Source organism: Anaerovirgula multivorans (assembly GCF_900188145.1).
In the GTDB taxonomy this organism is placed as follows: Bacteria; Bacillota; Clostridia; order Peptostreptococcales; family Natronincolaceae; genus Anaerovirgula; species Anaerovirgula multivorans.
This window is the reverse complement of sequence record NZ_FZOJ01000026.1, coordinates 1-57,671: the sequence shown is the minus strand read 5'-3', so window position 1 is coordinate 57,671 and position 57,671 is coordinate 1. Positions and strand designations below refer to the sequence as shown.

General features: G+C 35.1%; 45 protein-coding genes, 1 pseudogene and 1 riboswitch (1 of these 47 running past the window's edge). Of the genes and pseudogenes, 1 reads left to right on the top strand and 45 read right to left on the bottom strand.

Annotated elements, in window-relative coordinates; translation table 11 throughout:
- From CHB72_RS19365 to whiA, 35 genes and pseudogenes are all read right to left on the bottom strand, one after another.
- Positions 1-823 carry the 5' portion of an ABC transporter substrate-binding protein gene (locus tag CHB72_RS19365; protein WP_089284523.1) on the bottom strand. It extends 374 nt beyond the left edge of the window, so only the first 823 of its 1,197 coding nucleotides appear in the window; the start codon lies at positions 821-823; its stop codon lies beyond the left edge, outside the window.
- Positions 824-1,241: 418 nt separating this feature from the next.
- Complete coding sequence (gene pyk, locus CHB72_RS19360) at positions 1,242-2,999, bottom strand: pyruvate kinase (RefSeq protein WP_089284522.1); 1,758 nt, start codon at positions 2,997-2,999, stop codon at positions 1,242-1,244.
- 16 nt (positions 3,000-3,015) lie between these two features.
- Positions 3,016-3,975, bottom strand: coding sequence for a 6-phosphofructokinase (gene pfkA / locus CHB72_RS19355; RefSeq protein ID WP_089284521.1), 960 nt, complete (start codon positions 3,973-3,975; stop codon positions 3,016-3,018).
- Positions 3,976-4,146: 171 nt separating this feature from the next.
- On the bottom strand, positions 4,147-4,338 hold the full coding sequence (locus CHB72_RS19350) for a hypothetical protein (protein WP_089284520.1): 192 nt from the start codon (positions 4,336-4,338) through the stop codon (positions 4,147-4,149).
- 253 nt (positions 4,339-4,591) lie between these two features.
- On the bottom strand, positions 4,592-8,065 hold the full coding sequence (locus CHB72_RS19345; RefSeq protein WP_089284519.1) for a DNA polymerase III subunit alpha: 3,474 nt from the start codon (positions 8,063-8,065) through the stop codon (positions 4,592-4,594).
- Positions 8,066-8,399: 334 nt separating this feature from the next.
- Positions 8,400-9,134, bottom strand: coding sequence for a hypothetical protein (locus tag CHB72_RS19340; protein WP_089284518.1), 735 nt, complete (start codon positions 9,132-9,134; stop codon positions 8,400-8,402).
- 162 nt (positions 9,135-9,296) lie between these two features.
- Complete coding sequence (locus CHB72_RS19335) at positions 9,297-9,740, bottom strand: hypothetical protein (RefSeq protein ID WP_089284517.1); 444 nt, start codon at positions 9,738-9,740, stop codon at positions 9,297-9,299.
- Positions 9,741-10,032: 292 nt separating this feature from the next.
- Positions 10,033-10,728, bottom strand: a complete 696-nt coding sequence (locus CHB72_RS19330; protein WP_089284516.1) for an aspartate/glutamate racemase family protein — start codon at positions 10,726-10,728, stop codon at positions 10,033-10,035.
- 540 nt (positions 10,729-11,268) lie between these two features.
- The gene (locus tag CHB72_RS19325) at positions 11,269-12,162 is read right to left on the bottom strand and encodes an SPL family radical SAM protein (RefSeq protein ID WP_330397093.1); all 894 of its coding nucleotides are present in this window, start codon (positions 12,160-12,162) and stop codon (positions 11,269-11,271) included.
- A 4-nt stretch (positions 12,163-12,166) separates the two neighbouring features.
- Positions 12,167-12,283 (bottom strand): annotated as a pseudogene (locus CHB72_RS28130) (tyrosine-type recombinase/integrase); the annotation flags it as partial.
- A 297-nt stretch (positions 12,284-12,580) separates the two neighbouring features.
- Entirely contained in the window at positions 12,581-13,330 is a 750-nt protein-coding gene (locus CHB72_RS19315; RefSeq protein WP_089284515.1) for a nucleoside phosphorylase, read from the bottom strand.
- A gap of 16 nt (positions 13,331-13,346) precedes the next feature.
- Complete coding sequence (locus tag CHB72_RS19310; protein ID WP_089284514.1) at positions 13,347-14,684, bottom strand: dihydrolipoyl dehydrogenase family protein; 1,338 nt, start codon at positions 14,682-14,684, stop codon at positions 13,347-13,349.
- A 7-nt stretch (positions 14,685-14,691) separates the two neighbouring features.
- On the bottom strand, positions 14,692-15,618 hold the full coding sequence (locus CHB72_RS19305; protein WP_089284513.1) for an ABC transporter permease: 927 nt from the start codon (positions 15,616-15,618) through the stop codon (positions 14,692-14,694).
- A 1-nt stretch (position 15,619) separates the two neighbouring features.
- Positions 15,620-16,696: an ABC transporter permease gene (locus tag CHB72_RS19300; RefSeq protein ID WP_089284512.1), complete on the bottom strand. Its 1,077-nt coding sequence runs from the start codon at positions 16,694-16,696 to the stop codon at positions 15,620-15,622.
- Between the two features lie 3 nt (positions 16,697-16,699).
- Entirely contained in the window at positions 16,700-18,241 is a 1,542-nt protein-coding gene (locus CHB72_RS19295) for an ABC transporter ATP-binding protein (RefSeq protein ID WP_089284511.1), read from the bottom strand.
- A gap of 220 nt (positions 18,242-18,461) precedes the next feature.
- Positions 18,462-19,505, bottom strand: coding sequence for a BMP family lipoprotein (locus CHB72_RS19290; RefSeq protein WP_089284510.1), 1,044 nt, complete (start codon positions 19,503-19,505; stop codon positions 18,462-18,464).
- A 99-nt stretch (positions 19,506-19,604) separates the two neighbouring features.
- Positions 19,605-20,291: a Crp/Fnr family transcriptional regulator gene (locus CHB72_RS19285; RefSeq protein WP_089284509.1), complete on the bottom strand. Its 687-nt coding sequence runs from the start codon at positions 20,289-20,291 to the stop codon at positions 19,605-19,607.
- 299 nt (positions 20,292-20,590) lie between these two features.
- Positions 20,591-21,400, bottom strand: coding sequence for a selenium-dependent molybdenum cofactor biosynthesis protein YqeB (gene yqeB / locus CHB72_RS19280; RefSeq protein WP_089284508.1), 810 nt, complete (start codon positions 21,398-21,400; stop codon positions 20,591-20,593).
- Complete coding sequence (gene mocA / locus CHB72_RS19275; protein ID WP_089284507.1) at positions 21,375-21,980, bottom strand: molybdenum cofactor cytidylyltransferase; 606 nt, start codon at positions 21,978-21,980, stop codon at positions 21,375-21,377. The genes yqeB and mocA overlap by 26 nt, the downstream gene beginning before the upstream one ends.
- Positions 21,977-22,747 carry a selenium cofactor biosynthesis protein YqeC gene (gene yqeC / locus CHB72_RS19270; protein ID WP_089284506.1) on the bottom strand — a complete coding sequence of 257 codons (771 nt, stop codon included), beginning with the start codon at positions 22,745-22,747 and terminating at the stop codon, positions 21,977-21,979. The genes mocA and yqeC overlap by 4 nt, the downstream gene beginning before the upstream one ends.
- Before the next feature lie 7 nt (positions 22,748-22,754).
- The gene (locus CHB72_RS19265; RefSeq protein WP_089284505.1) at positions 22,755-23,774 is read right to left on the bottom strand and encodes a molybdopterin-binding protein; all 1,020 of its coding nucleotides are present in this window, start codon (positions 23,772-23,774) and stop codon (positions 22,755-22,757) included.
- 177 nt (positions 23,775-23,951) lie between these two features.
- Positions 23,952-25,478, bottom strand: a complete 1,527-nt coding sequence (locus CHB72_RS19260) for an HAL/PAL/TAL family ammonia-lyase (RefSeq protein WP_089284504.1) — start codon at positions 25,476-25,478, stop codon at positions 23,952-23,954.
- A gap of 13 nt (positions 25,479-25,491) precedes the next feature.
- The gene (locus CHB72_RS19255; protein ID WP_089284503.1) at positions 25,492-27,756 is read right to left on the bottom strand and encodes a xanthine dehydrogenase family protein molybdopterin-binding subunit; all 2,265 of its coding nucleotides are present in this window, start codon (positions 27,754-27,756) and stop codon (positions 25,492-25,494) included.
- Positions 27,756-28,637 carry an FAD binding domain-containing protein gene (locus CHB72_RS19250; RefSeq protein ID WP_089284502.1) on the bottom strand — a complete coding sequence of 294 codons (882 nt, stop codon included), beginning with the start codon at positions 28,635-28,637 and terminating at the stop codon, positions 27,756-27,758. The genes CHB72_RS19255 and CHB72_RS19250 overlap by 1 nt, the downstream gene beginning before the upstream one ends.
- Positions 28,638-28,785: 148 nt before the next feature.
- The gene (locus CHB72_RS19245; RefSeq protein ID WP_089284501.1) at positions 28,786-29,244 is read right to left on the bottom strand and encodes a (2Fe-2S)-binding protein; all 459 of its coding nucleotides are present in this window, start codon (positions 29,242-29,244) and stop codon (positions 28,786-28,788) included.
- A 223-nt stretch (positions 29,245-29,467) separates the two neighbouring features.
- On the bottom strand, positions 29,468-31,069 hold the full coding sequence (locus tag CHB72_RS19240; RefSeq protein ID WP_089284500.1) for a BCCT family transporter: 1,602 nt from the start codon (positions 31,067-31,069) through the stop codon (positions 29,468-29,470).
- Between the two features lie 316 nt (positions 31,070-31,385).
- A complete protein-coding gene (locus CHB72_RS19235; RefSeq protein ID WP_089284499.1) occupies positions 31,386-34,439 on the bottom strand; it encodes a tetratricopeptide repeat protein in 3,054 nt (1,017 codons plus the stop codon).
- Between the two features lie 30 nt (positions 34,440-34,469).
- The gene (locus CHB72_RS19230) at positions 34,470-37,532 is read right to left on the bottom strand and encodes an AAA family ATPase (protein WP_089284498.1); all 3,063 of its coding nucleotides are present in this window, start codon (positions 37,530-37,532) and stop codon (positions 34,470-34,472) included.
- Positions 37,533-37,687: 155 nt separating this feature from the next.
- Positions 37,688-38,359, bottom strand: a complete 672-nt coding sequence (locus tag CHB72_RS19225; RefSeq protein WP_330397092.1) for a cyclodeaminase/cyclohydrolase family protein — start codon at positions 38,357-38,359, stop codon at positions 37,688-37,690.
- The gene (locus tag CHB72_RS19220) at positions 38,328-40,004 is read right to left on the bottom strand and encodes a formate--tetrahydrofolate ligase (RefSeq protein ID WP_089284497.1); all 1,677 of its coding nucleotides are present in this window, start codon (positions 40,002-40,004) and stop codon (positions 38,328-38,330) included. The genes CHB72_RS19225 and CHB72_RS19220 overlap by 32 nt, the downstream gene beginning before the upstream one ends.
- A 144-nt stretch (positions 40,005-40,148) precedes the next feature.
- Positions 40,149-41,402 carry an imidazolonepropionase gene (hutI, locus tag CHB72_RS19215; RefSeq protein ID WP_089284496.1) on the bottom strand — a complete coding sequence of 418 codons (1,254 nt, stop codon included), beginning with the start codon at positions 41,400-41,402 and terminating at the stop codon, positions 40,149-40,151.
- Between the two features lie 5 nt (positions 41,403-41,407).
- Positions 41,408-42,313: a glutamate formimidoyltransferase gene (ftcD, locus tag CHB72_RS19210; RefSeq protein WP_089284495.1), complete on the bottom strand. Its 906-nt coding sequence runs from the start codon at positions 42,311-42,313 to the stop codon at positions 41,408-41,410.
- Positions 42,314-42,404: 91 nt separating this feature from the next.
- Positions 42,405-44,438: a urocanate hydratase gene (locus CHB72_RS19205; protein ID WP_089284494.1), complete on the bottom strand. Its 2,034-nt coding sequence runs from the start codon at positions 44,436-44,438 to the stop codon at positions 42,405-42,407.
- Positions 44,439-44,779: 341 nt separating this feature from the next.
- Positions 44,780-45,847 carry an HD-GYP domain-containing protein gene (locus tag CHB72_RS19200; protein ID WP_089284493.1) on the bottom strand — a complete coding sequence of 356 codons (1,068 nt, stop codon included), beginning with the start codon at positions 45,845-45,847 and terminating at the stop codon, positions 44,780-44,782.
- Between the two features lie 134 nt (positions 45,848-45,981).
- The gene (whiA, locus tag CHB72_RS19195) at positions 45,982-46,947 is read right to left on the bottom strand and encodes a DNA-binding protein WhiA (RefSeq protein ID WP_089284492.1); all 966 of its coding nucleotides are present in this window, start codon (positions 46,945-46,947) and stop codon (positions 45,982-45,984) included.
- Between the two features lie 132 nt (positions 46,948-47,079).
- Here whiA and CHB72_RS19190 point away from each other — a divergent pair, with 132 nt between their 5' ends.
- Positions 47,080-47,247 carry a DUF1540 domain-containing protein gene (locus CHB72_RS19190; protein WP_089284491.1) on the top strand — a complete coding sequence of 56 codons (168 nt, stop codon included), beginning with the start codon at positions 47,080-47,082 and terminating at the stop codon, positions 47,245-47,247.
- A 32-nt stretch (positions 47,248-47,279) separates the two neighbouring features.
- Here the strand turns inward: CHB72_RS19190 and CHB72_RS19185 are convergent, their stop codons facing one another.
- From CHB72_RS19185 to CHB72_RS19140, 10 genes are all read right to left on the bottom strand, one after another.
- Positions 47,280-47,702 carry an NUDIX hydrolase gene (locus tag CHB72_RS19185; RefSeq protein ID WP_089284490.1) on the bottom strand — a complete coding sequence of 141 codons (423 nt, stop codon included), beginning with the start codon at positions 47,700-47,702 and terminating at the stop codon, positions 47,280-47,282.
- Between the two features lie 392 nt (positions 47,703-48,094).
- Positions 48,095-49,477, bottom strand: coding sequence for a tryptophanase (locus CHB72_RS19180; RefSeq protein WP_089284489.1), 1,383 nt, complete (start codon positions 49,475-49,477; stop codon positions 48,095-48,097).
- Positions 49,478-49,619: 142 nt separating this feature from the next.
- Positions 49,620-50,909, bottom strand: coding sequence for a gluconeogenesis factor YvcK family protein (locus CHB72_RS19175; protein ID WP_089284488.1), 1,290 nt, complete (start codon positions 50,907-50,909; stop codon positions 49,620-49,622).
- The gene (rapZ, locus tag CHB72_RS19170) at positions 50,910-51,782 is read right to left on the bottom strand and encodes an RNase adapter RapZ (protein WP_089284487.1); all 873 of its coding nucleotides are present in this window, start codon (positions 51,780-51,782) and stop codon (positions 50,910-50,912) included. It abuts the gene before it with no gap.
- Positions 51,783-51,978: 196 nt separating this feature from the next.
- Positions 51,979-52,893: a UDP-N-acetylmuramate dehydrogenase gene (gene murB / locus CHB72_RS19165; RefSeq protein WP_089284486.1), complete on the bottom strand. Its 915-nt coding sequence runs from the start codon at positions 52,891-52,893 to the stop codon at positions 51,979-51,981.
- 105 nt (positions 52,894-52,998) lie between these two features.
- A complete protein-coding gene (locus CHB72_RS19160) occupies positions 52,999-54,351 on the bottom strand; it encodes an ABC transporter substrate-binding protein (RefSeq protein WP_089284485.1) in 1,353 nt (450 codons plus the stop codon).
- Positions 54,352-54,483: 132 nt separating this feature from the next.
- A complete protein-coding gene (locus CHB72_RS19155) occupies positions 54,484-54,900 on the bottom strand; it encodes a hypothetical protein (protein WP_089284484.1) in 417 nt (138 codons plus the stop codon).
- A gap of 6 nt (positions 54,901-54,906) precedes the next feature.
- Positions 54,907-55,869 (bottom strand): GTP 3',8-cyclase MoaA, encoded by a 963-nt coding sequence (moaA, locus tag CHB72_RS19150; protein WP_089284483.1) that lies wholly within the window; start codon positions 55,867-55,869, stop codon positions 54,907-54,909.
- A 95-nt stretch (positions 55,870-55,964) separates the two neighbouring features.
- Positions 55,965-56,084: riboswitch (molybdenum cofactor riboswitch) on the bottom strand.
- 35 nt (positions 56,085-56,119) lie between these two features.
- Entirely contained in the window at positions 56,120-56,911 is a 792-nt protein-coding gene (gene fdhD, locus CHB72_RS19145) for a formate dehydrogenase accessory sulfurtransferase FdhD (protein ID WP_242975201.1), read from the bottom strand.
- Positions 56,912-57,101: 190 nt separating this feature from the next.
- Positions 57,102-57,671: NADH-ubiquinone oxidoreductase-F iron-sulfur binding region domain-containing protein (locus CHB72_RS19140; protein ID WP_141131511.1), on the bottom strand; the 570-nt coding region annotated here is incomplete at its 5' end.

Here is a 57,671-nt window from a genome sequence, read left to right as displayed (position 1 = left end):
CATCTCCACCCATTAGTACAGCATCAATGCCTAATTCTCTCGCTTGATTCGCACTTAAAGCAGCTTCTTTAAAGAAGTAAGGCATGAATAATACTTCTGGGTTCGCTTCTTTAATTTTACTTAATTGAGGTCTAAAATCTACATCTCCAAACTTGAAGCCTTCCTTAGCAACGATTTCTCCACCTTTTTCTTTAAATGTCATCTCAAAGAACTCGGTTAATCCTTGAGAATAGTCATCTGCTACGTCATATAGAATAGCAGCTTTTGTAAATCCTAATACATCCTTAGCATATCCAGCAGCAACTGCGCCTTGGTATGGATCGATAAAGCATACTCTAAAGTTAAAAGGCTTTACTTGACCATTGTCGTCAACAGTTACTTTAGGGTTCGTAGCAACAGTAGCTATGCCTGGCACCTTCATCTCTTCTAGCACAGAAGAAATAGCGATAGCTTGACCACTGGCATTTGGACCGATAAGCGCTACGATCTTGTCTTGAGATGTTAATCTTCTTACAGCGTTAACCGCTTCCATAGCATCTCCACGGGTATCATATCCAATTACATTAATCTGCTTACCTAGCAATCCCCCATTTTCATTTATTTCTTCGAATAACATTTTTACCGTGTTGAATTCGCAGTTACCCCATACAGCTTGGTCACCAGTTAAGGAACCTATCCAACCAACATTCACTACCTCAACATCTACATCTTCAGTAGGCTCATCTATTGCAGCAGGCTCAGTTGGCTTTGGACTACACCCCGTAACTAATAAAGATAAAATTATTACTGTAGAGATTAATAAAAAGAAAGCTCTTTTTTTCATTTTTTCTCCCCCTAATTCTTTTATTTATAGCCTTTTTCATTGAATCTTTTCTTTTCTCTCATATTCTACAAAGGCATCACCACCTTGGTTTCATTGATAATAAGAAATGTTCAATATAATAAAGCACAAAACAATACAAGTTTTTCATCTATTAGGAATATTTTCTATTTTTTAATTATAAGTGTTTTTTATAAAATATGCTAGTACTTTCTTTTCTTATATATGAGCAATTCATATGAAACATGCCTTGTATTTTACTACATAACAGCAAAAAAAAGAGCCTACTATTGTTTGTAGACTCCTTAAAGTGTTCCTTTATATCATTTATATGAATAAAGGGGGAGAATGTTTATTACATATTTACATTATATGAAACTCAAGCTATTATTGTGTTAATAATAGGTAAAAAATATGTTAATTAAAGAACTCTTGTTTTGCCACTATAAATTAATCCTGTATTAGCATCTACCGTTACAATGTCTCCATTCTTTAGCTTTTTTGTAGCTAACTCCGCGCCTACTACTGTAGGTTTGCCAAGGTTTAAGCCTACAATAGCTGCATGACTGGTTAATCCACCCTCTTCTGTTACAATGGCTCCTGCCATTTCTATATAAGGCATTAAATCTTTATCAGTGAATTGTGTTACTAATACATCTCCTTCTTTTAAGCCATTACCATCTTCTTTTGTAGCATCTAAAACTACAACTCTGCCAGTAGCTGACTTTTTGCCAATGCCTGTTCCTGATAATAGGATATCTCCAACAATGTGGGCTTTAATTAAATTTGTAGTTCCTGCCACACCTACAGGGACACCTGCTGTGATGACTATTAATTCACCTCTTTGAATCATGCCTTGTTCTAATGCCCTTTGTACCGACAACTCGATTATATCATCAGTTGATTGTAGCTCTTCTGTTATCACTGAGTAGACACCCCATACTAAACTCAATCTTCTTCTGACACTTTCCTTTGTAGTAGCAGCAATAATAGGCGCCTTAGGTCTAAATTTTGCTACCATTCTTGCAGTATGACCTGAAGAAGTAGCGGTTATGATAGCGGATGCCTGTAGATCCATAGCTGTTACACAGGTGGCATTACTAATAGCATCTGTTATGGTAGTTTCCTTTTCTACAGCTTTACTTCGAAGCAGTTCTCTATAGTTTATAGATTCTTCTGTTCTCTTGGCAATTGTCATCATAGTTTTTACAGCTTCAATAGGGTATTTCCCTGCAGCAGTTTCACCAGATAGCATAATGGCATCTGTACCATCTAAAATAGCATTAGCTACATCTGTAACCTCAGCACGGGTAGGTCTAGGATTCCTCATCATAGAATCCAGCATTTGCGTAGCTGTAATAACTGGTTTTCCTACCTTATTGCATTTCTCAATCATCAATTTTTGAACTAAAGGTATTTCCTCTGTAGGAATTTCTACCCCTAGGTCTCCTCTAGCTACCATAATCCCATCAGATACTTCAATGATTTCATCTAAATTGTCTACACCCTCTTGGTTTTCTATCTTAGAAATAATTTGGATGTTCACTGCATTGTTTTCCTCTAGTATTTTCCTAATAGCTAATACATCTTCAGCCTTTCTTACAAAGGAGGCAGCAATAAAATCGATGTCCATTTTTATACCAAACTCAATGTCACCTCTGTCCTTTTCTGTAATAGCTGGAAGATTAATTTTTACACCTGGTACATTAACACCCTTATGGTTTTTTACAATTCCTGCGTTTTCAACAATACATTCGATATCAGTTCCATTTGTAATTTTTTGTACTGTTAATCCAACTAAACCATCATCTATTAAGATTTGGTCTCCTTCTTTAACATCTTCTGCTAATTCAGTATAACTCACATTACAAATTGTATCGTCTCCTAGTACTTCTCTTGTAGTAATAGTAAATTTTTGTCCTTCCTTTAGCAGTACCTCTGGATCTTTGAATTTACCAGTTCGTATTTCTGGCCCCTTTGTATCTAAAAGGATAGCTATAGGTACATTTAATTCTTCTCTTACGGATTTAACGGTTTCTATTCTCTTACCATGCTCTTCATGATTTCCATGGGAAAAGTTCATTCTCGCAACATTTAATCCATTTTCAACTAATTGTTTAAACACTTCTCTTTGTTCACTAGCAGGTCCTAAAGTACATACAATTTTGGTTTTCTTCACAGTTTTTTTCCTCCCTTTATATCGATAAAATATCAGCTAATTGATAAGCATCTTCTTCTAATTTTTTTTCTAAACTTAAGGCTTCGTCAATATCTATACTAAAAGTCTTATTTCCTTGTACACCAACAACAAGACTACCTTTGCCTTCTAACAATAAATCTACAGCCTTTGCACCCATTTTACTGGCTAATATTCTATCGAATGCTGTTGGGCTTCCTCCTCTTTGTATATGACCTAAAATTGTTGCTCTTGTTTCTATACCTGTTTTTTCTTCAATAACACCTCCAAGCTCAATTGCTCCTCCTACACCTTCTGCAAGAACGATAATACTATGTAGTTTTCCTCTATTTTTCCCTTTTATAAGCTTTTTACAAACTTGGTCGATGTCCAAACCTACTTCTGGAATAATAATACTTTCCGCACCACCAGCTAACCCAGCATATAGAGCAATATCACCACAATGTCTTCCCATAACCTCTATAATATTAGCTCTACCATGGGAAGCAGACGTATCTCTAATTTTACTTATAGCATCTACTACAGTATTCATAGCAGTATCAAATCCAATTGTATAATCGGTATAGGCTAAATCATTATCAATGGTTCCCGGCACACCAATTGTTGGTATTCCTAGTTCACTAAGCTTTTGTGCCCCTCTGAAGGAGCCATCTCCACCAATTACCACTAAACCTTCTATCCCAAATACTTTTAATACGTTTAATGCTCTCATTCTTCCTTCTTCTGTTCTAAATTCTTCACTGCGGGCTGTTCTTAATATGGTGCCACCTCTATGTATAATATCTGCAACAGAGGACAAATTCATTTCCTCTAGTTGTCCATTGATTAATCCGTCATAGCCTCTTTTAACCCCTAACACCTTGCACCCATTAGAAATTGCATTTCTTACCACAGCTCTTATGGCAGCATTCATACCAGGGGAATCACCTCCGCTGGTTAATACTCCTATTGTATTCATGTTATTACCTCCATTCCATCCTACAGGGTCTAATTTCGTCCCTATAAACAAATTATATCCCACTTAATTGTACCACAAATTCTTTGCTATTTTTCAAAAATTCTGAAGGTTATTGTTTTTGAAATACATAAGAGAAAACCCTTATGTATTTATAGGTAACAGCATTAACTTCTACAGCCCTTGATGAAACAGTAATGTGTGTGCCTCCTCTACTTCAGATCTAGGAACTAGTACTTCACAGGTTCCCCTATCATTGTTTTTGCTAATCGGTTTTATCTTTACTAAGAAGCCTTCTTTGGTTAAGATTTTCTCGATATATTCAGCATCATCTCTAGTATTTGCCATGTATACTACTGTCCACATTTTAAGGCCTCCTTTACCATTGACATTTAAATCTTGTCCAAGGTGCATGTCTTTTAAGCAATAGGACATTATATGCTCTGTGTAATTATAAGCAAATTATAATTTTCGTAATTGGTTTCATGAAAGTCATCCTATAGATCATTCTAGGAAGGACTTTCCTACTAACAATTATATATAATTTGTCGATTATTTTCAAATAGAATTCTTTCTAGATGATAATAATTTTTTAACGACTTCCTTAAGGAAGTCCATCTTACGAAATAGACTTAACTTTAACTGATTTATCACCAAAAACTCCTATTAATTCCTTCATTAATTCACTATTTAATTTTACCCATAGATCTCTTTCTGCTCTAAAGGTTTTATTTTCCTTTTCAATATAAACATAGACAGGCACATTACCATGATACTTTCTAAAAATATTCTTTGCTTTTTCTAGCAAAATAATATCTTCTTTTTCTTCAATTCGAATGTATAATTTATCTGCCTCCATTTTTTTTAAGGGCTTTACCTTGTTTGCTAAAATTTTAGGTTTTTCTTCATCTTTCATATTAAGGGTTCCTTCTATAATAACAAAGTAATCCTCCTGTAACAAGTTAGAATGCTCGCTTAAGGTTCTTGGAAATATAATACATTCTATTGTGCCAAACAAATCTTCTAAAATAACAAAGGCCATCAATTGATTATTTTTTGTAGTTTTTGTCGTCTTTTCTAGTATAATACCCCCAACTCTTACGATTTCTCCATCCTTATATTTGGCTTCTTGAGGGTTTTCCATCATCTCTACTAAGTCATTGCTGTTGACATTCACAAAATACTTTAACTCCTGTTGATATTCTGCTAAAGGATGTCCACTGATATATAAACCTAATACATCTTTTTCCATAGTTAGTTTAATTTTGTCATTAAATTCTTTTATATTAGGTAATACATCTTCTTTAAAGGCTATAGCTGTGTCATTGGTCATATCAAACAAGCCGATTTGCCCTTCAATATTCCTTTTTTTATCTTGTCCTACACTCTCTAATATTCTTTCATATGCAGCCATTAGCTGAGCTCTATATACCTTAAAATCATCAAATGCTCCACACTTTATCAAGCTTTCTACAGCTCTTTTATTTAAATCTTTTGATTCTACTCTTTGGCAAAATTCCGTAAAGCTGGTGAATTTTCCTTTTTCCTCTCTAGCTTTAGCTAGAGAGTCAATCATGTTCACCCCTACATTTTTAACAGCGGCCAATCCAAAGCGTATTTTATTTCCTTCCACTGTAAATGTACTAAAGCTTTTATTAATGTCAGGGGGTAAAATTTCAATCCCCATTCTTTTACAGTCTTGAATGTACTGGGCTACCTTTGTTGTATTACCCATTACACTGGTTATTAAAGCCGCCATAAATTCAACTGGATAGTAGGTTTTTAGGTAGGCTGTTTGATATCCTAAGACTGCATAAGCAGCTGCATGGGATTTATTGAAGGCATAATTAGCAAAGTCGATCATATCGTCGTAGATTTTATTGGCAACATTCTCTGGAACCCCATTCCTGATGCAACCAGAAATTTCAATGTCTCCCTGTTCATCCACCTTCCCATAGATGAAGTATTGCCTCTCCTCCTCCATGACACTTCTTTTCTTTTTCCCCATAGCTCTTCGTACTAGATCACTTCTACCGTAGCTATAGCCTGCCAAATCTCTTACTACCTGCATTACCTGCTCCTGATAAACCAAGCAACCATAGGTTACTTCCAATATGGGTTTGAGACTTTCATGTAAGTATTCTACTTTAGAAGGATCATTTTTGCATGCAACATACTGAGGGATAGAATCCATTGGTCCTGGTCGATAGAGAGATATACCTGCAATGATATCCTCAATAGAACTAGGCTTTAATTCCTTCATAAACTGAATCATGCCAGCACTCTCTAACTGAAACAAACCTAAAGTTTCTCCTCTACTAATAAGCTGATATACCTTTTCGTCCTCATAATTACAAGTTGAGAAATCAATTTTTATGTTGTGGTTTTTCTCCACTAAATCAATGGCATCCCTTATAACAGTTAGGGTTCTTAATCCTAAGAAATCCATCTTTAATAAGCCTAATTCCTCTAGGGTCCCCATGGTGAATTGAGTAGTTGCACTGTTGTCATGGACATATAAAGGCACATGCTCATCTAAAGCTTTTTTGGAGATTACTACCCCAGCAGCGTGAGTAGAAGCATGTCTAGGCATACCCTCTAGTTTTTTAGCCATCTCAATTAAATATTTGGCTTCCTCATCCTCCTCATAAAGATTCTTGAATTGAGGGTTCATTTCTAGCGCTTTACGAATGGTCATACCTATAGCAAAGGGGATTTCTTTTGCTATTCGATCCACTACATTGTAGGGCATATTGATTACTCTCCCAACATCTCGAATAGCAGCCCTGGCCCCCATTGTTCCAAAGGTAATGATTTGTGCTACCTTCTCTTCTCCATATTTATCTTTAACATAGTTAATGACTTCCTCACGTCTCTCATAACAAAAATCGATATCAATATCTGGCATAGAGATTCTCTCAGGGTTCAGAAAACGTTCAAAGATAAGATTATATCGTATAGGGTCAATATCTGTTATCCCTAATGTATAGGCAACGATACTACCTGCAGCACTTCCCCTACCTGGTCCAACAGGGATACTATTGTCTTTAGCATACTTTATAAAGTCCCAAACAATTAAAAAATACTCTGCATAACCCATTTCTTCGATAACCTTAAGCTCATATTCTAGTCTGTCCTTCAAGGTTTCTGCGGGATTTTTATACCTTTGCTCCAAACCTTCATAGCATAGCTTTCTTAAATATTCTTGTACATCATAACCCTCTGGTGTATCATATTGAGGAAGATGTATTGTATTAAAATCAAATTCTACATTACAATCCTCCGCGATTTTTCCTGTATTTTCTAAAGCTTCTTCAGCATAGGGAAACAAATCCCTCATTTCTTCAGTACTTTTCAAGTAAAACTCTTCATTTGGAAACTTCATTCTATCCTTATCTTCCTGTATCTTGCCTGTTTGAATACAAAGTAGGATATCATGGGGTTCTGCATCCTCTTTATTAACATAGTGAACATCATTGGTTGCCACTAGAGGTATTTTAGTCTCTCTGCTAAGCTTAAGCAGTTGATAATTTACTTCTTTTTGTTCCTTCAGTCCATGATCCTGTAGTTCTAGATAGAAATTATCTTTACCATAAATGTCCTGAAGCTGAAGTGCTATTTCTTTAGCCTTTTCATAATTGTTTTTCATTAAATGCTGTTGAATATCTCCTGCTAAACAAGCACTCAAAGCAATTAATCCGTCGCTATATTTGGCTAGCTCCTCATAATCAACTCTAGGCTTATAATAAAACCCATATAAATAAGAGTGGGATACAAGCTTAAGTAAGTTTTGATATCCCTCCATATTTTTAGCTAATAAAACTAAATGTCCTTGATATTTATCTTTATTGGGATCCTTGTCTCTCATCCCTCGAGAAGCCGTATAAACTTCGCAGCCTATAATGGGTTTAATTCCTTTTTTTATAGCTGCTTTATAAAAATCTACTACACCAAACATCGTTCCATGGTCAGTAATGGCTATCGCCTTCATACCCAGTTCTTTTACTCTGTCCATCACTTTATTGATGGTTGTGAAACCATCCAAAAGACTGTATTCCGTATGTACATGAAGGTGTGCAAAACCTTTACTCATCCAATATCACATCCCTTCGGCAGCACAGCATACTTTTTTTCATACATTAAATTTATCATATTCTTGTTGGGATTGAAAGAGACTGGAAGAGGAAATATATTTCATTTCAAAACAAAAAACTATGGCTTGAAAAAGTGTTCTTCACCGCCATTAATATCAAAACTTAAATAAATTATCTCAAATTCTTATACATTATCTAACCTATACCCTTCCTTCGAAACCCTCTTCCAGATATCTGCTAAGCCTCTGCTATAGGAAGTAGTATCGTCTCTCATACCTATAATCCTTCGCATAATATTCAATATGCATCGTTGATTATTTATTACATCAACTATTATATAGGTAGCATTGTAATGATGTAACCACCAGCAATTAAACTTAAGACATTTGCAACAAGAGCATATGATACCTTCCGAGGCCCAGAATGCTCTTTTACAAGGATTAAAAATGATAATATCTCAACGATAACTATAATTATTTCAGCAAATATCAGTGAAAAGACCAAATAACTCTGAGCAGGAGGAAATCCATTAATCCAAATATTTAATGCTCCTTGAGTAACCAAATTTATCATAAGAAAAGCTATCCATGATTCTTTGTTTCTAAAACCAAATTGCCAGAATAGAATTCCTTCTATAATAAGTGTTAAAATGATGCGCATGGAAACTAATAAAATGGATCTTGATAACAATTTTCCAGGCGTCAGTGTTTGAGCATCCAAATCTAATGTATATATATTATTATATAATTTTAGTGGTTTCTCCAAAGCTATTTCATAGTTGATGTTCCCTGTACTGATGGTAAATGTATAATCAGAAACCATTCGGATTTCGCGGGAATAAAAAGTATAATGGGTTTCAATTAATTTATTTGTTTCTCTAGCCTCTGTAAAAGCATCTCCAGTTCCAACGCTTATTTCCAAGTCATCTGGTGCATTGGGAACGATAATCAGTATGGATGGTGGCTCAGCTGAATTCCCATAGCTACTATGTACTGTAAACATTGATATAAATATAGCCAGAATCACTATAGTAAATATTTTATTTTCCTTGACCATATTACTTCTCATCTTCTTTTCTCTCCTTTTAATGAGTTTATTTCTATATATTCATATGTTTTCTTCAATTCTTGTTTGTTTCTAATCGTACGCTCATAAATGATTTTGTTCAGTTTAAAATCCTTCATCATTAGTGTATCGAACACCATAAAAACTCTTGAATTGGATCCCTTATTATTTAGGTTTTTCTTCTATAATCCATGGTAAAGACACTTCAAACTCTAATTGAACCACTGGTTTTGGGAAGTCATTAGGAAGCAATTCGATTTCATCACTAAAGCCCAAAAAATAGCTCCCCACTTTTAACATCTTTTCTTTATCCCAATGAAGAGATGAAAACTTCGGGCCGTCAATGATATTACCAACAAAATGATAAAACCCTGAATAATGCCTTATTCCTGGCTCAATTTCACCAAATTCAATAAATTCTCCTTCTTTTAATGGATCTATTCCTAATTTACTAAAGAACTCCTCTATATCGTTAGTTAACGATTTGAGATTTTCTCTATAATTTATACAATAAGCGCAGGTGCAGCCTTCGCAGATATTTTTGTAGTATTCTTCAGTCTTTACCCTATCAAATTCAATTATCCACTCACCAAACTTATATTTATCCATGATACACCTCAACAATTTCAAATAATTTATTTGTTCAACTCTGAATCAATATACTTCAGATAAAAGCAATGCATTTTGCCTAACGTTTTGAAGTAGGGACGACCTGTGGTCGTCCGAATGTATATGGAATTAGGCGACCACAGGTCACCCCTACTCATGACGCATTTTTTTCCTTATATTATTTAACAAATATAACACTTGTTGCACATTTTCTATCTGATCTGCCACTATAACCTATATAAGTGAGGAGAATTACCTTTTTCTTTAGTGTATTAAGAATGGACTAGCTTCATTAGCCCAACTCTAAATATTTACTAACAACTGATTTAGCTAAACATTTTGATGAGTCAATTACATCAATTGAAGGATTTGCTTTCTCTAATACTATATTTAAATCAGTACAAGCTATCACTATATTTTCAATAGACTCCTTTTTCACATCTTCGATAAGTTTGTTCCAAATACCAATATTCTCATTACTCTCTTTATCTATTTTTATGCTTTGAATAAGATTATTTAACTCTGTTTGCCATCCATCTTTAAAAATGAATTCATGACTACCATTTGTTATACCTTTTTGATAAACTTCTGACTGAAATGTTGAACTTGTTGAAAATAGAGTTACTTTTTGTGAAACTATAGGTAGTTCTTTAATGGTTTCATCTATGATATTTAATAAAGGGATATTAATCGATTCTTGTAATTCCTTATAATATATATGGGCTGAATTGCATGGCATTGCAATAAAACTCACACCTATAGACTGAAGTTTTTGTAATCCTTCAATAACAGTTTTTTTCATTAGTTCATGATTTATTGGTCGGTCAATATAAAATGGAGTAGGCAATGAATATATCATCATTTTGGGAAATTCTTCATCGTACTTAGCACCATATTGAAGTTGACATTCATCAATAACTAAGTTAATAAATGGTGCTGTTGACCTTGGACCCATTCCAGCTAAAATTCCAATTAGTTTTTGGCTCATGTGTTCTATCTCCTTTTAATAAACAAGTTTACTTTCTACTCTAAAGTATATATTTTTAACCAAAGTACTATGAGTTGATCCGAACCCTGTAGTGTCATTGACCGTCCTATTTTTCGATTGGATAGGTCTACCAACTTATTGCTGGAACCTACAGGTCCTCCCGAGTTCTTGACATTTCTCTTCATATCAAGCATACAAAAAACCTTAGTCCTACAGTCTTCTTTGAAAATCTATGATTGATAACCCATTGTGTTATGATCCATTGAAATAAAACTTACTTGTGGTAAATTAGTACAAATCCGTTTCCCCCCCATACACTATGACTATTGATAATAAATTCTTAACCCTAGTCATTATTTAGTAAGTGAAAATTTAATCTATTAACCGGAGCCCACATGACGGGCACTCTTTTTCTTGTAACGAGACTTCTTTTCCACAAGCTGGGCAGTTCTCTGCCGCCGAATCACTAGGGCGATTTAATGATAAGTCTGAATCTGAGTAAGGTCTTAATATTTCTCTAATCCTAATTCCGTCTACCTCTTAATTAAAGAGTGATAATTGAATATTATCTGATTGATTAAGCTTTTCTTTCATTGGCTTTGAATAGCTACCTGAAAGATTATACTTGGCTTTCACTTCATTTACCATCATATACAGTTTATTCTTATATTCCTTGCTTGCACCACCTATTTTGTATAGGGTTTGCAATGGCTCATACAAATCAGGAAACTCCTGCTTTATAAAATCAAAGAATACTACTCGTGTTTTCCCCCTTAAATAAAGAGTTCCAGGGAGAACATAATCCACCTTACAATCCTTTGCATGAGCATACAAAGCATTAACATTATCCCGACCATCTGTGAGATAGGGGATAATCGGCATGAAATGCAGTCCCGTGGAAGCATTCGTCTTTGCAAACTCTTTTAACATTGCAAACCTTTTAAGAGATTCTATTCCATTTGGCTCTATCTTTCTACGGATATTTTCATTCATACAGGTAATGGTCGCGGCAACATTGACATAGGTAATATTTGTGAGCTCTGCGATTAAATCATAATCCCTCAAAATTAAATCTGACTTTGTGGAAATGATGCAGGGCGTTTTATATTTTATCATCAGTCGTAGAATGTCAGGCATCAATTTATATTGTGCTTCTATTGGCTGATAGCTGTCCGTTACCCCGCCAATATTGACGATTTCTCTTTTCCAAGAAGGACTGCTTAGCTGCTTTTCCAACTGCTCTACAATGTTAGTTTTTACATATATATCATCAAAATACTGCTCAGAATCTAAATACCGATGTGAGTACATGGCATAACAGTATTTACACCCATGTTCACAACCACGATATATATTTAAATCCCATGCAAATGGCATTTTCCTTTTTAGTTTGTTAAGAGCTATAGAACAGGTCATTTCTTTATAATTTACCACTATTTCACCTCTCAATATTAGTTTTTGATACACGGGTATATATTTCTGTTGTTTTTGAACTACTATGTCCTAACAACTCTTGAATATATATCAAATCTGTTCCTCCTTCTAGCAGATGAGTTGAAAAGGAGTGCTTTTACGTAATTCCTCAAATAATATCCATATCCTTCTATTTTTACATAAAATGACATTAATTGTAAAAATACACTCAATTTATAAACGTCAAAAAAACACTTGCCCTAATAAGATATAATATCTTGAGCAATCTCTCTAGGTCAGTAATACAGTAGACTACAATAGATTTGCTAAACAGTAAAATTCTTAGAAACATCACAACTCTTAGTACCAAAAAAGCCCTAGAGACTTTCAAAGGTTTTACTCTTTAGAACTCCTTAGGACTTTATTTTAATCAATATATTTAACTAGCTTTACTATTTCTATGATGCAGTTCTGCTATAGATTCTAGAGCCAATATAATTTCTTTTTTTTCTCCTTCTGCAGCTAGTTCATCGCTTTCCACATAGTCATTGATACCATCCTTGATATCAGCTTGATATTTTACTACATTATTTAGTATACTAGCGGCATAGACTCCACGTAATTGAGCAATTGTAAAGAGTATAGCTGTTTCCATATCAGAGGCCAACACCTTCTTATGATTCCAAAACTCCATCATTTCTTCTTCGTGGTCAATATAGAAGGAATCATGACTTCGTACAATTCCAGAATAATATCTATATTTCAATGCTTCACAGGTAGTTAAGATAATATTCGTTAGATTAAAATCCGCTACAGCAGGATAGTTTTCTTGTATGTACATTTTTGAAGCTCCATCCTCCCTCACAGCAGCTGTGGCAATAATGGTATCACCAATTTCAATATTCTGCTGCACAGCTCCTCCACTGCCTATACGGATAAAGTATTTAGCTCCACAGGCAATTAATTCTTCTATTGCGATGGCTGCGGAGGGTCCTCCTATGCCTGTAGAAGTGATGGTTATAGGTATACCCTTATAATAACCGGTAACGGTTTTAAATTCTCTGTTGGTAGCTACTTCTTTCCAGTTCTCCATATGGGCTGCTGCCCTTAATACCCTCTCAGGATCTCCTGGGAGAATCACATATTTTGCTATATCATTGGAATCACATAAAATATGAGGTTGTTTCATGATGCTCACCTTCCTATTATTCAACATTTAATATTGCTTCTAATATTGATTCAGTTAAGCTAGGATGTACCATTAAGTTGCTTTTTATTTCTTTAACTGTTATCTCCTTTTCAATCAATATACCCATTAAGCCCACGTACTCTGATACATCATCACCCACCATCCAAATACCTAGCAATTTGTCATTTTCTCCTACCAATACTTTGACAAATCCTTCAGTAATGCCCTTTGAAAAACCTCTCCAAGTATCAGAAAGCTTACAGATTCCTTTTTTATAGGAGATACCTGCCTCTAATAATTCAAACTCTTGATAGCCCACGCCAGCAATTTCCGGTATAGTAAATATAGCTCTGGGCAATTCTTTATATTGCATTGTCACTTTGTTTTTAAATATTATATGATCAGCTACTGCAATCCCCTGTTGAATCGCTACATGGGCCATCCCTAGTATGCCATTAATATCTCCTATGCCGTAAATATTAGGAACATTGGTTTTTAAATCTGTATCTACAATAATTCTATCTTTTTCTAGATGTATACCAAGATCCTCTATACCTGTAGGAAAGTTGGGCTTTCTTCCTCCTGTAACAAGAACCTTCTCAGTCTCAAGTTCCCTATTATCATCCAACACAATAGTTATCTTATTATCCTGATGATACTGTATGGTTTTTGCTCCTAAACCCTTATATATTTCTACATCCAGGCTTTCCAAATACATCTCTAGCGGCTCAACTAAATCTTTATCATTTCCTTGTAAAATCTCCTGCTGCTTTTCAACAAGGATTACCTTTACACCAAATTCTGCAAACAAAGAGGCAAACTCACATCCTTCTACATTCCCGCCAATGATTATTATAGTTTCTGGCAAGCTTGTAAAATTAACGACTTCTTTATGAGCAACGATTGTCTCTCCATCAACTTCAAAGCCCTCGAAACCACAGGGAGATGTGCCCGTTGCTATAACCATATAAGTTGTTTTTAAAACATTTTCTTCTACTTGATAGGTATACTGATCAAGAAAAGCCCCTTCACCAAAATATAAGTCAACCTTGGCTTCTAAAAGCTTCTCCTTCATTTTTTCTTCTACTATTACCATTTCTTCTTTATAGCTGCCTATTCTTTTACTTAAAAGTCCTCTATATAGATCATCTGCCCCTATCTTCAATCTATTTAGAACTTTGCAATCATCTAATATTTTTTTAACTGGTAGACAACCCCATCGAAGGCCAGTACCTCCCAGTTCCTCTTTTTCTGCAAGAGCAACCTTGAGCCCTCCTTTACTACACTGAAGAGCGCAATAATATCCTGCAGGGCCTCCTCCAATAACTACCACATCATACTCCCATACCTTCATCTTCCTATTATGCTCCTTCCTTTTCTCCAACTTTTTTTACCTTTGTTAGGTGTTTTTTAGTAATAATAAACAATGCAATTACTGTTACTAGATAGGGAATCATTTGCGTAAATTGTGAAGGTATACCTACCACCTGCAGTCGGATACCTAAAGCATCAAAGAATCCAAATAACAAAGCAGCTCCAAAGGTTTTTAGAGGATTAGAGGCGCCAAATATAATAGCGGCTAAGGCAATAAATCCTCTATTGGCGCTCATGTTTTCAGTAAACAATGTTAAGTACCCCAAGGATAGATGGGCCCCTGCAAAACCACAGAAAACACCGCAAATAATTGAACTAATATATTTCATTTTTCTAGCGCTCACTCCCGTGGTTTCCAATGCCTCAGGATGCTCTCCTGCAGCTCTTATCCACATACCATAGGGAGTTTTGTATAAGAACAAATAGGTTAATATCACCAAAATCCAGCTGATATAAACAAAAACTGAATGGTTATTAAAAATGACATCTAAAAAAGGTATTCCCTTCAGGGACGGGAAGTTTAGCCTTGGTAGTGATATAATCCCTGGTGAAGAAAAGGCTCCCTTTACACCAAACATGCTTCTTAATAAAAAAATTGTAAGTCCTCCAGCGAGTATATTAATGGCAATGCCAATAATAAATTCATCTGCCTTTAATTCAATAACGAAAAAGCCAAAGATCACTCCAATCAAGATTCCTACAACAACAGCTAATGCAACTCCTGCAAGGGAGCTAGCAAAAAAGTAGCTGCCTACAACGCCAAAAAATGCTCCTAATAAAATCATTCCCTCCATGCCGATGTTTAACATACCACTATGCATTGTCAACAATCCACCAAGGGCAGCTAAAATAAGGGGAGTAGCAGTTCTTATCGTGTTTTGTAATAATGTTAGATTAAATAGTTCTTTAAACATTTTACTTGCCACCTACCTTTTGCTGTAAGTTTCTTTTCATCAAATAATCTTTGATAATCCTTTTAAAACCTGCTTCTCCTGCAATAAATAGAATAATAATTGCTTGGATCACCAATACCAGCTCTGAAGGAATCGAGGTAGTGTTTTCCATGGCAATGGAGCCTGTTTTCAATGCCCCGAAGAAAATAGACATAAAAACAACACCAATTGGATTGTTTTTTACAATTAAAGCTACCAGCATCCCGTCAAAAGCAAATCCCGGAGAAATGTTTTGTAGAAATCTATAATGAGTTCCTAAAACCTCAAGAACCCCTGCAACACCACACAACCCTCCTGAAATCAACATAGCAACTATCATTTGTTTTTTCGCATTAATTCCTCCATATTTAGCAAAGGTGGCGTTCTGTCCCACCATTTTAAAGCTATACCCTGTGGAGGTTTTTTGCATGATGTAGTAAATTATCAATGCTATAAAACCCATCATAAAAATACTTGTATTGAGGGTAGATAACCTTATTAGACGGGATAAGCGATAGCTTGTTTCCACCATGTCGGTTCCTCCCATTTTCCCTTGATTTGCGGCAAAGGGGTAATTCACTAGATAATCAGTGAAAAGAACTGCTACACTGTTTAACATAATGGTCGTAATTACTTCATCTATTTTGTAGTAAACCTTTAATAAAGCTGGTATGAAGGCATATAATGCTCCAACAATTGCTCCGGCAATAATTGCCAATAATATACCGATTACTCCCGGCAAGGTTGTAAATGTAAATCCAACATAAGCAGCTGCAAAAGCCCCTAAGTATAGCTGTCCTTCTCCACCAATATTATAAATGCCGCTTCTAAAGGAAATGGCTGTAGCCAAACCAGTTAGAATCAAAGGAACAGTTTTTGCTAAGGTAGTTGCTATGTTGTATTTTGATCCAAAGGCTCCTCTTATTAGGGAGGCATAACCTATAATAGGACTGCGTCCATTGGCCATCATAATCAAGGCTCCAATGATTAAAGCTGCTGTTATTGAAAGAAACAGTGAGATCAAATACTCTGTATCTTTTGACGTAATGAATTTCTTCATTAATTATGCCCTCCCTTCTTGAGTCTTGTTTTGTTTGCCAGTCATATATAAACCAATTTCCTTTTTGCTGATTTCTCCATTGATAAATTCTCCTGTTATTTCACCTTCATAGATTGTAATCATTCTATCGGATAACCTAAAGAGCTCATCTAATTCTGCAGAAATCAATAATATAGCACATCCTTCATTACGTTTTTCTATAATCTCCTTATGAATAAACTCAATCGCTCCAATATCTACGCCTCTTGTTGGTTGGGATATAATAAGAATAGGCGTGTCAAAGGAAAACTCTCTAGCAATGATGATTTTCTGCATATTTCCCCCTGATAGGTTTTCCACCAATACATCCTGGGTGGGAGTTCGTACATCAAATTCCTTGATCAGTCTTTCTGCTCTCTCCCTTATAGGTTTTTTGTTTATATGAATCCCCTTGATTGCATAAGGCTCTTTGTCATGCGTTCCCATCATCATGTTTTCAGTGATGGTGGCCTTTTTACTTAATCCTGTTGCTAATCTATCTTCAGGAACATGGGCCATACCCATTTCTCTGATTTCTCTAGGATCTTTCCCAGTAATATTCTTATTCTCTATTAATATTTGACCCTTTTCTATCTCTCTTAACCCAGTTAAGGCCTCTACCAGCTCCGATTGCCCATTACCTTCAACTCCTGCGATACCTAAAATTTCTCCCGACTTTAGCTTAAGGTCTATTGATTTCAAGGCAAATAATCCACGGTTATCCTTCACCTTTAATTCTTGTACCTCTAAAACCGTAGTACCCTCAACTTCTTTTTTATCCAATGGATCAAATAGCACTTCTCTTCCTACCATCATTTCAGCTAAGATTTGTTCCGTAGCATCCTTCGTATCTACAGTTCCCACTAGCTTCCCTTGCCGCATTACACTAACACGATGAGATAAAGCCATAACCTCCTGTAGCTTATGAGTAATAATAATCACAGTTTTGTTTAACTCTTTTACTAGTTTTCGAATAACAACAAAAAGCTCCTCTGTTTCTTGAGGTGTTAACACTGCCGTAGGTTCGTCCAAGATTAAAATGTCTGCTCCCTTATGTAAGGCCTTCAATATTTCTATCCGCTGTTGTATTCCTACTGAAACTTCCTCTGCCTTTAAATGAGGATTTACCTTTAAACCATAAGTATTCACTAATTCTTCTGTAATTTCGATGGCTTGCTTAAAATCCATAAATATTTTTCTTCTTCTAGGCTCCGTCCCTAGCACAATATTTTCTGCTACGGTAAAGGAGGGTAACAGCATAAAATGTTGATGTACCATCCCGATGCCATGGTCGATGGCAATAGAGGGATTGGTAATTTTAATGGGTTCTCCTTTAAAGAAGATTTCCCCACTAGTAGGTTCTAAAAGGCCATATAATATTTTCATTAAGGTAGATTTTCCAGCACCATTTTCACCTACAATAGCATGAATTTCACCTTTTTGAATGGAAAGGTTAATATTATCATTAGCCAAAACAGCAGGAAACTGCTTGGTAATGCCTCTAAGCTCTATAATATTTTCTTCCATTGTTCTTTCACCCCTCTATAGGTTGCGTTTGTTTTGAAAAGGGAGAAGTAGGTAATCTACTTCTCCCTTATGTATCATAAAAGAGCTCTAATTTTCCCCTTCGGTGTAGCGCTAAACCCCCCCCCCGCTTTAAAAAGCGGCAGTCCAGGCACTACATCCTCGAAATAAATTCAGCTACAATTCAGTGGGAATAAAGATTCCTTCTGAATTAAGTCTCATTTTACTTTCCTTCTGGTACTACGATTTCTCCACTAGTAATCTTTCCTTTGATTTCCTCTAGTTTTGTTTTCATTTCTTCTGTAACAATTTCCTTCATGTCCTGTGTACCATAACCCAAGCTAACACCATTTTCATCGATACCATAATGATATACTTTTCCGGCTTCAAAGCTTCCATTTTGAATTCTTTCAATAGATTCAAATATAGATAAGCCTACACCTTTAATCATACTGGCAACAATAACATCAGGATTAATATATCTTTGATCAGAGTCTACTCCAATGGCAAATCTACCCACTTCACTAGCAGCTTCAAATACACCTTCTCCTGTTTTTCCTGCTACTTGGAATACAATATCAGCACCTCTTGAATAAAGAGCTAATGCACTTTCCTTCCCTTTAGCAGGGTCTTCGAAGTCACCAGCATAAATAGTTTCAACTTTTACATCTGGATCGATGTAAGCCGCACCAGCTTCATAACCAGCTTTAAAGTTTCTGATGACTGGAAGATCCTTTCCCCCTACCATACCAATAACCTTGCTTTGTTGAATACCTTCAATAGAATTTTCTTGAGTCAGCATAGCTGCCATTGCTCCAGCTAAGAAGGACCCTTCATTTTCTTTGTAGCTTATGGTTGTAAGATTATCAATACCTTCTATTTCGTTGTCAACATAGATATAATTTACTTCTGGAAATTCTAATGCTAATTCTTGAACTACATCATAGAATTCAAAGCCAACAACAACTACTACAGAAGCGTACTGAGATGCCTGTACCAATTGATCATTAAATAATGATGGGTCATTTCTACATTCAAATACTCTAGCTTCAATACCTAATTCTGCCTTAGCTCTTTCTATCCCTTCATTTGATGAATCATAGAAAGAACGATCACCTAAACCACCCGCTACAACCAAGGCCACTTTTACAGCCTCTTCTCCTTCTGCTGTATCAGGCGTTCCTGTGTCAGCAGATTTTGTACAACCAGTTAACATCATACCTGTGATTAACACCATAATCATGATCCATGTCATCATTTTTTTCATACATTTTCCCCCTTAATATATTTATTAAAATAATTTAGATTAATCTATAATCATTCAATCTTATGTAATCAACTTTTACCTAGACTGAAGGATTAGCTATTATTCACTTCGGCTTAATATCTCTTCTTCTTTTAGCTTAGCTACATCGATCACTATGATAGATTTGTTATTTACTTCTATTATGCCTTTTTCCTTTAGATGTTTCAGTATCCTATTAATGCTACGTTGAGTAACCACAAATTGTTCGCTAAGCTGTTCCTTTTCTATTTTTATCTCAATAACATTTCCTCTCTTTATTCCTCTATCTAAACAATATACTAAATAGTTACAGACCCTATATTTTAGCGAATATAATGTATCCTCTCCTGCTTTTTTAGAGAGCTTGTAGAAGCTACTACACAGGGTTTTTGTTATGTATAATAAAAAGTTTCTATCTTTATCAAGCCATTCCAAAAAAGATTCTCGATTTATTCTTAGAACCTTTAGGTCTGTCAATGTCTCTACTGAACAGATATAGGGTTTCTGTTCAAATATTTCTAGCTCACCAAAATAGTCTCCTTTTTTATAGATGGATTGAGAATATTTTTTTCCGTTTTCTGCTGTAATAGAAATATTAGCATATCCCTCTAAAATGATATAAAAATAATTATAATACATATCCTGTTGACAAATGATTTGTCCCTTTTCATAATGCTTCATTTCCCATTTTCTTAATATATCATATGGACAATCCTTAAGCATTTCCTTAATGGCAGCATTTGACTCAATAAGGTCTTGTATCTTCATAACAGTCCCTCTTTTCTTTAAGTATATCCCAAGATAACGTTCTCATAAAGGACATATGTCCTGCTATAAAACTATTTTAACATGAATTGAAAAAAAGAAAGATAAAAACACGGAATTATGTCTTCTATCTTTCTTTTCTTGGGTAATTAGCTTTAAAGGCGTTCTTATCTAACAAAGAATCTTATTGTTATAAAATTGGGTGTTATTTATCTTTCATATGTACAAGCCTACCATTGTTTTTCACAAGTAAGACTTCTGCAAGGATGCTAAAAGCAATTTATGTTTCATTGTTTCTTTTCTTACAAAACAATATTTTTCTTCTTTTTTATGTAAAAAATAGCCTCTAAAACCCCTCCTGCTATAGCCCTAGCCTTGTCCGACATAGTATAACAATACTCTACACAACCTCTAGGATCAACATCTGCTATTTTTAGTCCTTTTGTTACCATTGTATTTTCATGAATCATTCCTCTTAAGACTCCGCCAATGGCTGCTTGGATAGGCTCATTTTCGATATAAGCAATAATCTGCTCTTTTGTTACAATTTCTCCTATGTCACATAGAATCTTGATTGCTCCAGTACAAGGAGCCTTAATCACTCTTTCATTGCTATAGCCCATAATATTTCCTGGCACACCGGTATCTGTTTTTGCAAAACCTGTAAAAATCAGTTTTCCCAAATGATGTCCTCGATTTGTTTCTATCACTACGTCTACATCTACTCCAGCTTCAAATCCCGGTCCAACAGCAACTGTGATAGGAGCCATATCTATGGAGGTTCCTAGGTTTCTTTTTGCCATAATAGCATCGATGATAATGTCTGTAGGTATTTCCTTAAGTATACTGCAATCTTTGTCTATAATAATTGGAATGTTATTATCCTCCCATGCTCCTATAATCTCGTATAAACCTTCAACCTTTACTGCCTTTACACCTTCTACTTCTACTTCCCCATTAAATATAGCTTGTGCAAAGGCCACAGTTCTCCTTATGACCAGAGGGTGGTTAGTTTCCAATATTAAGACCTTGAAACCACATCGGTGAAGTTTATGGGCTATTGCCGTTCCAATATCTCCTCCGCTTCTAATCACCACTATATTTTTTCTCATTAATTTCATCTCCCCCATATAGCTTTTCATACTGTTGCCATGTATCGATATCTATACCAATTCTACTATCTTCTATAGTAATACAGTTAACCTTCTTCTCTTGTTCAATAATCCCTCTCCCACCTTGATCTCCTGTGATACCAAGTAAAGCATCCTTAAAATCTATGGGAAAGATAACTGGGTTTCCTCTTTTTCCATTGTAGAGAGGAAGAGTGATGGTCTGGGGTGCCTTATTAAAAGCTTCTATCAATTGGTTAATTGTATTAGCCTTTAAGAAGGGTTGGTCTCCTACAAAAAACATATAACCTTTTGACTGAGGATCAGCAGCTCTTATGCCTAGTTTTATAGCTTCACTTTGTCCTTGACTAGCATAGACATTGTAAATAGCTTTTACATTATTTTTTTCAGCAATTTTTCTTATTTCCCTCTGTCTATATATTACAAGTATATCTTCAACATAAGAACCTTTTACTGCCCTGATTACTCTTTCAATGATAGGTGTATCGTCAATTTCCAAAGTAAGCTTGTTCTTATTCATTCTTTTAGAAAATCCTGATGCCATGATAATACCTGTAATCAAAAGCTATCACTCCATTTGATATAATTCTCTTTCTCCTTCATAGATGCAGCAATCACACCATGAAGAACAAATTGATATTTCTTTAGAAGGTTGAAAATTTCAATTGCTAGATTTTCTCTGAAGGAATCATCGGTTTTATTTAACAACAAATATTTTTGACAGATTTCCGGACAACTTTTATAGAGTCCTCCATCGGCGATTACAAGCTTAACAACCCTGTTGATATCAATTTTACCGCCTATTTTCCCCTCCGTCAATTGGCAAAAAAACTGGGGTCTGTGGACCCATTCCTCCTCTATTTCTCTATTCAGAACATCTAAACCAATAACCCCTATAAGCTTTGTTGTGTTGGAAGGTATCACTGGTTCATGGGTTGCAGGCGCCTTGATAGGCTTTCTTTTGGCACCATCTGCTTCTATTAAAATATGATCAAAACTATTCAGCTTGCTAAGTTCTAAAATTTTTAAAGGTTCTAAACCCAAGAGCTTGTTTTCCTTGGAAATAGCTTTACCAAGAACACAAATTGATTGGGTGTTTTTAATCTCAAGAAGCTTTTTATGGTCATCTTCATCTGTTAGTATTAACCTATCATAACTTTCTTTAGCTGGCGAATATATAGCCGTAGTAGTAGTTAGTAGCACCCTGCTCCCAGCTTCTTTTAGCTCTTTCGCCAACTTGAACAGGCTAGTAGTTTTTCCGCCAGCTCCTACAAAAGAGATGATTTCCTTTTGATCTAAATTGATATTGAGTGCTTCATAAAGCTTCATGGCTCACCTACTTTCCTAAGGGACAAATAGGATAAAGACATACCTCACAGTTTTGACAAAGTCCTCCATGGGCTAAAGAAGTAATATCTTTTTTAGTAAGGATTTCTCCCGCCAATATCCTTGGGAATACCAAATCCAAAACGGTAATTCTATGGTACATGCCACAAGCTGGTACACCTAGTATAGCAGTTTTGTCTTTATATGCCAGCATAAACATCGCCCCCGGCAAAACCGGCGATCCATAGGTAACTACATGATTACTTATTTGTGCAATAGCCGTAGGTGTGACATCGTCCGCATCAACTGACATACCGCCAGAGGTTAATATGATTTCCGCACCCTTATCAATCAACGCCTTAAGGGCTTTAGTGATTTCATCTGTATCGTCTGGAACATATTTTGTATCGACTAACTGTCCACCATAGATTCGAACCTTCTCCTCTAAAATAGGTCCAAATCGATCCTTAATTCTTCCTTCATAAACTTCTGTACCAGTAACAATAATACCTACTCTCAATGGTTTTAATTTCTTTATAGTAACTACCTTCCCCATGTTTCTACATATACTTTCAATTTTGTGGATTTCTCTCTTCTTTATGGTCAAGGGTATAATCCGGGTTGCTGCCACAACCTTGTTCTTTTCCACCAAAGTATTATTATGCAGGGTAGCCAGCATAATTAAATCTATGTCATTGATTAGTTCTAGTACCTTTGTATTTATTTTTAGTAGACCTCTCTCTGTGGATTTGATATTGACCTTTCCTTCGGAAGGACCTTCTAATGTAAAACCTTCTCCCACCACAGCCTTTGCAATTCTTAAGGCAGCATCATCCTCATGGATTTCGTCTTCCCGCAGCTCTAAAACATGTATATGATTTTTTCCCATGTTCTTTAGCTCAATAATATCCTCTGTCTTAACTATATGACCTTTTTTAAAAGCAGCTCCCTTAAATTCGCCCGGAACAATTTTCGTTAAGTCATGAGCCAATACGCTGCCCACCGCATCTTCCACCTTAATCTTCTTCATTTTTCCATTCCTCTCTTTATACAACAAAAGCGACAAATGTCGGTAGACTTTTGAAAAATCTCCATCTTCTTCGTTGCTTCTAAGACTCAGCACCCTTACGTATTTCTATATACGTTTTGGTCGCTGGGTTTTCTCGCGCCTTGAATCTGAAGTCTTTTGAACAGTCTAGTCTATGCTTTATCTCGTTTCTACTGCTTCCTTTACAGCCTTTAATAACGCTTTAGATTTTATTATATTATAAGCTTTTTTAATATCAATGGAAAGGTTTCTATCCTTATCCAAGAAAGGTATTTCTGTACGAAGTATTTCATAGGCTACCTTTGTACCCTTACCTAACTTAGTTGCTTTTCTTAGATCAATAGCTTGAGCAGCATGCATGGCTTCTATCCCTAAAATATAGTACAGATTATCTATAATCTTTGCTGTTTTCCTCACTACAAAGGGTGAATTGTTGGCATGATCCTCTATATCTCCAGCTAAGGAATAATAATCAACAGTGGCCGGGTTAGACAAATGCCTTATTTCTGTATCCAAAGAAGTGAAGGTCTTTTGTATAGTCCCATACGCAATTACTCTAGCATCGGCAGGAGTTAAAAATCTAGATAATCCTGTAAACTTTGGGGTTCCTAGCTTTATTGTTCTATAGCATGCATTTCTTGAAAGATGGCTTAAGGCTACTCCTAACATTTCAAAGCCTAGCACCCAAGTTGTTACTTCATAGTTGGAGCAAGATATGATTCGTCTTTCATCTAATAGTACACAAGGATTATCATCAGAGGAATTTAGTTGGATATCCATATGTTTTTTTACATAATCGAGCACATCTCTAACAGAACCGTGGACCTGACAGGAGCCCCTTAAACTTAGTGGATCCTGTAATGATTCTGTCACTCCCGGCAGCCATAAATAACTTCCCTCCAAATACTTTCTCACTTGTTCTGCACTGAAGGATTGTCCTTGATAAGGTCTTACTTCATAGGTCTTCGGGTCCAAGGGAGTTACATTTCCTCTAAAGCCCTCTAGGGTCATAGCGTACACGATATCCGCCATCTCCACCAAATCCTCAGCATCCTTTAATACCATCGCTCCAGGCCCAGCAGCTAATGCGTTAGAGGATACTATGGCTAAACCATCCTTAGGCCCCAGTTCAATGGGCTTTAGCCCTGCCTTTTTTAGCGCCTCTACTGCCGCCATACGAATACTCTGATAATAAACCTCTCCCTCTCCAATCATAGCTAAACCAATATGAGAAAGACAGGTGATATCCCCTTCTCCGATGGAACCTCTTTCTGGGATAATAGGATGAATTCTATGATTTAAAAAATCCTTATACATTGTCACAATTGCTGGCTGTATGCCAGTACACCCCAATAATAGTGTATTTAACCGAGTTAATAGGATGGCTCTTACATCCTCTTCACTGGCTTCTGGCTCCACTGCTACACAATGGGCCAAAATCAGATTGCGATTGTATTCTGAATAATATTTTGCCACTACTTCTCTGTCTTTGTTTAATCCTACTCCTCTATTAAAGCCATAGACGGGCACATCACTGTTGGCTAATTCATAAACCAATGCCCTTGAAGCCTCCACTGTTTGTATAGCATTCTCATGGATTTCTATTATTAGTCCTTCCCTAGCTACTTCAGTAACCTGCTCTATCGATAGACTCTTCCCATCAAGAATAATTGACTTTTTTCCCATTTTACCTACGCCCCTATCTTTTGTTTTTTCCTCTTAAGGCCTCTAAAATCTTTTCTGAAGTTGCTGGTAAGGATTGAATCTTTATATCCAAAACATGGTGAATAGCATTAATAATGGCAGGAGCTATTGGGACAGTGCAGATTTCTCCTACGCTCTTCGCTCCAAAGGGTCCATGCTCTTCCCCTTCTTCAATTAGCAGTACCTTTACATCAGGCATATCAGGAGCGTTCACAACATGATATTTACTGAAATTATTCGAGCCAATTCTTCCTTGATCATCCACTGTGATTTCTTCCGTCAATGCAAAACCAATTCCCATTTGAATAGCCCCCTGTACCTGACCTTCTACAAAGCCTGGATTGATGGCTTTTCCAACATCATGAACTGCTAGCACATCCAATACCCTTACTAGTCCTGTAAAAGTATCAATTTCTACTTCAACAAAGTTAGCAGCATATACAGCGGGATTGCCTTTAGATTGGTAGGTATAATTCATATGCATGTCTTCTTTAAATGCTTGTTGTATCTTTACTACCATTTCTCCATAGCTAAGCTTATTTTCCTCGTGGTCCTTATGCCATACTTTCTCTGATTCTATGATAACCTCTTCTTCAGGGCAATTAAATATTCTTGCCGTATAGCTTATAAGTTTTTCTCGGAGCAGTTCAGCAGTCTTCATAGCCGCTCCACCACATACAAAAGTTACTCGGCTAGCTTGTGTACCAGCGGAATCAAAGGGACTTAATAGGGTGTCTCCTTCTGTTGCCATCACTTTATAAGGCGGAATATCCAATATCTCTGCAACAATTTGTATCATTGTAGTAACTGTTCCACAGCCTAAATCATGGATACCAGATTTTAATATTACTTCCCCATCCTCTGTTAATCTCAAATCCATTGTTATATAATCTTGGTAAGCACCGTAGTAGCCATTACCATGGGTTGCGCAAGCCATTCCTACTCCCCGCACGAATCTACCAGTATCATTAGGTTTGCTATATTTCTTTTTCCACTCGAAGGCCTCCATACCTCTTTTAACACAATCTATCGCTCGAGCATTTCCTAAATCTGGGCCCCCTATAGGGTCTTTGTCAAAGGGATGAACTAAATTCTTTAGTCTAAAATCCACAGGATCCATGCCTATTTTTTTTGCTGCATGATCAATATTTATCTCTGTTACAGTATGGATTTGTGGAGAGCCATAGCCTCTGCAGGCCCCTCCTACAGGAGTATTTGTATATACCGCTTCACCGCTATATCTTTGGTTATCAATCTTATATAACCTGAAGGCTTTTTTTCCCATAGCCATGGTTATTGCTTCAGCATTGGTGAAATAAGCTCCTCCATCTATCAGCATCTCTATATCTCTTGCCAATATATTCCCTTCTCTGTCTATGGCGGTTTTTACCTTACCTATTGTAGCATTCCTTGTTTTGGTAGCGATAATGCTTTCCGTTCTGTTCATCTGCAGCTTTACAGGCTTGCCTAAATCATAAGATAGATAAGCACAAACAGGCTCCAGCACTGGTATTCCCTTTCCTCCAAAGGACCCTCCCATTGGTGGTTTAATTACCCTAACTTTATTTAACGGTAATCCTAACACTTCAGAAACAATGAGACGTACTTGAAAAACTACTTGGCAAGGAGTCCATACCATCAATTGTCCGTTTGCTTCTATTGTTGTGAGACAAACATGAGTTTCCATAGCAGCATGATGTACTTTTTGTGTAGTTACATCGTCCTCCACTATAATCTCTGCCTTATTTAGGATTTCCTCTGGCATACCAGCTTTAATTTCTTTGCTTACAATTTTATTGCTGCCTTCATGGATTTTAACCCTATCCTCCTTCAATGCCTCTAGAGGATCAATAATAGGCGTTAATTCCTCATATTCTATATCGATTAACGTGGCTGCATATTCTGCCGTATCTCTGTCAATAGCTACAACCGCCGCCATCCTATCCCCTACAAATCTTACCTTATCTGTAAATAATCTTTCATCCTTTACTACCTCTAATCCTGCAATCCATTTATGGCTATTATAAAGGGTGGAGGGAGTATTTTCATGGGTGTAAACCTTTACAACTCCTGGTATAGCTTCGGCTCTAGAAGTATCAATTTTCACAATATTCCCATGGGCAATAGAGCTTAATACCAGTTTCCCATATAGCATTCCTGGTATTTCCATATCCCCAACATATTTAATCTTTCCTGTCACCTTTTCCTTCACATCATGGATTGGTACATATTTACCCACATACTTTAGATCCTGCTGCATCACACCTCACCTCCTATACTGGTACTGGCAAACAACTTATAAAAGATATCATCAGCAAGCCCCTGGATAGCATCTCTTTTATAGGGATGGGAGCCTCTTCCTAATATAGAAGCATCCACTTGCTCCATTAGTGCCTCTTGAAGCTCTAGCAAGAGGCTTTCGACAGGCTTTTTCCCTAGTAAAGCCTTCTCTACAATATCAGACTTAAAGGCCTTTGGTCCAAGAGCCCCTAAGGCTACCTTAGCTTGATGAATGGAATTTTCTTGATCATACTCCAAAACAACAGCTATATTTAACTTAGATATGGTTACTGCTGTTCTACTCCCTAGCTTAGCAAAGGCACTTTTTGATTTTTTTTCTATCACTGGGATTAGAATTTCAATAATTGCTTCATTTTTCTCTAAGGTATTACGTTCTGAACCTATTATCACTTCATCTAAGGATTTTTCTCTTGTCTCGCCATTTCCATCGATAATCTTTATTTTTGCATCCAAGACCATTAAAGCAGTTACCGTATCTGCACAGGGAGCTGCATTCGCTATGTTTCCCGCAATAGTAGCAACATTTCTAATCTGTGTTGAACCAACCTTATCAGCAGCCTCCGCCAAACAATTGGCATACTGTTTTATCAAAGGATGACTAGCAATCTCAGTAAAGGTCGTAATAGCACCTATTTTGATTCTATCCTTTTCTCTAAGAATATAATTTAATTCCTTGATTTGTGTTAAGTTAATAATTGTTCCAGAGTATATTCTATGCTTTCGCAGCTTGATCATAAAATCTGTTCCTCCACCCAGCAAATAGGTGGTATCGTTTACAGATGATAAAGCCTCTACTAATGCCTCTAGGTTCTCTGGCCTTTTCATTACTATATCACGCATAAAAAAACTCCCCTTTGCAATAATCTAGACTTTAATTTTAATATACTAAGGGGCTACATTTGCAGTCCTTGACTATGCCTTTTAGTCAAGGGCGAAACCGTAGACCCGTGTATATTAAAATTAAGATTTACCAGCATATATCTATATCCTATTTTTCTTCCACTACTTCCTTTACTGCTCTAACAATTTTGGTATATCCTGTACATCGACATAGATTCCCCTCGATAGCCCTTCTTATTTCCTCTTCTGTAGGATTAGGGTTTTGCATTAGTAAAGCCTTACAGGACATTAGCATCCCAGGTGTACAGTACCCACATTGCACAGCACCATTGTCTATAAAAGCCCTTTGTAAGCGGTCCAATTCTCCATCCTGTTCTAAGGACTCTACTGTCAAAATCTCCTTACCATTAGCTTGAGGTGCTAGTACCAAGCAGGAGTTAATCGCCAAGCCATTAATGATCACAGTGCAGGCACCACATTCTCCCTCACCACAACCTTCCTTTGTTCCTGTTAAACCTAGCTTATCCCTTAATACATCTAATAATCTAGCCCTTGCATCTACCTCCAGCTTATGTCCTCTTCCATTAACGATAAATTCTAAAAGCATATCTATTCCTCCTCGTCTGCTGTCAATTACGAATATTAAATCTTCTCTTTTATTTTATCTGAGAATCGTCGATAAAAGGTCAATCTTTCATGTATTTTTTGAATTTTATCGACTTTTTCTAGATACTGTACAGTCACATTCATTCTATAAGTTCAATAAGCCCATCTATTATAGACAGGCCTATTGACTCTATTTATTTTATTATTTTTTATCTTAAGGCTATTTACTCATTCGTAGCTTCTTCTTTTACTATCACAGACTCGTCTATTTCAGCAGTTTCTGGACAGTTGGCTAAATCATATTTGCTTTGTTTCATAATCATATACATGGTTGTTCCCCCAAGTAGTAGCATGAAGAACAATATTGGGAACCCTGCTACGGTGGCGATCTGTTTTGTAGCATCAATACCACTAATTTCTCCTCCAGCGCTTAAGATATTGATGATCGCCATTGAAGACATAACCCCGCCCCAGAAGAGCTTCACTTTTGTAGGAGGCTCTGCTCCTTTAGATAAACTAGCGGTAGTGGATAGTGATGCCACTGTACTGGTCATTGAGTCCGCCATTGTAACAATGGAAACAAAGATAGCCACAATAAAGATGGCACTTAATAATCCTGATAATGGGAAATTATCTAAAAATGCAAATACAGATACTTCTAAGCCTGATTGTTGGATTGATTCCCAAATTTCTGCACCATTTAGTTGTAGGTGAATAGCTGAGCCTCCAAATACAGAGAACCACAGAAGTCCAAAGGTAGCAGGTACCATAACATTGACAAGCATAAATTGTCTGATGGTTCTACCCCTTGATAATCTAGCTAAGAACATTCCTATTAATGGAGCATAGGCTAACCATATGGCCCAGTAGTAGATTGGCCACCATCTTGGCCATGCGGAGCCTTCTATTGGACTTAGGTAATGGGTTCTTACAAAGAAGTTTTGCAAAAAGTCTCCAACCGATTGTGTTCCTAATGACAATATGAATTGTGTTGGTCCCACGATAAAGATAAATACCATCATAGCTAGAAAAAGCTTTGAGTTTTTATCGGATAACCAGCGAATACCACGATCTAATCCAGTATAGCTAGAAATAACATAAGTAACAACAATAGCAAGTAATATGGTAATCCATAAGCCCTTTCCAGTGGTTATGCCAGTTAAAACATTTAATCCACTTCCTATTTGCATGGTGCCTACACCTAATACAGCTGCTACAGCCCCAGCCATTGCGAATAGACACACGTTATCAACAATATCCCCAACTGAACCAGCAATCTTTTTTCCAAACAGCGGATAAAGAGTTGAGCTTACTTGGTAAGGGAGCTTCATATTGTATACTGCAAAAGCAACCCCAATACCAGCAATACCATACATAGCATAAGGAATATAAGTCCAGTGAATAAAGGTTGTTGTCATAGAAAACATTGCTGCTGCCTCTGACATAGCCTCTAAGCCCAACGGTGGTGACATAAAGTGAGTGATAGGCTCAGCAATACCCCAGAAAAGAATGCCTGTAGCTATTCCTGCACAAAGAGAGATGGCAAACCAGTTCCAATTACTTAGCTCTGGCTTAGCATCAGGCCCCCCTAGCTTAATATCTCCATATTTAGAAAACATTAAATATAGACACATTGCCAAAAAAATGTTTCCTGAAATCTGAAATAACCAACCAAAATTTACAAAAGCGAATTCTACAATTTTATTCATACCCTCCAAAAATATTGCAGGTGCTACTAATCCAACAATAATTGCAGTTAGAAAAATGATGGACATCGGTACAAAAATCGCCATTCTTAGCTTAGCCTTTTCGTTTGAAGCTTTCATTCAATTTCCCCCTTAATTTTCTAATGATTCAACTAATAATTCTAAGAAAATTCACCAGACAATCATTGAAGTGTAATATGGAAATCATAGGCTGTCCATAATTTTGAGACAGACTATTTTCTATTTAATCTAAAAAAATATACTTATTATTGCTAAAAAAATATAAGTTTTTGACAAAAGTGAATTTTCTTACATTTATACAGTTTGATTACATTTTAACAGTCTATCGTCCATAAAAAGTCAAAATCCAGCATTGAAAAAATACTGGATTTTCTTAATTGTAAAATATATCTGTTAAGAAGAATAGAGGTAAAATTTAACTTTCTATCAGTTGTTTAAATAGGTTAATTTCATAATATCCTTTTAATTCCTTTAAAATATCGATGCCTTCTCTACAGTAGACTTCAACCCCTTTATTTATATAAAGAAAGAAAACCTTATTTAAGACTTCATCTCTTTTCATTTGTTTAGAAATCTCTGCCTTCACTCTTAATACTAGTGCTGTTTCATAGGGGCTTTTTAATTTTTGAGCGTCTCCTTCAGCCTTAAGCAGGTATTGTAGTGCTTCTTGATATTTGCCCTCTTTAATTAAAATAAGGGATAAGTGTCCAAAGGCTATTGAACGTCCCCATAAGGAATCTAGCTTTTTATAGATCTTTAATGCCTTATTAAAATAACTTTTAGCCTTTTCATCCTCTCCCATAGCATGAAAAGCCAAGCCTGTATTGGTCTGAAAGATCGCTAATCCCCTAAGTATTTTTTTCTCTTGGCATATAGCTATAGCTTTTTTATAATAGTCTATAGCCTCTTGAAATTTTTGATTATGTCTTTTGCTTTCTCCAATATAATTATAGGCTGCTGCTATATTAAGAAGATATTTCTCTGGTTGAGGAAGCGTATTAAAAATAAGAATAGCGTTTTTTAGAATTTCTTCTCCTTCCTCATATTCCCCCTCTATTATTTTCAGTAAACCCTTCAATCTATAAAGAATACCTATTTCTTCTTTATCTTCTTGCTTTTCAGCAATCTCTAATGCTTTTTCAATTAATTCTACCATCAATACTATATTTTGCGTATTAATGCAATAATAAATCATTTGACGATAGCCTTTTAGAGCCAGTGTATATTCCTTTTCTTCCAAAGATTTATCAATAATCTCTCTTATGATATGCATTCCTTTATCATAGTTCCCTTGCCGGATACAAAGTCGTCCCTCCATATGCAAATAGGCCATTTCTAACTTTCTCAATTCACTGTTACCATGATTTTCTCCCTTTACCTTCTGCAATAGCGCCTCTATTTCCTTAATCTTTGTCTTGGCCTGATCCTGTGTTAAATATAGGTACGCTTCAGCACTATTGCCTTCACTATTAATTACAGGAAATATTTCATGATTAAAATAAAGATATTCCTCTAAATTTTTAATACTATACTTTAATGCAGCAATCCAGTTTCCTGCATTGGAAAAATGATAAATCAGTTTTGAATATAAAAGCATATCACTTTTCACTTTTTTCAACTTACCCTCAATAAGACTGCCTATTCTTTCATGTAAAACCTTTTTTCTAGAAAGAGATAACTGCATATATAAATACTCCCTTAATTTTTGATGGGTAAAAATCAGTTCAACATCCTCAATGCCCATCATTTCCTTCAGGATATCTCTATCTTGTAATTCCTCAATAATATCCATTAGTTCCATGTCACTTTTATCACTAATCTCTTGTAAATATTTGAAGGGCGCACCATCAAAAAAAACGGATATAATGTTTAATATTTTTTTTCCTTCCTCTGAAACATTTAAAAATCTAGCTCGAATAATATCCTCCATCTTAGCAGTTATTTGGATGCCTTTCCTATTTTCTTGAATATTATTTAAAAGCTCCTTTAGAAAAAATGGATTACCTTCTGTTTCTCTATATATTAATTCCCTAATCTGCTGATTAAAAGGGTAGTTTGGCATCAATTGTATTGAAAAATCAATCATTTCATCCTTGTTGAATCTTCTCAATTCTAATTTATAAATTAAATCATGGGCTCCTAGCTCTGTTGAAAAATCATCTAGCTTTTTTCTATACTCATTTCTACAGGTTCCAAAAATCATAATGGAATTGTTTCTATTGTGCAGAATAAGATTTTTTAGTAGCGTTATACTCATAGAATCTGCCCATTGTAAATCTTCAAAAATTAAAATATTTTTTTTATATTTTGCCATTCTTTCTAATATATCAATCATGTTGTTTTCCATTACCTGATATTTTAAGAAATCTAAGTTTTCAACAGAATTAATAGTAGATACATTGTTATGATTAGAAAAAGCTGGAAACATATAACTGGCAATATTTTTTTGTAATATAGGTATTTCAATGTCATTTTTTTCAATAACATTTGAAAGTTTAGAAAAAATAATGTTCCAGGGTTTTAGTAAATAATTTTCTTCTGCTTGATAGCAATAGGTAAAGAAAATTTGATCTTCATTTATATCATGAGCTTTTAGAAAGACTTCTAACAATTTGCTTTTACCTATTCCTGCCTCACCTATGACAAAAAAAGATTTACAACCTTGATCATTAATAAAATTCTGGTAATCTTTCTCCAATAGCTGTAATTCTTTTTTCCTACCATAAAAAAAATCTTTATACTGTTTTTTATCTGTAGTTTCCTTTTGAGACTTTTCTTTTATTAATTCTTCTGCTAACTTGATTGTCTTCATATCAGGAGTAATTGCTAATTCTTTTTTCAATATTTCTACTAATCTATTATAAATATCAATTCCCTGATTATATTTTCCTTGTGCTTGATAAATTATCATAAGTTGTCTGTAAGCTTTTTCATCAAATTCATCAATATTGATTAGTGTCTTACAATGTTTTTCTGCTTTTTTATACTCATTATTCTCGTAGGAAATTTCCACCTCATGATGAAGCTTATATACATATACATCTTTATATTTATCTCTTAAATCTAACATCCATCCTTCAAATCCTTCTGCATCCTTAACAAAAAATCCCTCTAAGAAATCTCCTACATAATTTTTTAGAGGAATCTTTTCTTTGGATTGTATAAACTTTTCTGTATCTATTTGAAAGCTAATGTCTGGATTTAAAATGATCATTGACCTTTGAGGTGATAATAACACATCTTCGTCAAAAGCTTTTTTTACCATATAAACAGCATTTCGTAAATTTTTTTTCGCTACCTCCTCTGTTACTGTTCCCCAAAAGAGGTTAACTAATATATCTCTCGAAACCCTTTTTTCGATTAATAAATAATAAAATAAAGCCTCTGCTTTTTTATAGGGAAAAGTAATCTGTTTATTATTTTTATAAATCATAGGATTCCCTAATAATTTTGCTGTTATAATAGTCATTTCCTCACCCCGTCTATGTTTTACTATAAATTAATTACTTGTATCTTTTATAAAAACCTTCATGATTTCCTTTTCGTAGCTATCCTTCACTTCACTTAAAAAAGCAATTCCAGTCCTACAATAATCCTTCACTTCTAATCTCAAATACTGATAAAATACCTTGTTTAAATCTTTATTTTTCTTCATCATTACTCTTATTTCTGCCATGATTCTATAAATCAATCCCATTTCATAGGGACTCTTCAGTTTTCTGGCATAGACTTCTGCTCCTTTAAGATATTGCAACGCTTCTTTGTATTGACCTTCCCGTACTAATAACAACGCCATATAACCCTCTGCTATAGATCTTCCCCATAGGACCTCTAATTGACGATAATAAACAATAGCCTTCTGGAAATAGTCCTTTGCCCTATCGTAATCTCCCATATCAAATGCTGCTTGTCCTGCATTCGTATTAAACATAGTTAAGCCTTTTATAATCTTTTGTTCATCACAAATCATCATTGCTTTATCATAATAGCTTAAAGCACTGGAAAACATCATATTATATCTTCTTATCTCTCCAATATAGTTGTATGCAGCTGCAATATTTAATAGATATTTGTCATCGAATCTACTAATTTCTTTAAAAATGTTAATAGATTGTTTTAAAAACTCTTCTGCTTGTTGGTATTGCCCTTCCATCATTTTGTTTAAACCTTTTAATCTTAGCAAAATCCCCTCTTCTTTTGGATAGCTATGCTTTCCAGACAGTTGAAGTCCTTCTTCCACATAATGTTGCATCTTTTCAATATTGTGGGTTTGAATACAATAGTTAATCATCTGTCTATAACCTCTTAAGGTATACTCATATTCTCCTATAGCTTTAGAAGCTTGAATCATTTCTTCGATATAGTGAATTCCCTTTTCATATTCACCTTCTGCAATTAAATATCTTCCCATTATATGAAAAAATTCAATCTGTAGTTTTGTCATTTCTTTTGATGGGTTCATTTGATTACTTAAATCCTTCACTTGGACTTCTATATCTTGAAGATATTTGACGAGTTCCTTTTCTCCAACATGAAGAATCTCCCTTTTTTGAGGAGTAGTATCATTTAACACCGGAATAACTTCATGGGTAAAATCCATATAGGTATTAACATTTTTTATGCTATATTTCAATGTATTGATTTTATCGCCAGCATTAGAAAAATGGTAGATTAATTTTGAGTAAATTAATTTATCCATGTTTTCATGCTTTAGTTGATCTTCTAATATAGAAGCCACCTTACTATGTAGCACTCTTCTCATAGCTGATGATTGCTGCATGTAAATAAATTCCCTTAGCTTTGAGTGGGTAAATTGAAAGCTGATTTTATCAGATTCCTCTATTTCCATAATAATTCTTTTATCCTGTAGTTCCTCTATAATATTCATTACTTCTAATTCATCTTTATCCATTAATCTTTGTAAAATATCTAAAGATGCTTTATCAAAAAAGAGAGAGATAATATTTAATAACTTTTTAGTTTCCTTGGAAATTTCTAAAAACCTACTCTTTAAAATATCCTGCATTTTGGGTGTTATTTTTTCAAAGTTTCCTTTCTCTTTTATAGAATTTAGATACTCCATGATGAAAAAGGTATTCCCCTCAGTCTCTCTGTAAATTTCCCGTGCTATGATTTCATTGGTTTTCATATTAGGTAAAGCCTTATAAATAAAATCTGCAACTTCCGATGGTGCAAACCTTGGTAAATAGATTTCTTCCATTACATCATATTTTTTCATTTTAGTCATGAATCCATCAATCTTAGAAAGATACACATCTCTACAGGTTCCAATAAAGAAAATGTTTTTTCTATCATTTTGTAATAGAATGCTGTTTAGTAGAGATAAGCTCATTGTATCAATCCACTGTAAATCTTCAAAAACGATGACTACCTTTTTCTTTTGACTAAGCCTTTTGAAGAGGCCTATTACTGCTTCCTCCATCACTCTATACTTATACTGATTAAGCTCCTCCACCATATTTACATGGATAGGAGTATCATCGATTGCAAAAACAGGAAACATGGAGGCTAAAATATTTCTCCAAAGCGGTGGAATATTTATCTTTTCTCCTTTGATTTCTGCAAATAGCATGGTGAAGATTGTGTTCCATGGCTTTAAGAAGTATTCTTCCTCTGCTTGATAGCAGTTGCTCTGTAATAAATATACATCTTTCTGTTTAAACTTTTGTAAAACCTTATCTTTTAATTTTGTTTTGCCAATGCCTGCTTCTCCTGTTATGATCATTGACTTGAATGTCTTTTCTTCAATAAAATCTTTAAAGTTCTTATTTAGCATCTGAATTTCTTTATTTCTTCCATAGAAAAATTCTTCTAAGTTATCTTTGCTATGGTTATCTTTGCTATCTTGAACCATCAATATTTCTTCAAATATTTCCTTTGTTTTATTATCTGGCGTAATACCCAGCTCTTGCTCTAGTACTTCACACAATCTATGATAAATATCTATTGCCTTGTTGTAGTTACCTTGGTTTTTATAAATTTCCATAAGAATTCGATAAGCTCTTTCATTAAAAGCATCTACGTGAATTAATAGTTTTGTATATTGTTCTACTAGGTTTTCCTCCTGATTTTCTATATATTCATTGATTCTTTTATATAGCTTTGTAATGTATAGATCCCTGTAGGTTTCTCTAGTTTGTGATATCCAGTTTTCAAAGTCCTCTGCATCCTTCACCAAAAATCCCTGAAGAAATTCTCCCTTATAAGCTTCAATATTGTTTTCTTCATCTTGAAGAAAGACTTTCAAATCACTTTCTATACTTATTTCAGGATTTAGCATCACTATAGACTTTTGAGGAGATATAATAATATCCATATCAAAAACCTTTCTAATCTTATACATAGCATGTCTTAGATTTTTTTTAGCAGTTTCCTCTTCTACCTCTCCCCATAACAAATTCACCAGTTCATCTCTGGTAGCCTGCTGCTGCACAACTAAATAATAAAACAATGCCTCTGCTTTACGGAAGGGTAAAAAGATTTTTTCATGATCTTTTTCAATGGTTGGTGTGCTAAATAACTTTACACAAATTTTTGTCATTTTACCGCCTCCTTTAATTTAATTAATAACTCTATTATAAATGATTCTACCTATATAATAAAACTTTTTTCACAACTATATATAAGTGAAGGGAGACATAGTGTTTGTACTTCCACTATGTCTCCCTTCAAATACCATTGATGTTTTAATCGAACCTATAATTGAACCTTAGAAAGAATCTGTTTTTCTATAACCTCTATCTTTGTTTCTAATTCTGTCACTTCTCCTGACACCTTTTCAACAAAAGCAGCGTCTTTAATAGAGCCCAGGTTAATTTTAACATTATATAATGCTGAAAGGACAGCCGTTCTCGCCATCATCGCTGCTACAGCTCCATCAGTAACAGCATTCTGATTGCCTTTTACAACAATCATTTCAATAGCTTCCATCAAACCAAAAGCTTTTTTTGCTACTTCTAGTGGAACTAGTGCTGCCTTTTTTGTTGCTTCTTGAATGGCATTTTTTCTTTCATCTATTTCTTCTTCTGTTTCTTTAGGCAGTTTGAATGCCTGCATTACTTGGTCATAGGAGTCAGCATCTTTATCGATATCTCTGATCAGCTCTTCTCTCGCAGCCAAAAGCGTTTTAGCTACTTCTTTCATTTCTTCTTCCATTTCTACATATTTCTTCTTGCCTATTGTTAAATTAGCTACCATTTCCGTTAAAGCAGCTGCAGTGGCTGCACTTAAAGCCGCAATACTGCCTCCACCTGGAACTGGATCATTTGATGCTGTTTTTTCTAAAAAATCTGTTACTGACATGTTTCCTAGCATTTCTATTCCTCCCCTTTTTTCATTAAAATAATCCGCTAATAGTTCCTTTTTCATCTACGTCAATCCGTTCAGCTGAAGGTACCTTTGGCAATCCTGGCATTGTCATTACTTCTCCTGTGAGGGCTACAATAAAGCCTGCTCCTGCGGATACTTTAATTTGTCTCACAGTAATGTTAAATCCTTCTGGTCTACCTAATAGCTTTGGATTATCGCTTAAAGAGTACTGCGTCTTTGCCATACAAATTGGTAGATTACCAAAGCCTAGCTTTTCTAGTTTATCTATTTCTTTTAAGGTTGCAGGTGTGAAGTCTACACCACTAGCACCATAAATTTTAGTAGCAATCGCCTTAATCTTTTCTGCAATTGGCATATCTAATGCATACACGTACTCCAATTGACTTTCTTCTTCCGTCAGTCTTAATACTTCTTTTGCTAATTCTTCTCCGCCTTCTCCGCCTTTTGCCCATACTTCTGATAAAGCTACGTTGACACCTAATTCTTTACACTTGCTTCTTACTAGCTCTAATTCTGCTTCTGTATCTAACGGAAATCTATTAATAGCTACTACAGCTGGCAGCTTAAATACCTTTGTAATGTTTTCTACATGCTTCAATAAATTTGGTAATCCATTTTCCAATGCTTCTAGATTTTCTTGACTTAATTGATCCTTTGGTACACCACCGTTATATTTTAACGCTCTTACAGTTGCTACAATAATAACTGCATCTGGCTTCAAACCTGATTTTCTACATTTTATATCTAGAAACTTTTCTGCTCCTAAATCCGCTCCAAAACCAGCTTCCGTTACTACATAATCAGCAAAGTGCATTGCCATTTTTGTTGCAATAACAGAGTTGCAGCCATGGGCGATATTGGCGAAGGGACCACCATGTACGAAAGCTGGTGTTCCTTCTAGGGTTTGTACTAGGTTCGGCTTTAATGCATCCTTTAGTAGAGCCGCCATAGCTCCGTGGGCATTCAAATCCTTCGCTGTTATCGGTCGATCATCTTTTGTGTAGGCTACGATAATGTTACCTAGTCTTTCTTTTAGGTCCACTATGTCGCTGGCTAAGCAGAAGGCCGCCATTACTTCAGAGGCTACAGTAATATCAAAACCGTCTTCTCTAGGTATACCATTTCCTTTACCACCCATACCATTTACAATATTTCTTAGTTGTCGATCATTCATATCAACAACACGTCGCCATGTGATTTTTCTATTATCTATTCCCAGTAGATTACCATGATTCATATGGTTATCAAGCATAGCTGCTAATAGGTTATTGGCAGCTCCTATAGCATGGAAATCTCCTGTAAAATGTAAGTTAATATCCTCCATAGGTACTACTTGAGCATAGCCACCTCCAGCAGCTCCACCCTTCACCCCAAATACTGGACCTAGGGATGGTTCTCTTAAAGCTACAATGGTCTTATTACCTAATCTACTTAAGGCATCAGAGGTTCCAATGGTAGTTGTTGTCTTTCCTTCTCCTGCTGGCGTTGGGTTGATAGCTGACACTAAAATAAGCTTAGCTTGCTTACCAGTCTTTCCCTGTTTAAGCAGGTTATAATCCACCTTCGCCTTATATTTCCCATAAAGCTCGATATCATCTTCTACTAATCCTAACTTTTTTCCTATCTCTCTTATGTCCTGTAACGTTGCCTCTTGTGCAATTTCTATATCGCTTTTGAAACTCATACTATGCCCTCCCCACTATTGTTTTTCTTTATAATTTTTCTTTATTAGAACAAAGTCTTACTTCTAAACATTAATAGACAGACTTCGTTGCAATCAATAACCAAAATTATAGCTCATCCCAAATTGTACATAATCAATAATTTTTTATCGGTTATAAACTAGTATACCATTTTTAACAACTTTTTCCACTGTGCTTACACCGATATGGTAGGGAATATATTTGTAGGATGGAAATTCTAGTATAATAATATCTCCTTTTTTCCCTATATCAATACTACCAATTTTATCAGCCTTATCCACCGCTGCAGCTCCATTAATGGTAAGTGCCGTAACTGCTTCTTCCGTTGTCATTCCCATATATAGAGTAGCTAAAGCGAATATTAATGGAATAGACTCAGTAAAGCAGCTCCCCGGGTTCAAGTCAGTTGCTAAAGCAACAGCACAATTGTTATCAATCATATACCTAGCCCTAGCAAAGTCCTCTTTTAAGCTAAAAGCAGTTCCTGGCAGTAGGGTAGCTACTACTCCAGCCTTTTCCATTTCCTTGATTCCCTGATCAGAGGCCTGTAATAAATGATCTGCAGAAACCGCCCCTAATTCAGCCGCTAGCTCTGCTCCTCCTAACTGGACAATTTCATCGGCATGAAGTTTAACTTTAAAACCCATTTCCTTTGCTTTTGTTAATAATTTTCTGGAGTCTTCTATAGAAAATACATTTTTTTCACAGAAAACATCACAAAATTCTGCCAGCTTTCTTTCCGTTACCTCTGGCATAACCTTTTCAATTAGAAAGTCAATGAATGCACCTTCTCTTCCTTTATAATCCTTAAGGACTGCGTGGGCTCCCATAAAGGTACTGACCACATCAACAGGATGATGATTATCCGCCTCCTTCATTACTTCTAGTTGTTTGATTTCCGTCTCATAATCTAATCCATAACCACTTTTACCCTCCACAGTGGTGACTCCAAAGGAGAGCATAGAATCTAATCGTTTTATAGCACTTTTAAGTAGTTCTTCCTTAGAGGCTTCTGCAGTAGCTCTTACACTACTAAGAATACCCCCACCCCGCTCCATGATGGACATATAGCTATCACCACGAAGTCTCCAGGAAAATTCCTCTGCTCTATATCCACCAAAGACGAAATGGGTATGAGAATCAACAAAGCCTGGTAATACAGCTTTATTAGAAGCATCAATCACTTTATAGTCTTCTTCCTTATATTGCTTTAGTAGCTCTTCTGTTTTTCCTACTGCTTTGATGACACCCTCTTCAATCACTACTGCTCCATTGGAAATAATGTGAAGGTCTGACATTGATTTACCCTTTTTCCCCTTAAATCCACTACAGGTTACTAGCTCTGCAGCATTCTTAATTAAAATGTTTCCCTTTTTCATCATCATCACTCCATTAATCTAGCTTCTAATACCTGTTCCATAGAAAAATCCTCTAATCCAAGATAGTAAGCTGCTGTGTCAACTAAAGCTTCCATTGGAACAGAACCAACAATTTCACTTCCTACTACATTCACACCATATCTCTTTGCCTCTATTTTGATTAGCTCAAAAACTCTATATAAAGCAGTTTTTGTATAGTCTGTCATATTCATAGAAACTTGAACAATGCCTCTGTCCTTCAATTCTACACCCATACCTTTGCAATATCTTAATCCACCACTTAAATGTCTTACATTTTTAGCAATTTTATCAGCGATTTCTAATTTATTTGTATCTAAATTTACATTATAGGCTACTAGTGGCATTCTAGCTGCTACACCAGTAACACCAGCTGTAGGATGAATTTCATGTGGCCCGAAGTCTGGATGCCATTCTGGTTGCTTAACCTTTTCAGCCATACCCTCGAATTGACCTTTTCTTACCTGAGCTAAGTTTTCTCTTGCAGGTGTTGATGCTGCTTTTTCGTATAGATAGATAGGTAAATTGTATTTTTCAGAAGCTTCCTTTGCTAACTCTTTTGCTAATTCAACTGCTTCTGTCATACTTACGTTCTTAATAGGAATAAAAGGAACAACGTCAGTAGCACCCATTCTTGGATGTTGTCCTTGATGTTTTGTCATATCTATTACTTCTATGGCAGTTCCTATAGCTTCTATCATAGCATTTTTAACAGCTTCTGGTTCTCCAACCACTGTTACTACTGCTCTGTTATGATCTTCGTCTCTGCTATAATCTAAAAGTTTAACGCCATCTTTACCTCTAAAGGCATTAACAATTTTCTCTATTTTTTCTAAGTCTCTACCTTCACTAAAATTTGGTACACATTGAACAATTTTTTTCTTTTCACTCATGATTTTGTCTCCACCCTTCTCTTCATATGAAATATATAGTTGTAGGGAATAACATTTTATTCCCTACTCTATTAATTCTCTTACGTTTTTTCTATTTTGTATTTTCAAAAACCTTTTTCACCAGATTTTTCACTAAATCCTCTTTAGGGATAAATGGCAGGGTAATATGATCTGTATCTCCATATTCCTTATTATATTCCATACTAGTGCTAATAGAATTCTCATTTCTGGCCCATGCTCTCCTAGCAACACCCCCCATAACATCCCAAGGCATAGCAGATTTTAAAATATTATCTACTCTCTCACTACCATCTAATACCATACCAAAGCCACCATTGATAGATTTTCCGATTCCTACACCACCACCATTGTGTAATGCAATTAAGCTCATCCCTCTAGCTGCGTTCCCTGCAAAACATTGGGTAGCCATATCTGCCATTACATTGCTTCCATCTTTAATATTAGAGGTTTCTCTAAAAGGTGAGTCAGTACCACTTACGTCGTGATGATCTCTTCCTAGCATAATTGGCCCCACTTCACCATTTCTAACCATTTCATTAAATTTAAGAGCTATTCTGGTTCTACCCATAGCATCTTGGTATAAAATTCTCGCCTGTGTTCCAACAACCATTTTATTTTTCTCAGCATCTCTTATCCATACATAATTGTCTCTATCTTGACCTCTTCTATTAGGATCGATTAAATCCATAGCAGCCTTATCGGTTTTGATTAAATCTTCATGCTTGCCACTTAAGCATACCCATCTGAAGGGTCCATAACCATAATCAAATAACTCTGGTCCCATAATGTCCTCTACATAAGATGGGAAAATAAAACCATCCTTTTCATCAATACCATTTTTAGATATTTCGTTAACGCCTGCATCATAGATAGATTTCATAAAAGCGTTTCCATAATCAAAGAAATAGGTTCCGCTATCTACTAAGGTTTTAATTAATTCAAAGTGTTTCTTTAGGGTTTCATCTACTAATTGAACAAACTTCTCCCTATTGCCCTTAAGCATATCTGTTCTTTCTGCAAAGGTAAGCCCTTGTGGACAATAACCTCCTTCATACACTGCATGGCAGGAGGTTTGATCAGAAAGTAAAGGAATTTTAATGTTATTATCTACGGCATATTGTAATAGGTCAACAATATTACCATGGTATGCAATGGAAATAGGTTCTTTTTTCTCTATATGTTCCTTTGCGATAGAGAATACTTCCTCTAAATTTGCAGAGATAACGCTTACCCATCCCTGGTCATGTCTGGTTTTAATTCTTGAGTAGTCCACTTCAGCGATAATCCCTACACCATTGGCGATTTCCACAGCTTTTGGCTGAGCACCACTCATGCCGCCTAGCCCTGAAGTTACAAATAGCACGCCTCTTAAATCCTCATCATCACGTAATCCTAATTTCTTTCTACCTGCATTTAATAAGGTATTAAAGGTTCCATGAACAATACCCTGTGGTCCGATATACATCCATCCTCCAGCAGTCATTTGTCCATAGTTTGCAACCCCCATTTGTTCTGCAATATCCCAATCCTTTGGATTGTCAAACATACCTACCATTAAGGCATTGGTAATGATTACTCTTGGTGCATCTGGCTTAGATTTGAATAATCCCAATGGATGTCCAGATTCAATAACTAGAGTTTGTTCATTTGTCATTACCTCAAGGTATTTTTTAATAAGCCTATACTGCATCCAGTTCTGACATACCTTTCCAGTTTCACCATAGGTCACCAGTTCATAAGGATAAAGGGCTATATCAAAGTCCAAATTATTGTCCATCATTACTTGAAAGGCTTTTCCTTCTATACAGTTTCCTTTATATTCATCGATAGATTTTCCTTTGATGCTTCCCTCTGGTCGAAACCGATAACCATAAATTCTGCCCATTGTTACTAATTCCTCTAGAAATTCTGGAGCCAGAGTTTCATGCAATTCTTCTGGGATATATCTTAACGCATTTTTTAAGGCAGTTTCTGTTTGATCTAGCGTAAGCTTAAAGCCTCTGTCTGGTGCCCGTCGAATTCCTTCTTTGAATTCAGGATATGCTGGCAAAGCATTGTCTAATTTAATTGTCATCGCATTTGAAATGTCAATATTATTAATCATGTAACCACTCCCTATTTTATTACTTTTAATTATATTGTTGTCTTTAATCAAAATTATATCTATTTACCGTCTCCATAGCGTCTAATTTTTATATAAAATGAGACTTAATTCAGAGGGAGTTTTTACTCCCTCTGAATTGTAGCCGAATTTACTTCGAGGATGTAGTGCTTGATCTCCCGCTTTAAGTAGACAACCGAAAGTTTGGTTTCTAACTTTCGTGTTGGTCACTTAGTTTGTTTATCTAGAAGAAGCGGGAGTCTTAGCACTACACCGAAGGATAAATGATATTTATTGATTTATAGAAAAAACAAAAAGTCTGACTTCTGCCAGACCAAGATTGCTTATACTGCTTCTAGTATAGAAACTATACCATTTTTAAGATTTTTTCTTAAATCTACTCTGATTTTCGTCTCTAATGATCTGCCATTCATGTCCCTTACAATATCGATGATTGGTCGAGTAGGGCAATATTCATCAAGTTCTACTACAACACCCTGTTCTCCTGATTGTAGTTTCACCACCGTACCGATAGGATAAATACATATATGTCTTAAAAATATCTTTACTAGATTATAGTCGAATTGATGATTTCCCATTGCAATTAAATACTCAATAGCCTGATGGGGCGGAATACCACTTCTATAGATCCTATTAGAGGTTAAAGCATCATATACATCACAAATAGCAACAATCCTAGAAAAAACATGGATGTTTTCTCCCCATAAACCATTAGGATATCCATTACCATCATACCTTTCATGGTGATCTCTAATGATCCATGCTATTTCTTTTTTTATGCCTTCTATATTTTTAACCATTCCATATCCAAAAAAAGAATGTTTTTTGATTTCTTCATATTCCATATCCGTTAAGATCCCTGGCTTATTTAGTATATCGCTACTAATCTGAACTTTACCAATATCATGCAGCAGCGCTCCTACCCCCAAAACTTTTAGAGATTCTTTATCATAATTAAGTGCAATTCCCATAATCAAGGATAGAACACACACATTTACACTATGTCCAAAGGTATAATCATCAATGGTCCTTATATCTGTTAAGTTTAATAAAATGCCTTTATCCGACATCAATTCTCCAATAATGTCTGTAATTGCAGTCTCCAGTTCCCTCAAATCAATATGCTTAGTAATGTTAATATTATTTACTGTTTCTTTTATCACTTTTAAAGCTTGTAATTTTGTTTCTTCTGTTATCATTTCTGATACATCCGAGAGGTTCTCTTTATTCCAAGAAATATAAACTGCTTCAATCTTATATTGAATTAATTTATCTATATAAAGCTTTTTGAGTTTGATATTCCTATCAATTAATAGTTTCCCTTGAGCATCATATATAGGCTTTGCTAATACCATTCCAGGCGTCAATATGGAAGTATTGATCTTTAACATCAATCTCCCTCCTTTTGTGTATTGGTGTTTTTTTCCTGATTACATAGTATACAACCAAATTCGCCACAAAAAACCAAAATCCTACTAAATAATCAAATTATTTAGTAGGATTTCTAAATTTTAGTACTATTTCACTAGTCTCTTTTCCATTTTTCCCTTAATTTTACTTTTTCTGCTATTTCTTCCATTTTTCTTAGGCGGTGATTTACACCTGATTTTCCAATGGGAGGATGCAACATTTGTCCAAGTTCTTTTAGACTAGCATCTTGATAATTTAATCGAAGTTCTGCAATTTCTCTTAAATTCAAAGGTAATTCATTAATACCAATAGTGTCTTTGATATATTCAATATTCTCTATTTGCCGAATAGAGGCATTAACAGTTTTGCTTAAATTAGCTGTTTCACAATTGACAATTCTATTAATATCATTCCGCATTTGTTTATAAATACGAATATTTTCTAAGTCTAATAAAGCCTTGTGTGCTCCAATAATATTTAAAATATCTACCACTTGGTCTCCTTCTTTTATATATACAACAAAACTTCCTTTTCTCTCTACGATCTTTGCATTGAGATCATATTCATTAATTAAATTTTTCAAATCTTCACTATGCTCCATACTATTAGTCACAAACTCTAAATGGTAGGTTTTTTCAGGAGCGCTAATGGATCCTCCACCTAAAAAAGCGCCTCTTAAGTAAGCTCTTTTACAGCACTGTTTTGTTATAAGAGCTTTAGGGATTTCATAGGTAATGTCAAAAGAATTATTATAGTTCTTGAAAATTCCAACCTTATCCAAAATAATGGCGCTTCCCATAGAATGAGTAATCATCATCATATAATGATTGTTCTTTTTTAATCGAGAATTTCTTCTAATCATGACTTCTGTATGAATTTGAAATAAGTCTTTAATATGTCTAAATATTTTTCTTGCAGTTGAAGGGTTTTCTGTGCTAATTTTTAAATTAAATTTTTTTAAGCCTGTTAGTTGTAAAGTTCCACTCATTCTTATTAAGGCTGCTAATTCCGCTAACTTGCAACAATGCTCTTCTGGAAAAATCCTTGCTAATTCTGATTTTGTATTTGCTGAAAAAGACATGTTACCACAACCCTTTAAGTTTTTTTAAATTCTTTATTTTTATTATTTACCAAAATATATGTCATCATATTTTTCAAATAAATGTGCAAAATATTAGAGAAGCAATTTATTATAAATATGGAGGTGGATTGAATGAAAAAACAACATCCAGTAATGGAAGTGATGTGCCATGTTCATAACTGTAAATTTAATGAAACAGATTATTGTTTTGCACCAAAGCTAGAGGTTAATGCTAAAGGCAACGGAGATAAAGCAGATTCTTCAGATGAAGCATTATGTACAACCTTTATGCCTCACTAGTATTTAGCCTTCTAAGGATAAGACCTCACTGTTTACAATTGTGAGGTCTTTTTAATTTCTTTGATTGCCTTTTGTATTATTTCTTTTTCATCTTCATATTTGGCTAAATCAACTGATCTATTGATATGAATAAATTTCGCATCAATAAAACCCTCTTCCTTTAAGGGTAAACAGTTGATGGTTCTAGAATGCATTAAAAACCAGTGAACGGTTTTATTAATCATATCATTATCTTCCCAACTATTTTTAAAGGTATAATGAATTTCTCCTAAATATTTCAAGACCTCTACCTTCACAGCAGCCTCTTCAAACACTTCTCTAACAGCAGTCTCTTCAATGGTTTCATGATATTCGACCTTGCCTTTTGGTAGTACCCAGTCCCCATTATATTTTTTCAACAGTAGTATAGCGTTACCAAAAACCACTACACCACCGGCACTTATTTCCTCTCTCAAAACGTCCACTCCTTTAGCTATACTTCCTTATTGACTTGCAAAATTTCTATTTTGTCTATTATCTATAGATATCCGTCTCTGGATTTTAATATGCTAAAAGTTACATTTATAGTCCTTGGCTACGTCTTTTCGTTGAGGACGAAACCCTAAACCATATATATTAAAATTTAAGTCTAACGGCATATATCTATATTATTTTGTGTAGTTATTATAATAATAAATTACCATATTCAACTATTTATTTCAATCATCAACTATAGATAACTTACTTACGAATAAAAAATAATAGGTAAGTGCCTTTACAAAACACGACTTTAACTCTTATTAAATGCAAAAGCTTTACAATAAAAATGACAAATCACTCCTTTAAAAGAATGATTTGTCAAATTCTACTATTTAACAGGTTTTAGTTTTGCTGTAAAATGTCTTAGTACTTGAGGCTCATAAATGAACTCAAAGCCCTTTAAAGTCTCTCTTCTTTTCCAAATTTCTATTAAAGCATCTGCTATTACATCCATGTGGTTGTAGGTATACACCCGTCTCGGTATAGTTAATCTCAACAGTTCCATTGGAGATTCAAGGTGTTCCCCTGTTTCTGGATCTCTTCCTAATAGGAAAGAACCAATTTCTACCCCTCTTATGCCTGCTTCCTTATATAACTCTACACAAACTGCTTGGGCAGGGAATTGATGGTATGGAATTTGTGGACAAAACTTCTTGCAATCTACAAATACTGCATGCCCTCCCACTGGTTTTTGTATAGGAATACCAGCATCCATTAACCTCTGACCTAAGTATTCAATTTGGCCAATTCTACTTTCTAAATAGTCCTCTTCTACAACTTCTCTTAAGCCTCTTGCTAAGGCCTCCATATCTCTTCCAGATAATCCCCCATAGGTGGGAAACCCTTCTATAGGTACCACCATAGATCGAACCTGTGTATACAGTTCTTCATCTTCTTTGATGGCAATCATTCCTCCCATATTCACTAAACCGTCCTTTTTAGCACTCATGGTTAAACCATCACCATAGCTAAACATTTCTCTTATGATCTCTACAATTTCTTTGTCTTCATAACCCGCTTCTCTTTTCTTAATAAAGTAGGCGTTTTCTGCAAATCTTGCAGCATCAAATATTATCTTTAATCCATACTTATCAGCTATTTTCTTTACTCCCTTAATATTTTCCATTGAAACTGGCTGCCCACCTACACTATTGCAAGTAATGGTTACTATGACAAATGCACAGTTTTCTGCTCCATTTTCTAAGATGAAGCTTTCTAGCTTCTCCAAATCGAAATCTCCTTTAAAAGGATACTCAGTTTCTGTATCAAAGGCCTTTTCTGTAACTAAGTTGATGGCTCTCCCACCTTTTAATTCAACATGAGCTTTAGTCGTATCAAAATGCATGTTGCTCAAAACATTTTGTCCCTTTTCCTTAATCATAATAGGAAATAAAACGTTTTCCGCCCCTCTTCCCTGATGGGTTGGAACAAAATACTTGTATCCAATAATATCTTGAACACTTTTTTCTAGATTATAGTAGTTTCTACTTCCAGCATAGGATTCGTCCCCTAACATAATGCCAGCCCATTGATAATCACTCATTGCTCCGGTACCGCTGTCGGTTAGTAGATCAATATAAATATCCTCTGCTTTTAGAGCAAATTGATTATAACCAGCTTCCTGGATTTTTCTTTCTCTTTCCTCTCTTGGAATCAGTTGAATAGGTTCTACCATTTTAATTTTATAGGGTTCAGCTTTTCTAATTGCCATAGCCTTCAAGGCCCTCCTTTTAGAAATATTAGTTTTGTTAAAAATTTTTATATATTAAAATTTTTGTACAAATACTATTTCTACACTTTTTTTATAATTCCTTCTATAGACCTATAAAAAATTCAATTTTTTTTTAATTATGCTAGTTTTTTTTGAATTGTAGAAACTTCTGTTTCTTCTTTCCATCTGCTAAGTCTACGATGATTTTTGATAATTTCACAGCATCATGTCTCACATAGTCTTTTTTGATCTCAACTAAATTCTCTTCTATTAATTTAATCCTCTTATTTTTAAAGCTTTCTCGATCTTCTTCAGTAACGTTTACTAGATTAGCTCCCTCCTGTTGATATTTACTATAGGCATGATCCACGATATCCCCGTTATTTGCTATTACATAATCTATATTTAATTTAGGACAATGCTTTAAAATAGCCTCAAGATGGTGTCTGACAGCATAATCATTTGTTTCGCCTGGTTGCGTCATCATGTTGGAAATATACACTTTCTTTGTGGTGTTTTTTTCTAAGACTTCAGCTATATTTTTTACAAGTAGATTAGGAATAATACTGGTGTAGAGACTTCCAGGTCCTAATATCACAATATCCGCATTTTCTATGGCTTCAGTTGCTTCCTTTAGTCCTTCTGGTTCCTTAGGTTTAATAAACACTTTATCTATAGGACTTTTTTCCTCTAAACTTTTTATAGGTATATTGGATTCTCCCTTCACCACAATACCGTTTTTTAGGGTTGCGTAAAGGGTAATATCCTCCAGAGTAACCGGATATACTTTTCCCGTCACCGCCAATACTTCACTAATTTTTTTAATGGCTTCTTCAAAATTACTACTAATTCCATTCATAGAAGCAATAAATAAATTTCCAAAGCTTTGACCCTTTAAAGTACCTTCTGAAAAACGATATTGTAAAAGCTCCTCCATTGTTGGTTCCATCTCTGCCAAAGCTAATATGCAATTCCGAATATCTCCTGGTGGAAGCATGCCTAAATCTTCTCTTAACTTACCAGAGCCTCCACCATCGTCTGCAACTGTTACAATAGCTGTAATGTTGGTGGTAAATCGCTTTAGGCCTCTTAATAGTATGGCTAAGCCAGTACCTCCCCCAATAACTACAATTTTAGGTCCTTTTGCTAGGATTTTTTTGTCGTAAATTTTTTTATTTATTATATGCTTGTCTAAACTTCCTCCCATTTCATTTATATTATTAAATAATGATGTCAATCCATAATGTAATGCAATATAAATACAAAAAATGCCTATTAATCCTATAATAAACAGTGGTCCAGTGCTGATTTCAATTCCTAAAGCAATAAAAAAATCTGATAGAGAAAAAGCAAATAGGATCATCCCCACCAATCCTAATGCTATCCATCTTTTGATTTGCAATCCTGGTTTCAACCAATGAATTGTTTTCATTTAGTCTCTTTTCCTTTCCCCCAATGTATCATCTCTATGGTTCAATATAGCACGATATCCTTTCTCCTTCAGCTTATGATATAAAACATAGGCTATCGTAACAGAACGATGCCTTCCTCCAGTGCATCCAATAGAAATTACCAACTGATTCTTTCCTTCTTTAATGTAATGAGGAATTAAAAAATCTACTAGTTCATAGAGTTTATTGGAAAATTCTATGCTGATAGGAGAATTCATAACAAAATCCCTTACTTTCACATCTTTACCCGTAAAATCCCTTAGTTCTTCTATGTAATAGGGATTTGGTAAAAAACGGACATCAAATACTAGATCGGAATCTAAGGGAATACCATGCTTAAAACCAAATGAGGTGATATGAATCATCAGATTGTTAGTTTTATTTCCTTCAAAATAAATGTTTCTTAATTCTTCTTTCAGCTGACCAGAAGTCATTTTGGTTGTATCAATCATATTGGTAGCCATTTCCTTCAACTTTTGTAGTCTTTGTCTTTCTTCTTTAATGCCATCTCCAATCCCTCCATTAGGAGCTAATGGATGAGTTCTACGAGTTTCTTTAAATCGTTTAATTAGAACCCCGTCACTAGCATCCAAAAATAATATTTCATATTGATAACCGAACTCCGTTATACTATCTAGACTGGCAAATAAGTCATCAAAAAACATACCTCCGCGAATATCTATCACTAGTCCTACCTTTTGTATATCCCCATGAGATTGTCTGCATAGCTCTACAAATTTAGAAATTAGAACGGGAGGTAAATTATCTAAACAATAAAAACCCAGATCTTCCATACATTTAACTGCTTGACTTTTCCCTGCTCCAGACATTCCTGTAATAATAAGAAATTTCATTCTAACCTACTCCTCTTTTGTATACTTATCCTTTATAAATAACCCATTTTAAACCTTAATAGAAATACACCACTAAATTTAATTTTGATATACTAAGGGGCTACATTTACAGTCCTTGGCTATGTTTTTCGGTCAATGACGAAACCGTAGACCTGTGTATATCAAAATTAAGATTATAACTAAATATCTATATCCACTATGCTTCCCCTATAATCCTTACCTCAGGCTCCAGTTGAACACCAAACTTTTCATGTACAGTTTTTTGTACTAGAGCAATCAACTTTAATACGTCTTCAGCTGTAGCATGATCTACATTTACAACAAAGCCTGAATGCAGCTCTGAAACTTGTGCGCCTCCAACCCTTGCCCCCTTTAGGTCTGCATCTTGTATTAACTTACCAGCAAAGTATCCAGGCGGTCTCTTAAAGGTACTGCCCGCACTTGGAAGGTGTAATGGCTGTTTAGTTGTTCTTTTTTCAGTTAAATCATCCATGATTGCTTTTATTTCTTCATAATTCCCTTCTTCTAACTCTATTGTTGCTTCCAGCACGATATAATTTTTTATTTGGACAACACTAGTCCGATAACCTAATTCTAGTTCTGCTAAAGATAGATCTAACACTTTACCTTCTTCATTTAAAACTTTACAATTTTTTACCACATCCTTCATTTCCCCACCATAAGCTCCTGCATTCATAGTGATGGCTCCTCCTAATGTGCCCGGTATGCCGCTAGCGAATTCAAAGCCCTTTAGATGTTGTTTTACAATTCTTTTAGACAAGGTAGATAATAGAATTCCTGCTTCTGCTACGACATTTCTTCCATTTATAGTTACATTGTTGAAATTTTCAGCAATTTTTATGACAACACATCGCATGCCCTTATCTCTTACTAAAAGATTAGATCCATTCCCCATTACAAAATAAGGTACCTCTTCCCTATGACATATTTCAATTGCCCTTTTAACTTCTTCAACACTTCCAGGAAGTAGTAATATATCTGCTGGTCCACCTATTTTAAAGGATGTATGGTTTTTCATAGGTTCATCCACTAAAACATCTTCCTTTTTCATGACATTTAAAAACTGATGGTACAATTTATTTTTATCCAATTTTTTCACTCCTAAGTTAATGATGTTTACAGTTCATTGTTTACGAACTAACTTCATTTAAAGTATATCCTTTTTTGATAAACAGGTCAATTTCTGTTGATTGCATCACTTTTTAACCGTATTCATGAAAATATTGATCTTCGTTTCTGCTTCCTTTAGTACTTCTTGGGAAGTTTTTTGCCCTAATACTCCCATGCGAATTTCATTCTGTAATATTTTATCAATTTCGTTCCAATGGGGATGGGGTGGTATCATGATGGTTTTATCCAAGTCATTATAAATCATTGTCATCAAAGCGTCTCCTTCATAAATATTTCCAACTGATTTCTTAACAGGAAATACCCCTAGTCTATTTAATTCCTTTTGATATTCTTCATCAGCTAAAAACTTTACAAAAGCTATGCACATCTCCAATTTTTTTTCATTCTCTTGTTTCGTAACACCATAAGCTCCAATGCCACTGCTTACTGAAATAGGTACACCCAATTCTCCTGTTGGATAATTTGCAATAGTATATTCAAAGCCTTCCCCTTGATTTTGCAAATTATCAAGTATATTTAATGCCCAAGTACCTACAGGGTATACCGCAACCTTTTTATCTCTATAGAAAGAGGTCCATGCTGCATTTGAAGTATTTTCTCCAAACTCAGGAGGTGTTACTCCATATTTTTGTTTTAAGTCAATAATTTTTTCAATCCCTTTTAAAGCCTTCTCATCACGAAAAGCATATTGAAGGTTTTCATCGATTATTTTTGCTCCATCACTTAATAAAATCCCCCATATATTATAATAACCTGATTGTATAAAACTATTAAAGCCAAAATGATCTTTTTGCCCTCTTCCCCTGCTGTCATAAGTCAATTGTTGTAGTTTCTCCACAAACTCTTCATAACTCCAGTTTCCATCGTTTGGAGGTTCTACCCCTCTCTCATAGAATAAATCTAAGTTTAATACCATACGATAGGTAGTCATCATCCAGGGAATTGCCCATATTTGTTGATTATAAGTTACTGCTTCTATAGCACCTTCCCTAAAGCTTCCTAGTTCTTCATAAGTTAAATAGGGGTTCAATGGAACCAATATTTCCTGACCTAAAATACTATAATCACTGCCAATAGGTACAATATCAGGAGCATTACCCATCTTTATTGCGGTATCTAATTTGATAACCCCTTTTTCCCAATCTAATGTCTGAAAGTTTATGTACACCCCAGGATTTTTCTTTTCAAAATCTTCAATTTTTTCATAGATCCATCGGAAGTTCGTACCACTTTTTTTATCTAAACGTGGAAAATCCCAAAAGGATATGACACCTGTCCATTCTGGCTGACTTCTTATCATATTATAATCCGTCTCCTTTGGATGAAATTTTAACAAATAAAAAGGTCCTCCAATAATAAAAAGGAATAGTAGTATATAGATTAGAATACCAAACATTCTTTTCTTGCTTTTTTTCATAGGAATCCCCCCTATTAATATGTTTATTCCATCCCATAATCCATTATTCACTTGGGCGAAGCTACAAACAAAAAAGAGCACATTATCTGTACTCTATAGTTTAAGCAGATGACCGAAATCTTTGATTTCGCGTCAGTCGCTTATACAGGGTGAAACAAAATCCTGATATTTAACTTTTCCTGATTGGATTACTTTTGCAAAAAATATATACTTCCCTAAAGCACAGCTATTGTTACCAGTTAAAACTGGACACTCCTTGTGACAGGTTTTTCCTATAGTACTTACTTCTACAAGTGCCTCTCCTACAGTTAATAGAGAGCCCGAGGTTATTTTTGAGGTGCATAATCCCTCAATAATAAAATTTGCTTTAAATTTTTGATGACAAAATCCCTTTACCTCATCATTCCTCAATTTATGATACCCCATAGAAGTTATTATACTTATATTATCCTTAGGCTTTCTTTCATTAGACAACTGCAAAAATACTTCCTTGTGTTCTATCCAATTGCCTACTACGTCTTTTCTATAAATTCCTTTTATTATTACCAAAGCCCATTATCCTCCAATTTCTGACATGTTTCTTTGCCCTAGCTCAAACCCTTCTGTATATAAATAATGCTGTTGTGGCTTTGCTAGGATAGCCTGCTTCATAACTTCTCTTAATTGTGGTAGATTGTTTCTTACTATATCTATAATATCTATTTCTTGATTACTATGAAGACATGGTTTTAACTTCCCATCACTAGTCATCCTAATCCGATTGCATTCTCCACAAAAATGACTGCTAATAGGATTAATAAATCCTATTTTCCCTTTTCCATTTGGTAATTTATAATATTTTGCAGGACTTGAAGGTTGATGTGGAAGAGGTATCAAATTCCCTATTCTCTGTTTTATTGTTTCATTTGAAATAAATTTTTCCTTAGCCCAGCTTCCAGCTTGACCTATCGGCATTAATTCAATAAATCTAATCTCAACATCATCATCCTTTGTAAGATTAGCAAAGTCCACAACCTCATCTTCATTATACCCACCTATGACAACGATATTTAGTTTTACGGGAGCCATACCCAATTTAATTGCTTCTTGTATTCCATCTAAAACATCATACACATTTCCACCTCTAGTAATCTCTGCATACTTTTCTGGCCTCAAAGAATCTATACTAATATTTACTCGCTTTAATCCAGCTTCCATTAAATCTTTAGCATATTTCTTTAATAATACACCATTAGTAGTCATAGCTATATCTTTTATGCCATTTATCTTTGATAAACTTCCTATGAATTCAACAATCCCTTTTTTCACTAGAGGTTCTCCACCAGTGATTCTAATTTTTTCGATGCCTAGTTCAGCAGCGATTTTCGCAACCTTTGTAATTTCTTCAAAAGTCAGCATTTCCTCATGATTTTTTTTGCAAACACCTTCCTCTGGCATACAATAAAGGCATCTCAAGTTACATAAATCTGTAATAGATATTCTCATATAATTAATCCTTCTATTATACTGATCCTTCATTCTATCACTCCCTATTACAAGCTTAATATCATTCTACTACATGCTGTAGTATTTCTATATACAAAAAGCTAGTCCTGGGAAAGGACTAGCTATTATCATTTCATAGTTGGTTTCCTTTCCTACATACGGGAGGCATGAAAATTTCTCTTCATACCCATAGGCTGATTCCCTTAGACAAATATCCTTAGAGAAAGCAGCTCGGAAAATATTATATACTCTATATATTTATTTATATTCTATTATAGCATTCTTAGGAGGTAATTAAAACATTTTTTTCACCATTGTAAATATTCAGTCTTCTCCCTCTTGCAAATCCCACAAGCGTAATGTTTAGGGTTTTAGCGATATTTACAGACAAATTAGTAGGGGCTGACCTTGAAATAATCATAGGTATCTTTCTCTTACTAGTCTTTATAATCATTTCAGAAGAAATTCTTCCTGTTGTAATTAGCAGTTTGTCATTTAGTTTCATATCTTTTAAAAAAGCTTCTCCTATTATTTTATCTAATGCATTATGTCTTCCTACATCCTCATGAAACAGTAATATCTCTCTTTTGTTACATAGACCACAGGCATGCACCCCTCCCGTCTCTTTAAAAAGATAGGACATTTCGTTTAATTGATTAGATAGCTTTAAAATCTCCTCTGCTGATATAACGAGACTGTTTTCAATAGATTGTGCTCCTAGAGAATCTAAAACATTATAAAAAACCGTTCCCTTCCCACATCCTGTTGTAACTGTTCTTTTACCGAACAGCTTATCCACTAAAAGGGTCTCATTTTTCAATTCTATATATCCATGCCCTTTTTCTTCATCGATATAGATTTTTTTAATTTGTTCCTTTGATTTAATAACACCTTCAGATACTAAAAAACCCACCGATAAATATTCCAACCCCTTAGGAGAACAGAGTAATGTAATAAATTCTTTCTCATTTAAGAATATAGTAAACGGATATTCTACAATAACAGCATCTTCGATTGTTTCGCGTCTTCTATCATTGATCCTATTAATGGTTATTTCTTCTGTATAGAACATCATTTTCTGCCTTCTTTCCCCTTGGAATATTATCTTATTCTTCATTATAACATAGTTGAATGATAGAAATGGGAGCAAATATTTATATCATTTTTAATGTCTACTGTCTAACTGTATAAAAGTATGCTAAAGGAGCCAAACAACTTTATTGGCAGTTTGGCTCCTTCTTTATTATACGATTATTAGGTTTATACTAACCTTTAATAATGGCCTTAAATGGGCAAGCTGATAAACAGGCCCCACATTTAATACATTCTTCTGTATTAATAACATACACTTCTTTCCCCTTCTCACCACTAATACAGTTAACTGGGCATTTTTTAGCACAAATTCCACATTTCTTACATAGGTCAGCAATAACCTTGTACTCTAACAATGCTTGGCATACACCTGCTGGACACTTTTTATCATTTACGTGAGCCTCATACTCATCTCTAAAATATCTCAAAGTTGATAACACTGGATTTGGTGCTGTTTGTCCTAATCCACATAGTGAAGTTGCTTTAATGGTTTTTGCTAATCTCTCAAGTTTTTCTAAATCTTCTACTTCACCATTGCCTTCTGTAATCTTTTCTAGCATCTCAAGCATTCTCTTTGTACCCTCACGGCATGGAGTACATTTTCCACAGGATTCTTCAACAGTAAAGTCTAAGAAGAATCTAGCAATGTCTACCATACAGTTGTCTTCATCCATAACAATCATTCCACCAGAACCCATCATAGAGCCTAATGCTATTAGGTTGTCATAGTCAATAGGTGTGTC

Excerpts from the sequence above, each read along its gene's own strand:
- CHB72_RS19250 (WP_089284502.1), bottom strand. The coding sequence starts at position 28,637 with ATGCGTGATATAGTAATGAAAAGGCCAGAGAACCTAGAGGCATTAGTA.
- CHB72_RS19245 (WP_089284501.1), bottom strand. The coding sequence starts at position 29,244 with ATGCTTTTAGAATTTATCGTTAATGGAAGAGGACATAAGCTGGAGGTA.
- CHB72_RS19310 (WP_089284514.1), bottom strand. The coding sequence starts at position 14,684 with ATGAAGGTATGGGAGTATGATGTGGTAGTTATTGGAGGAGGCCCTGCA.
- CHB72_RS19190 (WP_089284491.1), top strand. The coding sequence starts at position 47,080 with ATGAAAAAACAACATCCAGTAATGGAAGTGATGTGCCATGTTCATAAC.
- hutI (WP_089284496.1), bottom strand. The coding sequence starts at position 41,402 with ATGAAAAAGGGAAACATTTTAATTAAGAATGCTGCAGAGCTAGTAACC.
- CHB72_RS19350 (WP_089284520.1), bottom strand. The coding sequence starts at position 4,338 with ATGTGGACAGTAGTATACATGGCAAATACTAGAGATGATGCTGAATAT.
- CHB72_RS19200 (WP_089284493.1), bottom strand. The coding sequence starts at position 45,847 with ATGTTAAAGATCAATACTTCCATATTGACGCCTGGAATGGTATTAGCA.
- CHB72_RS19315 (WP_089284515.1), bottom strand. The coding sequence starts at position 13,330 with ATGAAACAACCTCATATTTTATGTGATTCCAATGATATAGCAAAATAT.
- CHB72_RS19295 (WP_089284511.1), bottom strand. The coding sequence starts at position 18,241 with ATGGAAGAAAATATTATAGAGCTTAGAGGCATTACCAAGCAGTTTCCT.
- CHB72_RS19300 (WP_089284512.1), bottom strand. The coding sequence starts at position 16,696 with ATGAAGAAATTCATTACGTCAAAAGATACAGAGTATTTGATCTCACTG.
- CHB72_RS19265 (WP_089284505.1), bottom strand. The coding sequence starts at position 23,774 with ATGAAGAAGATTAAGGTGGAAGATGCGGTGGGCAGCGTATTGGCTCAT.
- rapZ (WP_089284487.1), bottom strand. The coding sequence starts at position 51,782 with ATGAAATTTCTTATTATTACAGGAATGTCTGGAGCAGGGAAAAGTCAA.
- ftcD (WP_089284495.1), bottom strand. The coding sequence starts at position 42,313 with ATGAGTGAAAAGAAAAAAATTGTTCAATGTGTACCAAATTTTAGTGAA.
- CHB72_RS19340 (WP_089284518.1), bottom strand. The coding sequence starts at position 9,134 with ATGAGAAGTAATATGGTCAAGGAAAATAAAATATTTACTATAGTGATT.
- CHB72_RS19175 (WP_089284488.1), bottom strand. The coding sequence starts at position 50,909 with ATGAAAACAATTCATTGGTTGAAACCAGGATTGCAAATCAAAAGATGG.
- CHB72_RS19160 (WP_089284485.1), bottom strand. The coding sequence starts at position 54,351 with ATGAAAAAAAGCAAGAAAAGAATGTTTGGTATTCTAATCTATATACTA.
- CHB72_RS19345 (WP_089284519.1), bottom strand. The coding sequence starts at position 8,065 with ATGAGTAAAGGTTTTGCACACCTTCATGTACATACGGAATACAGTCTT.
- moaA (WP_089284483.1), bottom strand. The coding sequence starts at position 55,869 with ATGAAGGATCAGTATAATAGAAGGATTAATTATATGAGAATATCTATT.
- CHB72_RS19305 (WP_089284513.1), bottom strand. The coding sequence starts at position 15,618 with ATGTTTAAAGAACTATTTAATCTAACATTATTACAAAACACGATAAGA.
- CHB72_RS19240 (WP_089284500.1), bottom strand. The coding sequence starts at position 31,069 with ATGAAAGCTTCAAACGAAAAGGCTAAGCTAAGAATGGCGATTTTTGTA.
- CHB72_RS19260 (WP_089284504.1), bottom strand. The coding sequence starts at position 25,478 with ATGGGAAAAAAGTCAATTATTCTTGATGGGAAGAGTCTATCGATAGAG.
- CHB72_RS19285 (WP_089284509.1), bottom strand. The coding sequence starts at position 20,291 with ATGAAGATACAAGACCTTATTGAGTCAAATGCTGCCATTAAGGAAATG.
- CHB72_RS19205 (WP_089284494.1), bottom strand. The coding sequence starts at position 44,438 with ATGATTAATAATATTGACATTTCAAATGCGATGACAATTAAATTAGAC.
- CHB72_RS19180 (WP_089284489.1), bottom strand. The coding sequence starts at position 49,477 with ATGGCAATTAGAAAAGCTGAACCCTATAAAATTAAAATGGTAGAACCT.
- yqeB (WP_089284508.1), bottom strand. The coding sequence starts at position 21,400 with ATGAGAAAAAATATAGTGGTGATTAGAAGCGGAGGAGATATTGGAACG.
- fdhD (WP_242975201.1), bottom strand. The coding sequence starts at position 56,911 with ATGATGTTCTATACAGAAGAAATAACCATTAATAGGATCAATGATAGA.
- CHB72_RS19230 (WP_089284498.1), bottom strand. The coding sequence starts at position 37,532 with ATGACAAAAATTTGTGTAAAGTTATTTAGCACACCAACCATTGAAAAA.
- CHB72_RS19335 (WP_089284517.1), bottom strand. The coding sequence starts at position 9,740 with ATGGATAAATATAAGTTTGGTGAGTGGATAATTGAATTTGATAGGGTA.
- pfkA (WP_089284521.1), bottom strand. The coding sequence starts at position 3,975 with ATGAATACAATAGGAGTATTAACCAGCGGAGGTGATTCCCCTGGTATG.
- CHB72_RS19330 (WP_089284516.1), bottom strand. The coding sequence starts at position 10,728 with ATGAGCCAAAAACTAATTGGAATTTTAGCTGGAATGGGTCCAAGGTCA.
- CHB72_RS19235 (WP_089284499.1), bottom strand. The coding sequence starts at position 34,439 with ATGACTATTATAACAGCAAAATTATTAGGGAATCCTATGATTTATAAA.
- CHB72_RS19255 (WP_089284503.1), bottom strand. The coding sequence starts at position 27,756 with ATGCAGCAGGATCTAAAGTATGTGGGTAAATATGTACCAATCCATGAT.
- CHB72_RS19225 (WP_330397092.1), bottom strand. The coding sequence starts at position 38,359 with ATGAAAAAGGAACTATTAGCGGATTATTTTAATGAAAAAAGGGGAGGA.
- CHB72_RS19220 (WP_089284497.1), bottom strand. The coding sequence starts at position 40,004 with ATGAGTTTCAAAAGCGATATAGAAATTGCACAAGAGGCAACGTTACAG.
- CHB72_RS19290 (WP_089284510.1), bottom strand. The coding sequence starts at position 19,505 with ATGAAAAAAATGATGACATGGATCATGATTATGGTGTTAATCACAGGT.
- whiA (WP_089284492.1), bottom strand. The coding sequence starts at position 46,947 with ATGTCTTTTTCAGCAAATACAAAATCAGAATTAGCAAGGATTTTTCCA.
- yqeC (WP_089284506.1), bottom strand. The coding sequence starts at position 22,747 with ATGAAGCTTTATGAAGCACTCAATATCAATTTAGATCAAAAGGAAATC.